Genomic DNA, 55223 nt, shown 5'->3' with positions numbered 1-55223 from the left:
GCCAGCGGATGCACTGGGTCCTCGCCGAGGGCGTCGCCGTCGCCGCCGCGCTGCTGCGGGCCACGGGGGAGCGGCGCTGGGCCGACCTGCACGCGCAGTGGTGGGCGTATGCCGAGCGCTGCCTGCTCGACCGCGAGCGCGGCTCGTGGCACCACGAGCTCGCCCCCGACAACACCCCCGACGGCCGCACCTGGCCGGGCAAGCCCGACCTCTACCACGCCGTCGGCGCCTGCCTGGTGCCGCTGCTCCCGCTCACCCCCACGATGTCGGTGGCGCTGCGCGAGGGGCTGCTCGAGGGCTGAGGGGGCGCTGTCGGCGAGCCCCCGTCAGCCCCGGAGCATCAGCGACGGCTCAGGCGTCGTACGACGAGGGCACCGAGCGCGGCGACGAGGACCTCCTGCGGCATCCGGCGCTGCGACTCGCGCTGGATAGCAGCGTGGAAGCGGTCGACGGCCTCGGGGAAGGGCGAGACGCCGAAGAAGACCGTGGCCGGCTTGTCGGCGTCGGGGAGGCAGGCTCCAGCCATGCCGGCGAAGACCCGCTGGCGACGCGCGCGGGGCGTCACCCGCAGCACCCAGGCCATCGCGCCGAGACCGACCAGCCCGTCGGCCACGGCGACGTGCATCACCTCGTCGAGCGGCTTGTCACCCCAGTGGGGGAGCGAGTCGGCCGCCACGTGCGACGCGACGCCGAGCACGAAGGCCGAGACCGGGCCGGGGGCCAGCGTGCCGACCACCGCTCCCTGCAGGACGTGGTTGGTGATGAGCACGCTCCCGAGACTAGGGACCGCGCATGACGGGCAGGTGTCGCGACGTAGCGTGGCGCTCGTGGGTGAGCAGCTGGTGGTCGGGTTCGACCTCGACATGACGCTGATCGACACGGTCGGCGGCTTCGTGGCCACCCTCGACGCGCTCGCCGCCGAGCTGGGGGTCGCGCTGCCCTCGCGCGAGCTCAGCAGCAACCTCGGGCCGCCGCTCGACCACCTGCTGGCGCCGTACGTCGCGCCGCCCGAGATGGCCGCGGCGGTCGCACGCTTCCGCGAGCTCTACCCCGACACTGCCGTCGAGCCCACGCCCGCCCTGCCCGGCGCGGTCGAGGCGCTGGCCGCCGTACGCCGCCACGGTGGGCGGGTCGTGCTGGTGACGGGCAAGTACACCCCCAACGCGCAGCGCCACGTCGACCACCTGGGCCTCGACGTCGACGTGGTCGAAGGCCAGGTCTGGGGTGGCGGCAAGGGCGAGGTGCTGCGACGCCACGGCGCCCAGCTCTACGTCGGCGACCACGTGCACGACGTGGAGGGGGCTCGCGAGGCCGGGGTGCCGAGCGTCTCGGTCGTGAGCGGGGGCTCCACCGCCGCCGAGCTCGAGGCCGCCGGCACCGACGTGGTGCTGCCCGACCTGCACGCCTTCCCCGCCTGGCTCGACGACTGGGTGCTCGAGCGACGGCTGGCCGACCTCGAGCAGCGGCTGCGCGCCCACGGGCGGGTGCTGGTGGCCTTCAGCGGCGGGGCCGACAGCGCCTTCCTGCTGGCGGCGGCCGTGCGCGCCCTCGGGCCGGACGCGGTGGCCGCGGCGACGGCGTACTCCGGGGCCCTGCCGGAGAGCGAGCGCGACCCGGGCGCTGCGCTCGCCGAGGCCCTCGGCGTACCGCTGCTGACCCCGCAGACCCACGAGCTCGACCGCGACGGCTACCGCCGCAACGACGGCGACCGCTGCGCCTTCTGCAAGAGCGAGCTGCTCGAGGTGCTCGGCCCGCTCGCTCGGGAGCACGGCTACGACGTGGTGGCGACCGGCACCAACGCCGACGACGCCCGCGCCGGCTTCCGCCCCGGCATCGCGGCGGCTGCGGAGCGGGGTGCGGTGACCCCGCTGCTCGACGCCGGGCTGACCAAGGAGCAGGTGCGTGCGGCGTCCCGGGCCTGGAGGCTGCCCACCTGGGACAAGCCGGCCGCCGCCTGCCTGAGCTCGCGGATCGCCTACGGCGTGGAGATCAGCCGCGACCGGCTCGCGCGGGTCGAGCGCGCCGAGGCGGGGCTGCGCGCCGCGCTGGAGGCCGCCGGTCACGACGTGCACGACCTGCGGGTGCGCGACCTCGGCGACGCCGCCCGCGTCGAGGTCGACCGGGAGCTCGTCGACCTCGTCGCCAAGCACCTCGGGGCGGTGCGCGACGCGGGCTTCGCGACCGTGGAGGTCGACCCGCTCGGCTTCCGGTCGGGGTCGATGAACGCGCTGCTGGCGGACCCTGATCGCTGGCGGTGAACTCCCTCGCGGGGCGACCGCGCCACCGCGTAGGGTCTGACTCGCGCTGCGGACCCGCAGCGCACGCGGCAGAGCGAGCAGAGAGGCCGGCACGGTGCCCACGGGAAAGGTCAAGTGGTACGACGGCGAGAAGGGCTTCGGCTTCCTCTCGCGCGAGGACGGTGACGACGTCTACGTCCGCTCCTCCGCGCTCCCCGACGGCGTCGAGACGCTGAAGGCCGGGACCCGCGTCGAGTTCGGCATCCTGGCCGGCCGCAAGGGCGACCAGGCCCACCAGCTGCGGCTGCTCGAGGCGCCGCCCTCGGTCACCCGCGCGCAGGCCAAGCAGCAGCGCCGCAAGCCCGAGGAGATGGCGACCATCACCGAGGACCTCATCCGGCTGCTCGAGGGCGTCGGCGAGGCCTACCGCCACGGCCGTCACCCCGACGCCAAGACCGCCAAGCCCACGGCCAAGCTGCTCCGCGCCCTCGCCGACGAGCTCGACCTGTAGCCGCCCGGGCCTGGTGGGGCCAGAAGCACCTGCCGCCCGGCCTCAGCCCGGCGGCTGCGGCAGCGCGGCGGCGTAGGTCTCCTTGACGAACTCCAGGTGGGCCCAGCTCTCCACCTCGCGCACGCCGGGCAGCGCGCGCAGCGTGTCGAGCAGGCCGGCGAGCTGGCCGGTGGTCGTGGCGTTGGCGGTGAGCACGGCGTCGTAGCGCCCGACGCTGCGCGCCGCGAAGGTGAGCTGGGGGAGCGTGGCCACCTCGGGCAGCGGGTCGGGTCCGGGGCCGAGGCACAGGCCGATGCCGAGCGCGCTGCGCAGGTCGCGCCCGCTGTGGCGGAGCACGGCCCCCACGCGGACGGCGCGACCCTCGAGCAGCCGGAGCACGCGACGACGCGCCCCCGGCGCGGAGAGCCCGACCGCCTCGCCGAGAGCGACGTACGACGCCCGCCCGTCGCCCTGCAGCACCCGCAGCAGCGCGAGGTCGACGGCGTCGGGGGCGGCGGTGAGCTCGCCCACCGGGCCGGCCACGTCGCGCAGTACCTCGGTGTAGAGCACGGTGTCGAGGCCGTCGACGCCCGGCGTCGCCCGCAGCCCGGCCAGCGCCCGGTCGATCGCCCCGGGGTCGGCGGCCCGCAGCTCGACCACCACGCTGTGGTGGCCGGCGACGACCGAGACGAAGGCGGTGTCGGGACGGGCCGCGGCGGCCTCGGCGACCGGCAGCGCGGGACCCCGCACGCGCAGCGAGACGTGGGCGAGCGAGGCCCGGCCGAGCACGGCCGGGTGGACGACGCCCCGCACGGCGATGTGCCCCTCGCCGAGCAGGCGCTGCACCCGCGCCGCGACGGCCGAGCGCGACAGCCCGACGGCGGCCGCGAGGTCGCGGTGGCTCTGGCGGCCGTCGTCCTCCAGCAGCCGCACGAGCGCATCGTCGAGCTCGTCGAGGACGCCGTCCGTCCACGGTGCGGTCACGATCTTCCTCTCGGATGTGCTGTCACTTGTCGATGGCCTCACGGTGGTCGTCGTGCACGATCATGGCCGAGATGTCGTGACTGACAGGCACATCGTAAGCACAGACCGGATGCGGCGAATGCATGTGCTTGCGCCCCGGATGTGCGCGTTCCTAGGGTGACGCGGACCACACAGGAGGGAGCCCACCGATGAGCCAGCCCGTCGGACCCGTCGATGCCTCACGGACGCCGCGCTTCGCCGGACCCGCCACCTTCGCCCGGCTGCCCCGCCTCGACCAGGTGCCGGCCGCCGATGTCGCGGTCGTGGGGGTGCCCTTCGACAGCGGGGTCTCCTACCGCCCCGGCGCCCGCTTCGGGCCAGCCCACGTGCGGGAGTCCTCCCGGCTGCTGCGGCCCTACCACCCCGCGCTCGACGTCTCCCCCTTCGAGGTGGCGCAGGTGGTCGACGCCGGCGACGTCGCGGTCAACCCCTTCGACATCGGCGAGGCGATCGACACCCTCCAGGCCGCCGCGCTGGAGCTCACTGCCGGCGGCACCCGGCTCGTCACGGTCGGCGGCGACCACACCATCGCCCTCCCGCTGCTGCGCGCCGCGGTCGAGCGGCACGGCCCGGTGGCGCTGGTGCACTTCGACGCGCACCTCGACACCTGGGACACCTACTTCGGCGCGGAGTACACCCACGGCACGCCCTTCCGCCGCGCGGTGGAGGAGGGACTGCTCGACACCGAGGCGCTCAGCCACGTCGGCACCCGCGGCCCGCTCTACGGCAAGAAGGACCTCGAGGACGACCGCCGCTTCGGCTTCGGCATCGTGACCTCCGCCGACGTCTACCGCCAGGGGATCGACGAGGTGGTCGAGGCCCTCCGCGCGCGGGTCGCCGACCGCCCGGTCTACGTCTCTGTCGACATCGACGTGCTCGACCCCGCCCACGCGCCCGGCACCGGCACCCCCGAGGCCGGCGGGATGACGAGCCGTGAGCTGCTCGAGATCCTGCGCGGCTTCGCCGGGCTCGACGTGGTGGGCGCCGACGTCGTCGAGGTCGCACCGGCCTACGACCACGCCGAGATCACCGGGGTGGCCGCCGCCCACGTCGCCTACGACCTGGTCTCGCTGCTCGCGATGGGCCACCGCGACCGTGGCTGAGGTCCGCACGGGCGGCGACGTCGTCGTCGAGTCCCTCACCGCGCTCGGCGCCACCACCGTCTTCGGCATCCCGGGGCAGCACGCCCTGGCGATGTACGACGCGGTGCGCCGCAGCCCGCTGCGCCACGTCGGCTCGCGGGTCGAGCACAACGCCGTCTTCGCGGCCGACGGCCACGCGAGGGCCACCGGCGAGGTCGGCGTCGTGCTGCTCTCGACCGGGCCGGGGGCGCTGCTCTCGCTGGGCGCGCTGCAGGAGGCGTACGCCGCGTGCGTGCCGCTCGTGGTCGTCACCAGCCAGGTGCCGCGGCGGGGCCTCGGCGGCGTCCGGACCGGTCACCTGCACCAGCTCGACGACCAGCAGGCGAGCGCACGCAACGTCACCAAGAGCACCACCCTGGTCCGCGACGCGGCCGCGATCCCCGGCGCGCTGGCCCGGGCCTGGGCGCTGGCGCAGCAGGCGCCCGCGGGCCCGACCTGGGTCGAGGTGCCCGAGGACGTGCTGCGCGGACCGGCGGGCACGCCACGCGTCACGACCCTCGACGCCGACCCGGGCTTGCCGCTCGCGCCCCGCCCCGAGGTCACCGCCGAGGCGGCCTCGCTGCTCGCCTCGGCCGAGCGCCCGGTGCTGCTCGCCGGGGGCGGCGTACGCCGCTCGCCCGGGGGGCCGCAGGCCCTGGTGCGCCTCGCCGAGCTCCTGGACGCCCCGGTCGTGAGCAGCGTCGGCGGCAAGGGCGCGATCGGCTTCGACCACCCGCTCTCGGCCGCCTCCTGGATCGAGGACCGGCACACCACCGACCTGCTCGCCGACGCCGACGTCCTGCTCGCGGTCGGGACCTCGCTCGGGGAGGTCACCAGCAACTACGAGACGCTGCGCCCGCAGGGCCGGGTCGTGCAGGTCGACGCCGAGCCGCGCGTGCTCGGCTCCAACCACAACGTGCTGGGCGTGCCCGCCGACGCGGCCGCGGCGCTGACGGCACTCGCCGAGGCGCTGGCCGACGCGCCCCGGCCGCCAGGACGTCGTCCGGGCGCCGAGGTCGCCGCCCGGCTGCGCCGCGAGGTCGAGGCCCGGCTCGCCGCCCAGGACCTCGGGACCGAGCAGCGGCTCCTCGCCGACCTGCGCGAGGCCGTGCCCGACCCTGCCGACACCTTCTGGGACATGACGATCGCCGGCTACTGGGCCTGGTCGGCCTGGGACCCGCGCGGGGGCGGCTGGCACACCGCCGAGGCCTCGGGCGGGCTCGGCCTGGCCCTCCCCGCCGCCGTCGGCGCCGCGCTCGGCACCGGCCGTCGCACGCTCGCCGTCAGCGGTGACGGCGGGGCGATGTACGGCGTCAGCGAGCTCGCGGCCGCCCGGCAGCACGACGCCGACGTCACCTGGCTCGTCGTCGACGACGGCGGCTACGGGATCCTGCGCGAGTACATGGACGACGCCTTCGGCGCCGCGTCGTCGACCGAGCTGCACCGCCCCGACTTCCGCGCCCTGGCCGAGAGCTTCGGCGTGCCGGCGTACGACGCGACGCTCGAGACCGTGGGCGACCTGATCGCCCGGACCTTCGACCCGACCTCCGGGCTGCGCGGCCCGGTCGTGGTGGTGCTGCCGGCACTGCTGCGCATGTTCGCGCCCACGCACCTCACGACCCCCGAGGAGGCCTGATGGACATCGCCATCATCGTCGTCTACCTGGTCGCCATGCTGGCCTTCGGCTGGTGGGGCAAGACCCGCACCGTCGACTCCGCCGACTTCCTCGTCGCCGGGCGCCGCCTGGGTCCCGTGCTCTACACCGGCACCATGGCGGCCGTCGTGCTCGGCGGCGCCTCCACCGTCGGCGGCGTCGGGCTCGGCTACACCTACGGCCTCTCCGGCATGTGGCTGGTGGTGGCCATCGCCGTCGGCGTGCTCGCGCTGAGCCTCGGCTTCGCCGGGCGGATCCAGCGGCTGCGCGTCTACACCGTCGCGCAGATGCTCCGGCTGCGGTACGGCGTCGACGCCACCGCCGCCTCCGGCCTGGTGATGGCGGCGTACACGCTGATGCTCTCGGTCACCTCGACCATCGCCTACGCCACCGTCTTCAACGTGCTCTTCGGCACCGGTCGCACGCTCTCGGTGGTCATCGGGGGCGTCACCGTGATGGCCTACTCGGCGATCGGCGGCATGTGGTCGATCACGCTGACCGACATGGTGCAGTTCGTGCTCAAGACGATCGGCGTCTTCGCCCTGCTGCTGCCCTTCACCTGGGTCGAGGCCGGGGGGTACGACGGCATCCGCGAGCGCGCCGGCGACGCGGCCTTCGACCTCGGGGCGATCGGCACCGGCACGATCATCACCTTCTTCGTCGTCTACACCCTCGGGATGCTCATCGGCCAGGACATCTGGCAGCGGGTCTTCACCGCCCGGTCGCCCGAGGTCGCCCGGTGGGGCGGCACCGCGGCCGGGATCTACTGCCTGCTCTACGGCGTCGCCGGGGCGCTGATCGGGACCGCAGCCTCGACCTTCCTCGAGGTGGAGGTCAGCGACGACGTCTACGCCCAGATCGCCGAGAGCATCCTGCCGGTCGGCGTCAGCGGCCTGGTGCTGGCGGCGGCCGTCGCCGCGATGATGTCCACCGCCTCCGGGGCGCTGATCGCCACCGCGACGGTCGCCCGCGCCGACGTCCGCCCGCTGCTCGCGGGGCTGGTGGGCCGCTCGGCCCCGGACGGCGCGGAGGTCGACCCGGAGCGAGACGTGCAGGCCAACCGGGCCTACGTCGTCGTGCTCGGCGTCGCCGTGATCGTGATCGCCTCGCTGCTCGACGACGTGGTGGCCGCCCTGACCATCGCCTACGACATCCTCGTCGGCGGCCTGCTCGTCGCCATCCTCGGCGGCTTCCTGTGGCGGCGCGCCACCGGCGCGGGGGCGCTGTGGTCGATGGGCGTGGGCACCTCGGTCACGCTCGGCACCATGGCGGTCGTCGGCGACGTGCTGGCCAACGAGCCGATCTACTACGGCCTGGCCTCCAGCCTGGTCGTCTACGTGGTCGTCAGCCTGCTCACGCGACCGACGCAGCCGGAGGTGCTGGAGGAGTGGGAGACGCGCCTGGCCGGCGGAGCAGCACGTACGCCGTCCAGCTGACCAGCAGGGCGGCCAGCACGCCGAGCCCCAGCCGGGGGATCAGCGGCAGCGCGATCCCGATGAAGCCGCCCAGCACCCACGACAGCTGCAGCAGCGTCTCGGAGCGGGCGAAGGCCGACGTGCGGTGACGCTCGGCCACGGAGTCCTGGATCGTGGAGTCGAGCGAGACCTTGCCCAGCGCCTGCGCCACCCCGGCGGTCAGGCCGAGGAGCACGGCGGCCGCCAGGCTGTAGGCGACCGCGGCCACCACCACGATGACGGCGTCGGCGACCAGGGCGACGACCACGGTGATCGAGGGCGTGACGCGCTTGAGCAGGGAGCCGAGGCTGATGCCGATCGTGTTGCCCAGTCCGGCGGCCCCGATCACCAGCCCCATCAGCAGGGTGGTCTGCTGCTCGAAGCCCGCGAAGGGCTGGGCCCGCAGCAGGAAGGCCATGTAGATGGTGAGGAAGCCCGAGAGCACCCGCAGCCCGAGGTTGCAGCGCAGCGCGAAGGCGACGTCGGTCGGCATCCGGAAGCGCCGGCCCGTGCCCGCCTCCAGGCTCTCCTCGCCGACGGTGGCGTCGGCCCGCGCCGGGAGCAGGATCGAGAGGATCGTCGCCCCGGCGAAGACCACGAAGGCGTAGCGCAGCGACCACTGCGAGCCGAAGTACGACGCCCCCACGGCCAGCGGTGCCGAGATGGCGGCGCCCACGACGCCCGCGAGCGAGATCCGGCTGTTGGCCTTGACCAGGGTGAGTCCCGGCGGCTGGAGGCGGGGCACGGTCGCCGCGCGGGCCACGCCGTACGCCTTGGAGGAGACCAGCACGCCGAGGGCCGTCGGGTACATCAGCAGCGACTGCGAGGCGACGGCGTCGGCCATCAGCCAGCACAGGAAGGCGCGGATGGCCATGGTGCCGCCGATGGCCCACCGCCGGCCGTGGCTGAAGCGGTCGAGGAAGGGGCCCAGCAGTGGCGCCACGACCGCGAAGGGCAGCATCGTGAGGCCCAGGAAGAGCGCGATGGGGCCCCGGGCCTCGCCCGGCTGGGCGAAGAAGAGAGTGCCGGCGAGCGAGATCGCCACCGCGGCGTCGCCCGCGGCGTTGAAGGCGTGCAGCTCGATGAGCCGGTAGAGCCCGGAGTCGCCCGCGCCCTCGGCGTGCGAGGCCCGCCGGGCCTGCCGGAAGGTGTAGCTCGCCCCGCGGCCGGTCGCCCCACCGGCACGCTTGAGGCCGCGTCCGGTGGCGCCGGCCAGACGGCGTCCGGCCCCCGACGCGGGCGCCGGCTGCTCGGCGCCCCCCGCGTCGTCCGTGCCCGTCATGGCCTCATCCTGCCAAGGTCGGCGGCCCGGGCAGACACGACCCGGCCCGATGGGGGACAATCCGCGTCGTGATGTCGACAGCCCACCCCGAGACCGGGGGCGCCGCCCTGGAGGCGGTGGCCGCCGCCCGCGCCAGCCTGGTCGAGCAGGTCGGCGCCGACGTCGTCGGCGAGCACCTCGGCGCCATCCAGGAGGAGGCGCCCGAGGTCGCGACGCACCGCTTCGGCTGCCTCAAGGCCGGCTACCGCGGCTGGGCCTGGGCGGTCACGGTCGCCCTGCCCGAGGGCCAGGAGACGCCCACGGTCGACGAGGCGGTGCTGCTCCCCGGCGACGAGGCGATCGTCGCCCCCGCGTGGGTGCCCTACCGCGAGCGGATCCGGCCGGGCGACCTGTCGCCGGGCGACCTGCTCCCCACCGACGAGGACGACCCCCGCCTGGTGCCCACGTGGCTGGCCGGCGACGCGCCCGATCCCGTCGCCGAGGCGGTCGTCGAGGAGGTCGGCCTCGGCCGCGCCCGCGTGCTCTCCCTGGAGGGCCGCGACGGCACCGCCCAGCGCTGGTACGCCGGCGACAGCGGCCCCGACGCCCCGATCGCCGCCGCGGCCCCGGCGCGCTGCGGGAGCTGCGGCTTCCTGGTGCGGCTGGCCGGCCCGCTCTCCACGATGTTCGGCGTCTGCGCCAACGAGCAGGCCAACGACGACGGCCGCGCCGTCGCGCTCGACCACGGTTGCGGCGCCCACTCCGAGGCCCAGCTCCGCAAGAAGCAGCTGCCCCAGCCGCTGCCCGAGCCGGTCTACGACACCCTGGCCGAGGACGAGCTCGAGACCTTCTGAGGTCGTCCGTGCCGTCGGTTTCCCACGTTAACTGGGGAAACCGGCACTGACCTCCCGAAACTTCGGTGGGGGAGTGCTGGTTTCACACGTTGACTGGTGAAACCAGCCGAGGGCCGCGCACGGCGTACCGCGCCACGACGAAGTCGCCGCTGCGCTCGACGTCGAGCAGCGCGAGGTCGTGGCGGCGGGGGAGCAGCGGCCGGCCCGCGCCGAGCACGACGGGGGCGATCGAGACCAGCACCTCGTCGAGCCGGCCGAGGTCGGCGAGCTGGCCGGCCAGGTCTCCGCCGCCCACCACCCAGACGTCCTTGCCGCTCGCCGAGGCGACGATGTCCTCGAGGTGGTCGGCCACGGGACCGCGCACGACGCGCACCGCGTCGTTGCGCGGCGGCAGGTCGCGGTGGCTGAAGACCCACAGCGGCTGCCCGGGGGAGGGGTCCCAGTCGGGCTCGTGCTCGCAGACCCACTCGTAGGTCGTCGCGCCCATGACCTGGGCGCCGATGCCGGCCGAGAAGGCGTCGAAGTCGCCGAGCCCGCCGGGCTCGCCCTGCTGCTGCTCGAAGAGCCAGTCCAGCGAGTCGTGCTCGTCGGCGAGGAAGCCGTCGAGGGTCGTGGCGGTGTAGTAGCGCACCCGGGTCACGACGCCCCCTGACCGCCGCTGCGGCGCACCTGCCAGTCGAGCGGGTCGCCGCTGCCGCCGTCGTGGCCGAGCATCCGCAGCATCGTGCGGGCGAGCAGCCGGCGGTGCGCGGCGAAGGTGAGCACGTGCTGCACCACGCCGCCAACCACGAAGCTCTGCGGCGGCTCGCACAGCGCGTCGACCAGCCGGTCCCGCCAGGCGTCGCGTCGCTCGACGTCGCGGACCACGGCCAGCCACGCGGCCGAGGCGCGCTCGTGCCTCCCGGGCAGGGTCGCGAGGTCGGGGCGCGGCCGGTCGGGCATCTCGGCCCCGGTCATGGCGGCGACCCACACCTCCTTGGTCCAGACCGTCGCGTCGAGCACGGCCAGCAACGACTCCTCGGCGCCCTCCCACGCCAGCGTCACGTGGCCCGGCAGCAGCGGGCGGCGTACGTCGTCCTCGGGCAGGGTGGCGGCGAGCGCCAGCACCTCGCGGGTGTCCTCGACGTCGTGCAGCACCGCCTCGCCGAGCACGCGACCGCCCCCGGACCCGCCGGCGGGCCGCTCCTCGACCCACAGCGAGGTCGGCGGGTGGAAGTGGATGCCGTTGGGCGCGGGGAGCCAGTGACCCGCGCCGGAGTCCGCGACGCGGCTCGGCGGGTGCCCGTAGGAGCGGGCGAAGGCGCGCGAGAAGCCCTCGACGCTCTCGTAGCCGGCCTCGACGGCGACCTCGGTCACCGTCGCCCCGCCGCGGAGCCTCCAGGCGGCGCGCTCGAGCAGCACCCGGCGCCGCATGGAGACGGGCGGCTCGCCGGCGTGCCGCGTGAGCTGCCGGCTGAAGTGGTACGCCGACGCGTGGGCGCCGCCGGCCATCTCCTCCAGGTCGCCGTGCTCCTCCGCGAGCACGGCCTCGAGCAGCTCGCGCAGGCGGTCTCGACCTCGTGGCGGCGGGGTCGTCGTCGTCATGTCCTCACTGTGCGCCACGGGGGCCGGGTCGCGCCCGACCGATCTTGCTCAGTCGGCGAGGTCGCCCTCGTCGCCCTGCTCGACGCGGCGGCGGCGCAGCCGCCGGCAGTGGTCCCAGCCGACCAGGCCCAGCCCGAAGCCGGCCACGCAGACCCACAGCCACCACGTCGCGTCGCGCGCCTCGAGCTCTCCGCGGAAGGGGAGGAGCAGCAGCAGCGCGACGGCCCACAGCGCCGTACCGACCTGCATCGTGCGCACGCCGTCGAGGTCGAGCGGCTCGACGTCGGCCACCAGGTAGGTCCGGTTGCCGATCTCGTGCACCATCGGCTGCTCGTCGGACATGCGGTCATGAAACCACGGCGGCCGCACCGGCGACCCGGCCGTGAGTCACGGCGTGGTTGGATGCCGCCTCGTGGACCAGTTCTTCAAGATCAGCGAGCGCGGCTCGACCGTCGGCCGCGAGGTGCGCGGCGGCATCGTCACCTTCTTCACGATGGCCTACATCATCGTGCTCAACCCGCTCATCCTCGGCAACGCCACCGACGTCGACGGCAACTACCTCGGCGGTGGCACGGCCGGCCCCAACATCGCGATGATCGCGGCCGGCACGGCGCTGGTCGCCGGCGTGCTCACCCTCGCGATGGGCCTGGTCGCCAACTACCCCCTCGCCCTGGCGACGGGCCTGGGGCTCAACGCCTTCGTCGCCTTCGCGCTGGCCTCGCAGATGACCTGGGCCGACGCCATGGGCCTGGTCGTGCTCGAGGGCCTGATCATCCTGGTCCTGGTGCTCACCGGCTTCCGCGAGGCGGTCTTCCACGCCGTGCCGGCCCAGCTCAAGATCGCGATCTCGGTCGGCATCGGTCTCTTCATCGCCCTGATCGGCTTTGTCGACGCGGGCTTCGTGACCCGCATCCCCGACGCCGCCAACACCACGGTCCCGCTGCAGCTCGGTGCGTCCGGTCAGCTCTCCGGCTGGCCCGTGCTCGTCTTCGCCGTCGGCCTCGCCCTCGTGGTGGCGCTGTGGGTGCTGCGGGTCAAGGGCGCCATCCTGATCTCGATCGCGGTCACCACCGTGCTCGCGATCGTGGTCGAGGCCGTGGGCGGGCTCGGCCCGGCGGTCGAGAACGCCGGTGGTTGGAGCCTCACCGTGCCGTCGCTGCCGAGCAAGGTGCTCGAGCTGCCCGACTTCGCGACGCTGGGGGAGTTCAACCTCTTCGGCTCCGTCGACCGGATCGGCGTCGTCGCCGTCGCGCTGCTCGTCTTCACCCTGATGCTGGCCGACTTCTTCGACACCATGGGCACGATGACCGCCATCGGCGCCGAGGCCGGGCTGCTCGACGAGACCGGCACCCCGCCCCACACCCGCCGCATCCTGGTGGTCGACTCGGTCGCCGCGGCCGCGGGCGGTGCGGCCGGGGTGTCGTCCAACACCTCCTACATCGAGTCCGCCGCGGGTGTCGGTGAGGGCGCGCGCACCGGCCTGGCCTCCGTGGTCACCGGCGTCTGCTTCCTGCTGTCGGTCTTCCTCTCCCCGCTGGTGGCCGTCATCCCGCTCGAGGCGGCGGTGCCGGCCCTGGTCCTCGTCGGCTTCCTGATGATGCAGCAGGTCAAGGGCATCGACTGGGACGACGTCGACATCGCCATCCCCGCCTTCCTGACCATCGTGCTGATGCCCTTCACCTACTCGATCACCGTCGGCATCGGCGCCGGCTTCCTGGCGTGGGTGCTGATCAAGGTGGTGCGCGGCCGCCTCGGCGCCATCCACCCCCTGATGTGGGTCATCGCCCTCCTCTTCGTCGCCTACTTCGCGATCGACCCCCTCACCCGCCTGCTCACCTGACCCGCCGACCCGCCTCACCTGCACGCCCATCCGCCTCAGATGCACACCCATCCGCCTCAGATGCCTGCATGTGAGGCGGGTCGGCGTGCATATGGGGCGGGTCGGCGTGCATTCGGGGCGGGTCGGCGTGGGTCGGGGGCGGGCCGGGGTGGGTCCCTCGCGGGGTCTCGAGGCTTCGGCACCGGCCCTCGTTCCTCGGGCCGGTGTCTCGCACCTCGACCTCCCGGCCTGTTCGGAGGGTTCGCCAGCTCACCCTCCGGGCCGTGAGAAATAGTTAGCAGGGGTAATGAGTTACAGTAAACAACCATGACTCCCACCGTGCAGGCTGCCTCGCGCACCGACACCGGGCTCGCCTCCGAGCTCCGGCTCTCGGTGATGCGGCTGTCGCGACGGCTGCGCAGCGAGCGCGAGCCCGGCAACCCGCTCAGCGTCGCGGCGCTGAGCGCGCTCGGGATCCTCTTCCGCGAGGGCGACTGCACCGTGGGTGCGCTCGCCGCGCACGAGCGGGTGCAGCCGCCGTCGATGACCCGCACGGTCAACGGCCTGGTCGAAGAGGGGTACGCCGTGCGCCGCCCCCACGAGACCGACGGCCGGGTGGTCGTGGTGTCGCTGACCGAGAAGGGCCGCGAGGTCCTCCTCGCCGACCGCCGCCGGCGCGACGCCTGGCTGGCCCGCCGGCTGCGCGCCTTCACCCCCGACGAGCGCGAGCTGCTGCGGCAGGCCGCACCCCTGATCCACCGACTGGCGACCGACGACTGAGAGCCGGCCACCGAGAAAGGCACGATTGAGTCCCACCTTCCGCTCCCTGCGGATCCGCAACTACCGCCTGTACGCCGCAGGCGGCGTCGTCTCCAACACCGGCACCTGGATGCAGCGCGTCGCGCAGGACTGGCTCGTGGTCGTCCTCGCCACCGGCGCCGGCGGCATCGGTGTCGGCACCGCGCTCGGTGTCACGACCGGGCTGCAGTTCCTGCCCGCCCTGCTGCTCTCGCCGTACGCCGGCCTGGTCGCCGACCGGATGAGCAAGCTGCGACTGCTGCAGATCACCCAGGCCGTCATGGGCGTCACCGCGCTCGTGCTGGCGGCGCTCGCCATCTCCGGCGCCGCGCAGGTCTGGCACGTGTGGGTGATCGCCTTCGTCTTCGGCATCGGCTCGGCCTTCGACGCCCCGGCGCGCCAGAGCTTCGTCAGCGAGATGGTCGGCGCCGACGACCTGACCAACGCGGTGGGGCTGAACTCCGCGTCCTTCAACGCCGCTCGCCTGCTCGGCCCGGCCATCGCCGGCCTGCTGATCGCGGCCTTCGGTGGCGGCGCCCAGGCCGCCGGCTGGGTGATCCTGCTCAACGGCGTCAGCTACGCCGCGGTGATCCTGGCGCTGCGGGCGATGTCGCCCGACCAGCTCAACCGTGCGCCCGTCGAGCCGCGCCACAAGGGGCAGATCCGCGACGCGATGCGCTACCTGCGCGGTCGTCCCGACCTGATGCTCGTGCTGGGCGTCATCGGCGTCACCGGCGCCTTCGGCCTGAACTTCCAGATGACCTCGGCGATGATGACCACCCAGGTCTTCGGCCTCGGCGCCACGGAGTACGGCATCCTCGGCTCGATCCTCGCGGTCGGCTCGCTGACCGGCGCGCTGATGGCCGCGCGCCGCACCCGGGTGCGGCTGCGGCTGGTGGTCGGCTCGGCGCTGGCCTTCTCCGCAGTCGAGATCGCCGCGGGCCTGAGCCCGACCTTCCTGGTCTACGCGCTGCTCGCGCCGTTCCTCGGCTTCTTCGCGCTCACGATGATCACGGCGGCCAACACCACGATCCAGCTCGCCACGGCCCCGCAGCTGCGGGGGCGGGTGATGGCGATCTACGTGATGGTGCTGATGGGCGGCACGCCGCTCGGCTCGCCCTTCATCGGCTGGCTCGGTGAGGTCATGGGCGCTCGCTGGACGCTGCTCGGGGGCGGCCTGCTGACCCTCACGGGCGTGCTGGTCTCGATGGCCCTCTTCGCCCGCGGTGCCGCGCTCGACCGCGACGTCGAGGTGCGCCGCGGCCTGCCCGACGAGGCCGCCGACCCAGTCGGGGCCCGGTGAATAGACTCGCCCCCATGCACCCCCGCTACCGCCGGCTGGTCATCCCTGTCGCGCTCGGGGGGCTGATCCTCATCGTGGTCGTCGCCGCCTTGACCAAGTGATCCCGCGCGCGGGAGGGTCGCCGCGATGACCGGGTCGCTGGAGGACGCCCTCGCGCTGCTGCGCGAGCAGGTCCTCGACGACGAGCACCTGGTGCGGGCGCTGGCCGGCGGACGTCGCAAGGGGCGCCCCGCGCCGCTGCGGTCCCGCGTCGAGCTGCGCTGGGTCGACCTCAAGGCCGGGCGACGGCTGCAGGTGACGGCCTACGACGAGACCCAGGCCCACACCACCAACCACGCCGACGCCGCCGCAGCCCTCGACGAGCTGCTGGCCGAGCCCTACGCCAACTGGCACGTCGAGACCACGACGCGCACCCACCAGCTGCGCGTCACCAAGAAGGGGCAGGCGCTCCTGCACTCGCGCGACGAGGTCCGCGAGGCGGCGCGGCGACGCGAGCACGACCGGTCGAAGGAGCGCCTCCTCGACCCGGCCAGCCCGGTGCTGCGGGAGCTCGGCATCACCGACGCGCAGGGTCGCACCAAGCCGTCGCGGCAGGCCAAGCTCCGCCAGGTCGAGCAGCTGGTGCGCGAGCTGGCCGCGGCGCTCTCCGACGCGCAGGCCACCGGCGCGGTGCGCACGCCCACGCCCGAGGACCCGCTGCGCGTCGTCGACCTCGGCTGCGGCAACGCCTACCTGACCTTCGCCGCGCACGCGTGGCTGGCCGACCAGCTGCCCGTGCGCCTCACCGGGGTCGACGTCAAGGAGCAGTCACGCCGCCACAACACCGACCTGGCCGAGCGCCTGGGGGTGGCCGGCGAGGTCGACTTCGTGCAGGCCGGCATCGGCGACGCCGAGCTGCCGCAGCCGCCCGACGTGGTGCTCGCGCTGCACGCCTGCGACACCGCCACCGACGACGCCCTGGCGCGCGCGGTCTCCTGGCGGGCCGGTCTCGTGCTCGCCGCGCCCTGCTGCCACCACGACGTCTCCGCGCAGCTGCGCGCCGCACGACCGCCCACGGCGTACGCCGCCCTGGTGCGCGACGGCATCCTGCGCGAGCGCTTCGCCGACACCCTGACCGACGCGCTGCGGGCCTCGCTGCTGCGGCGGCACGGCTACCGGGTCGACGTCGTGGAGTTCGTGGAGAGCACCCACACGCCCCGCAACACCCTGCTCCGGGCGGTGCGCACCGGCGCGCCCGAGCGCGACGACGACCGGGCGGCGTACGACGAGCTCGTGGACGCCTGGGGTCTCCGGCCGGCCCTCGCGGAGCGGCTGGACCCGTGAGCGCGGCCGGCACGGCGGTGCTGGTGCTCGCGCTGGCGCTGCCGGCGGCAGCGGCGGACGCCGAGCGCGCCTACCGCTGGCAGGACGAGCGGATCGCGGAGAGCAGCGGGCTGGTCGTGGTCGGCGACACCCTCGTCACCGCCAACGACAGCGGCGACGCCGCCCGGCTCTTCGTCGTCGACCGCCGGGGGCGGACCCTGCGGACGGTGGCCTACGACGCGCCGGTGCGCGACGTCGAGGCGCTCGCCCCCGCCGGCCCCGACCACGTCTGGGTCGCCGACGTCGGCGACAACGCCCGCGCCCGCAGCGACCTCGCGCTGCACCGCGTCCGCCTCTCCGACGGCGCGACGCAGACCTACCCGGTGGCCTACGCCGACGGGCGCGCCCGCGACGCGGAGTCGCTGGTGGCGCTGCCCTCGGGCCGGCTGGCGGTGGTCGAGAAGGGCCTGCTGGGCGGTCAGGTCTTCCGGTCCGCGCCCTCGCTGGTCGAGGGCGAGGTCAACGTGCTCTCGCCGGTCGGCCGGGTGCGCGAGGTCGCGACCGACGCGGCGTACGACCCGGGCTCGGGCCGGGTGCTGGTGCGCGGCTACGCCTCGATGGGCGCCTACGACCTGCCGGACTGGGACGACGTGGCCTCCGTCGCGCTGCCCGAGCAGCCCCAGGGCGAGGCGCTCGCGGTGGACGGCGACGGCGTGCTGCTGGGCAGCGAAGGGGTCGGCACGACGGTGTGGCGGCTGCCGGTCCCCGAGCCGGCCCCCTCGTCACCCCCTCCGGCGGCCGACGCGCCGGGGGAGACGAGCGTGACGGGCTACGCGATCGACGTACGACCTCTGGGCGCGGCGGCCGGGGTGGGCCTGCTCGCGCTGGGTACGGCGCTCGTGCTGCGCCGACGCGCGGCCCGACGACGGGAGCGGCGATGAGGCTCGAGGTGGTGCGCGGCGACATCACCGCGCAGGAGACCGACGCGGTGGTCAACGCGGCCAACCGCGCGATGCGCGGCGGCGGAGGCGTCGACGGCGCGATCCACCGGGCGGGCGGACCCGCCGTCCTGGAGGACTGCGTGCGCCGCTTCCCCCACGGCCTGGCCACGGGCGAGGCCGGCTGGACGACCGGCGGCGACCTGCCCGCCCGCTGGGTGATCCACGTGGTGGGCCCCAACCACGCCGCCGGCCAGCGCGACCGCCGCCTGCTGACCTCGTGCTACGCCCGCGCTCTCGCCGTCGCCGACGAGCTCGGCGCCCGCTCGGTCGCCTTCCCGCTCGTCTCGGCCGGGATCTACGGCTGGCCCCTCGACGACGCCGCCCTGGCCGCGGTCGAGACCCTGCTCGGCACCCGCACCCAGGTCGAGGAGTCCCGCCTGGTCGCCTTCGACGGCACGATCGAGGCGCTGCTGCGGGAGACCGTGGCCCGGGCTGCGCTGGAGTGACGAATTCACCGGCCGGCCGGTGACTTTGCCACTGGCGTGACGATATTTCGGCGCGCCAGTGGCAGTTTCACCGGCCGGCCGGTGAATTTGGTCAGCTCCGGTGACGCGTGAGGTGGCCGACGACGTCGTCGATGCACGCGGTCAGGGCCTCGACGTCGGAGGTCTCGACGGCGGGGAAGGTCGCGATGCGCAGCTGGTTGCGGCCGAGCTTGCGGTAGGGCTCGACGTCGACGACGCCGTTGGCGCGCAGCACGGCCGCCACCTCGGCGGCGTCGACGCCCTCGAGGTCGACGGTCGTGACCACCAGGCTGCGGGCCTCCGGGTCGGCGACGAAGGGGGTGGCGTACGGCGTGCGGGCCACCCAGTCGTGCACCACGCCGGACGACGCCGTGGTGCGGCGGACCATCGCCTCCAACCCGCCCTCGGCGAGCATCCAGTCGACCTGCTCGGCGAGCAGGAAGAGCGTCGCGACGGCCGGGGTGTTGAGGGTCTGGTCCTTGCGGGAGTTGTCGATCGCCTGCACCAGGTCGACCGAGGGCGGCACCCAGCGCTCGCGGGACAGCCGCTCGGCACGCTCGATCGCGGCGGGGGAGAGCACGGCGACCCAGAGGCCGCCGTCGGAGGCGAAGCACTTCTGCGGCGCGAAGTAGTAGGCGTCGGTCTCGGCGACGTCGACCGGGAGGCCCCCGGCGCCCGAGGTGGCGTCGACGAGGACCAGCGCGCCGCCGTCGCCGACACGGCCCACGGACGACATCACGCCGGTGGAGGTCTCGTTGTGCACGTAGGCGTAGGTGTCGACGCCCTCCTCGGCCTCGGGCAGCACCAGGCCGCCGGGCTCCGCGCGGCGTACGGACGGCTCGGCGAGGAACGGCGCGGCGGCCACCGCGTCGGCGAGCTTGCCACCGAACTCGCCGAGCACCACGTGCTGCGCCCGCGACTCCACCAGCGCGAGCACCGCGGCGTCCCAGAAGGCGTGCGTGCCGCCGTTGCCGAGCACCACCTCGTGGCCGTCGGGCAGGGCGAGCAGCTCGCCGAGCCCCTCGCGCACGCGGCGCACGAGCGCCTTGACCGGGGCCTGGCGGTGCGAGGTGCCCATCAGTGCGCTGCCGGTGGCGGCCAGGGCCTCGAGCCGGCTCGTCGGCACCTTCGAGGGGCCGGAGCCGAAGCGTCCGTCACGGGGGAGGGTGTCCTGCGAGATGACGTAGTCGGGCACGGCCCTAGTCTCGCAGTCGTGCCCGAGGTCCCCACGTGGCGTGTCGTACGCCGGTCACTCGACCACCCCGATGCCGCTGCCCTGGTCGAGGAGGTGCAGCTGGAGTACGTCGCCCGCTACGGCAGCCGCGACGAGACCCCGATCGACCCGGCCTACTTCGAGCCCCCCGACGGCGCCTTCTTCGTCGGCTACCTCGACGGCGAGCCGGTGGCGACGGGGGCGTGGCGGCGTACGGACGTGACCGTCGACGGCGTCGCGTCGGTGGTCGAGGTCAAGCGGATGTACGTCGCCCCGCGGGCCCAGCGCCGTGGCCTGGCGCGGCTGCTGCTCGGGCACCTCGAGCGCACCGCCGCGGTGGCGGGTGCGGGGGCGGTGGTGCTCGAGACCGGCATGCGCCAGCCCGAGGCGATCGCGCTCTACACCTCCAGCGGCTACGAGGAGGTGCCGAAGTTCGGCTACTACCGCGACTCGCCGCTCTCGCGGTGCTTCGGCAAGCGGCTCGTGGACTTGCCGGAACTGCGGACAAATCGGACGGCATCGACGTAGCGTGTCGGGGATCCCGGAGGTCTCCCGTGCTTCGTCGTCTCGTCCCGCTGCTCGTCCTCGCCCTGCTCGCCGGCTCGTTGGGACTGCTGCCGACCGCGGCCGCGGCCGACGACGGCGCGACGCGGGTGGAGGGCTACGCCCCCTACGACGGCCAGACCCGCTGCTCGCCGAAGGCCAAGCCGGGGGCGGTCGCGATGCGCGCCTGGACCGTCGACCGCTTCGGCGGCCGTGCCGGCGGCATCTCGCGCGCCTGCAGCAAGGGCGTCTCGGAGCACAAGGAGGGCCGCGCCTTCGACTGGACCGTCACCGCGAAGAAGAAGAAGGACCGGCTGCGGGTGCGCAAGCTGCTCCGCACCCTCTTCGCCGAGGGGCCGAGCGGGGAGGCACACGAGCTCGCGCGCCGCATGGGCGTCATGTACGTCATCTGGGACGACCGCATGTGGGCGTCGTACCGCGGCTTCGAGCCCAGCCCCTACGTCTCGAGCGGCTGCAACGCCAAGAAGCTGCGGAAGTGCTCGGCCACGCTGCGCCACCGCGACCACGTGCACGTCTCGCTCTCCCGCAAGGGCGGCCGCGCCAAGACCAGCTGGTACGCCACGCCCGAGGGCCGCAGCTACCGCTGAGCCTCCCCGTCAGGCCGACCAGTCGGCCGTCCAGCCGTCGACGGAGTCGGCGGGGCGCTCGCTGGGGCCGGCGTAGACGGCGGAGGGGCGGATCAGTCGGCCGGTCTGCTTCTGCTCCAGGATGTGGGCCGACCAGCCGCCGGTGCGCGCGCAGGTGAACATCGAGGTGAACATGCGGGCCGGGACCTCGGCGAAGTCGAGCACGATCGCGGCCCAGAACTCCACGTTGGTCTCGAGCACGCGGTCCGGACGGCGCTCGCGCAGCTCGGCCAGCGCCGCCTTCTCCAGCCGCTCGGCGACCTCGTAGCGCGGGGCGTCGAGCTCGCGGGCGGTACGCCGCAGCACGCGGGCGCGCGGGTCCTCGGCGCGGTAGACGCGGTGACCGAAGCCCATCAGCCGCTCGCCGCGGTCGAGCAGGCCCTTGACGTAGCCCTCGGCGTCGCCGGAGCGCTCGACCTCCTCGATCATGCCGAGCACCCGCGAGGGGGCCCCGCCGTGCAGCGGCCCGCTCATCGCGCCGATCGCGCCGGAGAAGGCCGCGGCGACGTCGGCGCCGGTCGAGGTGATCACGCGCGCGGTGAAGGTCGAGGCGTTCATGCCGTGCTCGGCCGCCGAGCTCCAGTAGGCGTCGATCGCCTTGACGTGCCCCGGGTCGGCCTCGCCCTTCCAGCGGATCAGGAAGCGCTCGGCGAGGCTGCGCCCCTCGTCGACCTCGCGCTGGGGCACGATCGGCTGGCCGATGCCGCGCGCGGACTGCGCGGCGTACGACAGCACCATCACGGCGATGCGCGACAGGTCGGTGCGCGCCTGCTCGTCGGAGATGTCGTAGGTCTGCCCCATGCCGAGCATCGGCGCGAGCATCGCCACGCCGGCCTGCACGTCGGCGCGCACGTCGCCGGTGTGGATGGGCAGGTTGTAGGGCTCGGCGGGCGGCAGCCCCGGGTCGTAGGCGCCGTCGATCAGCAGGCCCCAGACCTTCTCGAAGGGGACCCGCCCCACCAGCTCCTCGATGTCCACGCCGCGGTAGCGCAGCGCCGACCCTTCCTTGTCGGGCTCGGCGATCTGCGTCTCGAAGGCGACGACGCCCTCGAGCCCGTGGTGCACCTCGGTCATGGGGACTCCCTCGTGTGGGCGGTCGGGTGATGGTCGTCACGCGTCTGCGCATTGTGCACCGACCCGCGCCGTCACGGCAGGGGAGTGGCCCGCGCGCTGCTGGTGACCGTGAGGACATGGGTGACATCTCCGCGCGGAGGAGTGGCCCGCGCGCTGCTGGATACCGTGAGGACATGGGTGACACCTCCGCGCGGCTCGCCGCGCTGCGACGGGAGTACGGCGACGCCGGGCTCGACGTGGGCGACGTGGGCGAGGACCCGGTCGCGGCCTTCGAGGGCTGGCTGCAGCAGGCGATCGACTCGGGGCTCCACGAGCCCAACGCGATGGTGGTGAGCACGGTGACGCCGGACGGCCGACCCGACTCGCGCATGGTGCTGCTCAAGGGCGTCGACGCGCGCGGCTTCGTCTTCTACACCAACTACGGCTCGGCCAAGGGCGAGCAGCTGGCGGCGACCCCGTACGCGGCGCTGCTCTTCCCCTGGCACGACCTGCAGCGCCAGGTGCGGGTCCAGGGACCCGTGGCGCGGGTCACCCGCGAGGAGACCGAGGCCTACTGGGCCCAGCGGCCGCGCGGCTCGCAGCTGGGCGCGGTGGCCTCGCCGCAGTCACGCGAGGTCGCCTCGCGCGCGGAGCTCGACGCGCTGCAGCGGGAGGCCGAGGAGCGCCACGGAGACGCGGACGCCGAGGGTGACGTGCCGGTGCCCGAGCACTGGGGCGGCTACCGGGTCGCTCCCGAGACCGTCGAGCTCTGGCAGGGGCGCAAGGGCCGGATGCACGACCGCCTGGTCTTCCGCCGCGACGGCGAGGGCTGGCGGGTCGTGCGGCTGGCGCCATAGCCCCACGGGGTCACCCGACCGGGTCCGTGAACTCGAGCCGTGACCTGGGTCACGCTCGCGCGTTGCACCAGGTGTCCGCGGCGCGGGGGCCGGGGACCGACCGCGAGGGCGCGGGCCCCGGACCAGCTCCCCGGCTCAGCTCGCGTCGCCGCCGGAGCCGTAGTCGGCCTGGTCGGCGTCGAGCGGAGCCGTCTCGGGCCCGCCCTCGCGGTCCTGACCGATGGCGTCGTCCTCGTCGCCGGTCTGCTCCGGGTGCCGGGCCAGCGGGTTGTCCTCGCTCGGCTGCAGGTCCTTGGGCAGCTGGTCGTCGCCGACCTCGCCCACCGCCCCGGTCTCCTCGGAGTCGTGTGCCTGCTCGCGCTCGCTCTCGCTCATGCACGCGTCGTACCCCGTCGACGGCTCCCGCATAACCCGTTGTCCGAGACGTCGTGGCGACCTACCGTGGTGGGACACGGGAAAGGAGGTGGTCCGAGTAATGAGTTGCTCCAGGACGCGTGAGGTGGCTGCCCACTAGCAGCGACCATCCAGCGTGATCGCGCTGGTGAAACCACAGCAGTCACCCGACCCGCAGGCGCGCCGGGACCGTCCCCCGGTCAGGTCCACCCGGACCACGCCTGCGGGTCGCTGCGTCCCACGACCCGGCGCGGCGCTGGCGACGTGGCGGCGGTGTATAGGGTCACCGCCATGGTCGAGAGCAGCACCATCCTCGCGCTGGAGCACGAGATGAGCGTGCTCGTCCGCCGGTTGCGACGCCGCATCGCCGAGCGCGCCCGGCTGGTCCACCCCGACCTGTCACCGGTCGGCTACTCGATGCTGATGGCGCTGCACGACGCCGGGCCGCAGCGTGCCAGCGCCCTGGTCGACCTCTTCGGCATCGACAAGGGCGCGGTGAGCCGACAGGTGCAGCTGCTCATCGAGCTCGGCATGATCGAACGCAAGCCCGACCTCGCCGACGGCCGCGCGCAGATCCTCACCATCAGCGAGCTCGGCCGCGAGCGCCTCGACGCCGTGGCCGCGGCCCGGCGGGTCGAGCTCACCGAGAAGCTCGGTGGCTGGAGCGATGCCGACCTCGGCGACTTCGTGGCGATGCTGGCGCGCTACAACGCCTCCGCCGCGGCAGCCGCCGAGGCCGACGCCGGCTGAGCCCTCCCCGAGCGAGGCTCAGCCGGCGGTCAGCGGAAGGCGCTGTGACCGGTGAGCGCCTGGCCGATGACGAGCTGGTGCACCTCGCTGGTGCCCTCGTAGGTGAGCACCGACTCCAGGTTGTTGGCGTGCCGCATCATCGGATACTCCTGCGTGATCCCGGCGGCCCCCAGCACCGTGCGGCACTCGCGGGCGACCGCCAGGGCCTCGCGCACGTTGTTGAGCTTGCCCAGCGAGACCTGCTCGGGCCGCAGCCGCCCGGCGTCCTTGAGCCGCCCGAGGTGCAGCGCCAGCAGCATCCCCTTGCCCAGCTCCAGGGAGCAGTCGGCCAGCTTGGCCTGGGTGAGCTGGTAGGCCGAGAGCGAGCGCCCGAAGACCTGGCGCTCCTCGGCGTAGGCCAGCGCCACCTCGAGGCAGTCGCGGGCCGCCCCGAGGGCACCGAAGACGATCCCGAAGCGGGCCTCCCCGAGGCACGACAGCGGGCCGGCGAGCCCATCGGCCTCGGGCAGCATCGCCGAGGCGGGGAGGCGGGCGCCGTCGAGCACGAGCTCGGAGGTCACCGACGCCCGCAGCGACATCTTGCGGGTGATCTCGGGGGCGCTGAAGCCCGGCGTGTCGGTCGGGACGACGAAGCCGCGCACGCGGTCGCGCCCGTCGACCTCGGTCTGGGCCCAGACCACGGCGACGTCGGCCACCGAGCCGTTGGTGATCCACATCTTCGTGCCCGAGAGCACCCAGTCGTCGCCGTCGCGGCGGGCGCGGGTGCGCATGCTGCCGGGGTCGGAGCCGGCGTCGGGCTCGGTCAGGCCGAAGCACCCGATGGCCTCGCCCGCCGCCATCCGCGGCAGCCACTCCTGCTTGTGCTCCTCGCTGCCCCAGCGGTGCAGGGCGTACATCGCGAGCGAGCCCTGCACCGAGACCAGCGAGCGCAGGCCGGAGTCGCCGGCCTCGAGCTCCAGGCAGGCCAGGCCGTACGCCGTCGCGCTGGTGCCGGCGCAGCCGTAGCCCTCCAGGTGCATGCCGAGCACGCCCAGGTCGCCGAGCTCGGTGGCCAGCTCGCGCACCGGGAGCGACGCAGCCTCGTACCAGCCGCCGACCTCGGGCCGGACCCGCTCGTCGACGAAGCGGCGTACGGCGTCGCGCATCGCGCGCTCCTCGTCGTCGAGGAGCGTGTCGACCGCGAAGAGCTCGAAGGGGGAGCGCCCCGTCACCGGAGGTCCTCGAAGGCACGCTCGGAGCCGGGGTGCAGCGGGATCGGGTCGGTCTCGGCGCCGTCCTCGACGGTGATGTCGGCGACGGCGGGGTGCACGTCGGCGAGCTTGTCGGTCTCGCCGAAGGTGAGCGAGGTCAGGGCGCACGCCACGTTGTCGCGCATGTCGTCGCGCACCAGCAGGTGGTTGGCCGTGAGGATCGCTGGGGCGTCCTCGGGCAGGTCGTAGGTGTCGGCCGGCACCGTGGCCTCCTCGTAGACGGGGCTGATTTCCTGGAGATTCTCCAGCTCCGAGGTCGGGTCGACGAAGCGCACCTTGTCGCCGAGCGAGGTGAAGAGGTCGGTGAGCGCCGGCGTGGGCAGGCCGCCGGACCAGACGAGCGCGTCGATGCTGCCGTCCTTCATGCCCTCGACGGTCTTGGTGAGGTCGAGGCGCTGTGCGCGGACGTCGTCCATGCTCATGCCGGCGGACTCGATCAGGCGGGTGGCGATCACCTCGGTGCCCGACTGCGGCGAGCCGGTCGAGATGGTCTTGCCCTCGAAGTCGGCGATCGACTCGATGCCGCTGTCGGCGCGGGCGACGACCTGCGTGTAGTTGGGGTAGATCCGGCCGAGGGACGCGATGTCCTGCGCCCCGTCGAAGTCGCCCTCGCCGTTGACGGCGTCGGCCGCGGTGTCGGCCAGCGAGAAGGCGATGTCGTAGTCGCCCGCGACGAGCTGCTGGATGTTCTGCACCGAGGCGCCCGTCTCCGCGGAGCTGGCCTGGATGTCGGTCTCGTCGTTGATCAGCTGCGCCAGCCCACCGCCGACGACGAAGTAGACGCCGGTGGAGTTGCCGGTGGCGATGTTGAGCCGGCCGCTGCCGGCCTCGCAGCTGTCCTCCTCGACGTCGGCGCCGGCGTCGCCCCCACCCTGCTGTCCGCCGCAGGCGGCGAGCAGGGTGCCGGCGAGCAGCGTGGCGGTCGCGAGGGCGGGCTTGCGGGTCCAGCGGTCGAGCTTCATGCGACGGTCTCCTTCGAGGGGGTGGGCGAGGTGGGTGCGGGATCGGCGGGTGGACGGAGCAGGTGGGAGGCGACGGCGACGGCGAGGAGGGCGAGGCCGATCCCCACGGCGACGGGCTCGAGGTAGAGCAGCAGCCCGGCCGCGGGCAGGCACAGCCAGCGCTCGTGCACCCGCGCGGGCCGCACCATCCAGCCGGTGGTGACCACGGCGAGCGCGACGACCGCGAGGCCGCAGACGAGGGCGGCGAGGAGCACCTGCGGCAGGTCGCCGCGTGCCAGCAGGAGCGAGCCGTTGTCGGTCACGACGAAGGCCATCGGGGCGAGGAAGGCCGGCAGGGTGTACTTGCAGGCCTGCATCATCGTGGGGATCACCCGGCCGCCGGTGATGGCGGCCGAGGCCACGGCCGCGAGCGCCGTCGGCGGCGAGACCTCCGAGAGCACGGCGTAGTAGAAGATGAACATCGCGACCTCGGGGCCACCCACGCCCATGGCGATCAGCGCCGGACCGATGACGACCCAGCTGAGGATGAAGGACGCCGTCACCGGCACCGCGAGCCCGAGCACCAGGATCGCCAGCGCCGAGAAGAGCGCGGTGAGCACCAGGGCGGTCGCGGCGTTGGGGGCGAGCGCCTCCGCGGCGTTGACCAGCGCGTCGGCGAGCACCTGGCCCAGGCCGGTCTTGGCGATCACCGAGGTGATCACGCCGGCGCTGGCGCAGACGGCGATCACCGGGATGGCCGAGCGGATGCCGCCGGAGAGGGCGTCGTAGAGGCGGGCGACGTAGGCCCGCAGCGAGTCGGGGAGCGGCAGCGGCCGGCGCGACTCGTCGTCGGCGGCGACGACCTCCTCCTCCAGCGTGGTGACCACGGGGCGCCGCGAGAGCACCGCCTCGGCGAGGCCGAAGAGCGCGGCGACGCCGGTGGCGTAGACGACCGCCTTGAAGGGCGGGATGTCGACGGCGAGGAAGAAGACGATGACGGCCAGGGAGAGGAAGTGGTAGCCGCCGCGCAGCAGCAGCCGCAGCGGGCTGCCGACGGCCAGCTCGACCCGCTTGGCGCCGAAGCGGCGGGCGTCGATCTCGACCGCCACGAAGATGCCGAGGTAGTAGAGGAAGGTCGGCACCAGCGCCCAGCCGAGCACCGAGAGGTAGGAGACGCCCAGGTACTCCGCGATGATGAAGGCCGCCGCACCGAGCGTCGGCGGCGACAGGATCGCCCCGATGCCGCTCGCCGCGAGCATGCCGCCGGCCGACTCGCGCGGGTAGCCCGCCTTCTGCAGGATCGGCCACGAGAAGGAGCCGAGCGTCACCGCGGTGGCGGTGCCGGAGCCGGAGACCGTGCCGAGCAGGAAGCCCGAGGTCGCGACGGTGCGCCCGGGAGCGGTGCGCGACTTGCGGAAGAGCGAGAAGGCGAACTCCACGAAGAAGCGCCCCGCGCCCATCCGCTCGAGCACCGCGCCGTAGATCGTGAAGAGCACGATGTAGGTCGCCGCCACGTCGAGCGGGACGCCGAAGAAGCCGCTCGCCTCGTTGTAGAGGCTGTTGACGATTTGCGAGATGTCCATGCCGATGTGGCTGATCGACCAGTCGACCGGCAGGTAGCCGCCGTAGAAGGCGTAGCAGAAGAAGAGGACGCAGACCGCCGGCAGCACCAGGCCGGTCGTGCGCCGCGCCGCCTCGAGCACCAGGACGGTGAGGACCAGCCCCATGGCGACGTCGAGGCTGGTCAGGGTGCCCTGCCGGTCGAGGAAGCCGGTGTAGCCACCGAAGCCCAGGTCCGACGGCGGCAGGGGGAGCACCGGGTAGAGCCCGACCACCAGCGCGGCCAGTGCCAGCAGGTAGTCCAGCGGCCCAGGGTCATCGCCGGGGTCGTTCTTCTCGGCGTCGGCGGGGCGCTTGCGGGCCCGCGCCCGGTAGCAGACGAAGGCGAGCGGCAGCGTCACCGCGAGGAAGAGCACCAGGTAGTACTGGCTGCCTTGGCGCGCCGGGAAGAAGACCTGGCGCAGCACGAAGAGCGCGACCAGGAAGCACCAGGCGCCGACCAGCATCTCCAGCCGCGGCGAGAGCCGGCGTCCCGGTCGCTCCTCGTCATCGTACGCGGCGAGCTGCGGTGTGTCCGGGGCGCCGCGGTCGTCGGGGACCTCGGTGGCGGTGCGGGTGGGCATGACTCGTGAACCTAGGGACGTGACGACGGTCACAGGCAGGGTCAGGGGCGCAGATTTAACACAGTCTTGACATTGCCGCCGACCACCAGTGGGGTCGCGCCATGCGCATCCTGCTCGTCGAGGACGACGACCGCGTCGTCGCGGCGCTCACCCCGGCGCTGCGGCGCGCGAGCCTCTACGTCGAGCGCGCCGCCACCGCGGCCGAGGCGCTCCCGCTCGTGGAGGACGCCGACCTGGTGCTGCTCGACATGGGGCTCCCGGACCGGGACGGGATCGCGCTGGCCACGCAGATCCGCGAGGTCAGCGCGGTGCCGATCATCGCCGTGACGGCGCGGCGCGAGGAGTCGAGCGTGGTCGCGGCGCTGCGCGCCGGGGTCGACGACTACGTCGTGAAGCCCTACCGCCTGGCCGAGCTGATGGCCCGGATGGAGGCGGTGCTGCGCCGCAGCGGCCGGCAGCCGGCGGGACCGGTGACCGAGCACGGCGGGCTGCGCGTCGACCTGGAGGCACGGGAGGCCTACGTCGACGACGCGGCGGTGCCGCTGGCCCCCAAGGAGCTCGAGCTGCTGGCGCTGCTGGTGCGCAACGGCGGCGGCGTGGTGACCCGCGCCGAGATCATGGAGTCGATCTGGCAGACCTCGTGGGTCGGCTCGTCGCGCACGGTCGACGTGCACGTGGCGCACCTGCGCGCCAAGCTCGGCCGACCCGAGCTCATCACCACGGTGCGGGGCGTGGGCTACCGGCTGGCCGCGGTCGCCGTGGGAGAGCCGTGCGCCGACGGCTGACGATCGTCGCGGGAGCATTGCTGGCGCTGCTCCTGGTGACGCTGATGGCGCCGCTGCTGGCGGCGTACGCCGAGGAGCGCACGCAGGACGCCTTCGTCACGCGGCTGACCGACGTCAACCGCTTCGCCGTGCTCGCCCAGGACGCGCTGGAGGAGGACGCCGACACGGGGCTGGAGTCGGACCTGGTGCGCTACGCGGAGGTCTACGGCGGCACCGTGGTGGTGACCGACGCCGACCGCCGGGTGGCGGCGCGCTCGGGCGACCTGACGCTCGACGACGCCCGCGTCGCGGAGGCGGTCGACCTGGCCCTCGACGGCACGGCCACGCCGGCGCCGGGCACGGTGTGGCCCTGGGGCCGGTCGAGCTTCGTGGTCGCCTCCCCGGCGGGCCGCGACGCCCAGGTGCTCGGCGCGGTCGTGCTGGTGGCCCCGACCGACCAGGTGCGCCGCGACGTGGGCGTCCGGATGGCGTGGCTGGTGCTCGCCGGGCTCGCGCTGCTGGCCGTGGTCGTGCTCGCCTCGGTCGGCCGCTTCGTCGGCTGGATCCTGCGCCCGGTGCACGACCTCGACGCCGCCGCGCTGCGGCTGGCGGAGGGGGAGGTCGGCACCCGCGTGCCCGCGACGACCGGGCCGCCGGAGCTGCGCCACCTGGCGCGGTCCTTCAACGAGATGGCCGACCACGTGGAGACCTCCCAGCGGCAGCAGCGCGAGCTGATCGCCGACGCCTCGCACCAGCTCGGCAACCCGCTGACCGCACTGCGGCTGCGGGTGGAGAACCTGCGCTCGGAGCCCGACCCGGAGGAGGCCGACCGGGCGCTGGAGGAGGCCGACCGGCTGAGCTCGATCGTCGACTCGCTGCTCGACCTCAGCCAGGTCGGCGCGGAGGCGGCCGTGCCCGCGCCCGTCGAGGTCGTCGCCCAGGCCCGTCGCCGGGTCGAGCTGTGGGAGCCCGCGCTGCACGCGGTCGAGCTGCACGCCCCCGATCGGCTGCACGCGCTGGCCACCCCCGACCTGGTCGACCTGGTGCTCGACGCGCTGCTCGACAACGCCGCGAAGTTCGCCCCCGGCGAGCGGGTCGAGGTCTCGCTGGTCGCCCGGGCCGACGAGGCGGTGCTCACGGTGCGCGACCACGGCCCGGGCCTGCGGGCCGACGACGTGGGCAAGGTGGGGGCCCGCTTCTTCCGCGGCCGCGACCACCAGAACGTCGCGGGCACCGGCCTCGGCCTGGCGATCGTGCGGGCGCGGGTCGAGGACTCCGGCGGCTCCTTCGCCGTCGCGAGCCCGCCCGACGGCGGGCTCGCGGTGACGGTCCGGCTCCCGCTCGCGCCCGTGGCGGCCCACGGGATCGCTCAGTCGCGCAGCCCGCGGAAGTAGCGCAGCGCGCCCGGGTGCAGCGCGAGCGGGTTGGTGAAGATGCCGGCGGCGACCGTGGGCTGGCGGATCTCCGGGGCGAGCCGCTGCACGGCGTCCTGGGCCTCGAAGAGCACGCGCGTCACGGCGTACGCCGCGTCGTCGCCGAGGTCGCGCCGGGCGACCAGGTAGTTCTTCACGCTGAGGGTGTCGACGCCGTCGGCGAGGTCGTAGGTGGAGGCGGGGATCGGCCCGGCGACGTACTCCGGCCCGTGCGCGGTCACCATCGGCACCACCAGGTCGCGCAGCGAGAGCAGCCGCACCGGCGTCCCGGCGGCGAGGTCGTCGATGGTGGCGTTGGGGAGGCCGCTGACGAAGAAGAAGGCGTCGAGCCCGCCCGCCGCCAGCGCCTCGGCGTCGTCGCGCAGGCTGGCGTCGGTCGGGGTGACCGCGTCCGCCGGGACGCCCGCGGCGGCCAGCAGCCGCTGCGCGACCACCCGGGTGCCCGACGCCGGCCCGCCGAGCCCCACGCGGCGTCCGCGCAGGTCGCCCAGGGCCCGCACCGGGGACGCGGCGGGCACCACCACGTGCACGAAGCTGTCGTAGGTGCGGGTCAGGGCGACCACGTCGACCGGGGCGTCGAAGGCCCCGTCGCCTCGGCTCGCGTCGGCGGCGGTGTCGCCCAGGGAGAAGCCGAGGTCGGCGTCGCCCGCCGAGACCAGCCGGAGGTTCTCCACCGACGCGTCGGTGGCGCGGGTGAGCACCCGGACGCCGTCGAGCCGCTGCTCGAGCACTCGTGCCAGCGCCCCGCCGTACGCGTCGAAGACGCCGCCGGGGTTGCCGGTCGCGAGCACCAGCTCGGTGCCGCCCAGCTCGGCCCACTCCTGGGTGCCGCAGCCCGGCAGCAGCACCGCGCCGGCCGCGGCGCCGAGGACGGCGCGACGGGAGACGGCCTGTCGGGACCCCGCGCGGAGCGAGCCACGGGGGGACAGGGGGCTGGGCATGGCCTCACCTTGGCGGCCCGTCAGGGGCATGGGCAAGAATGGGGCGGTGAGCGACCTCATCGACACCACGGAGATGTACCTCCGCACGATCTACGAGCTGTCGGAGGAGGGCATCGTCCCGCTCCGCGCCCGCATCGCCGAGCGGCTCCACCAGAGCGGTCCGACCGTGAGCCAGACCGTCGCCCGCATGGAGCGGGACGGCCTGCTGACCGTCGAGGGTGACCGCCACCTCGAGCTCACCGTCGAGGGCCGGGCGCTGGCCACCCGCGTGATGCGCAAGCACCGCCTCGCCGAGCGACTGCTCACCGACGTGATCGGGCTCGACTGGGAGCTGGTGCACGCCGAGGCCTGTCGCTGGGAGCACGTGATGAGCGAGACCGTGGAGCGCCGCCTCCTCGAGCTGCTCGACCACCCCACCGAGTCGCCCTACGGCAACCCGATCCCCGGGCTCGGCGAGCTGGGCGCTGCCGACGAGGCCGAGGAGTTCCGCACCGGCGTCGAGGCGCTCTCGGGTGTCGTGGGCACCGAGTCGCGCCGGGTGCGGGTGCGCCGGATCAGCGAGGAGATGCAGAAGGACGAGGTGCTGATGGGGGCGCTACGCCGCGCGGGCGCCATGCCGGGCACCACGATCGCCGCCCAGGCGACGCCGGAGGGCGTGCTGCTCGGCAGCTCAGGCGAGACGGCCGAGATCGTCACCGAGGCCGCCGAGCACATCTTCGTCTCGCCCGCATAGGGCGCGCAGCCACTCGCTGGTGCCGGCCTCGACCTTGTGGGTCGCCAGGTCGTCGCCCCGCGTCGGCCCGCGGTTGACGATCACGACCGGGAGCCCGGCCTTCGCGGCGTACCGGACGAAGCGCAGGCCCGACATCACCGCGAGCGACGACCCCGCGACCAGCAGCGCGTCGGCGTCGTCGAGCGCGTCGTAGCAGCGCTGCACCCGGTCCTTGGGCACGCTCTCGCCGAAGAAGACCACGTCGGGCTTGAGCCGCCCGCCGCAGCCCTCGCAGGCCGGCACCCGGAAGTCCGAGGTGTCGTCGAGCTCGACGTCGCCGTCGGGGCGCGCGGTGGCCTCGTGGTGGGCCGCCAGCCAGCCGGGGTTGAGCTCGCCCAGCCGGCGCTGCATCGTCGAGCGGGGGGAGCGGCGGCGGCAGTCGAGGCACACCACCTCGCTGATCCGCCCGTGCAGCGCGACGACCTGGGCGCTGCCCGCGGCCTCGTGCAGCCCGTCGACGTTCTGCGTGATCAGCAGCCGCAGCCGCCCCTCCGCCTCCAGCCCGGCGAGGGCGCGGTGGCCGTCGTTGGGGTGGGCGGTGCCCATGCGGGACCAGCCGACGTGGGCCCGGGCCCAGTAGCGCTGCTGCGCCTCGGGCGCGGCGACGAACTCCTGGTAGGTCATCGGCGTGCGCACGGGCTTGCCCGGCCCCCGGTAGTCGGGGATGCCGGAGTCGGTGGAGAGACCGGCGCCGGTCAGCGCCACCAGCCGGGGGCCGAGCAGCCCCCTGAGATCGGGGTCGAGCGTGAGCACGGGCGGGTCGGTGGGCTCAGCCACGGGCGTAGCGCAGCTCCGCCCGGGCGCGCGCCTTGGCGGCCTCGACGTCGCGGTCCTTGGGTGGCGCCGTGGTGGTCAGGTCGTCGAGCAGCTGCCGGGTGATCGCCGTGATCTCGGCGACGGCGGTGTCGAAGACCTCCTGGTTGGCCTTCGACGGGCGGGTGCTGCCGCTGACCTTGCGGACGTACTGCAGCGCGGCGGCGTGCACCTCGTCCTTGGTGGCGGGGGGCTCGAAGTTGTGCAGGGTGCGGATGTTGCGGCACATGCCGTCGAGGGTACGCCCGGGCGTGAGACAGGATGGGTCCTCCGATCCCGACGAGGAGGGCACGTGCCCGCTGCAGAGCGTGACTACGACGTGGTGGTGCTCGGCGCCACCGGCTTCACCGGTGAGCTGACGGCGGCGTACCTCGCCGAGCACGCTCCCGACGGCCTGCGGTGGGCGATCGCCGGCCGCAACCCCGACAAGCTCGAGGCCGTCCGCGCCCGGCTGGCCTCCGAGCACGGGGTCGAGGTGCCGACGGTGGTCGCCGACAGCGCCGACGACGCGTCCCTGCACGCCCTGGCCGCCTCGACCCGCGTCGTCGTCACCACCGTGGGTCCCTACCTGCTCCACGGCGAGCCACTGGTCGCCGCCTGCGCCAAGGAGGGCACCGACTACGTCGACCTCACCGGCGAGCCGGAGTTCGTCGACCGGATGTACCTCCAGCACCACGCGCAGGCGGTCGAGACGGGCGCCCGGCTGGTGCACGCCTGCGGCTTCGACTCGATCCCGCACGACCTGGGCGCCTACTTCACCGTGCAGCAGCTGGGCTCCACCGAGCCGATCACGCTGCGCGGCGTGGTGCGCTCCAACGCGACCTTCTCCGGCGGCACCTTCCACTCCTTCCTCGGCGCCGCGTCGCGGGCCAAGCAGATGAGGGCAGCGATGAAGGAGCGCCGGGCCGCCGAGCCGCGCCCCGAGGGACGCCGCTCGCGCGCCGTCGCGGGCAAGCCGCATCGCGACTCCCGCACGCGGCTGTGGCTGCTGCCGCTCCCGACCATCGACCCCTTCGTGGTGGCGCGCTCCGGCGCCGCGCTGGCGGCGTACGGCCCGGACTTCCGCTACAGCCACTACGCCGGCCTCAAGACGCTGCGCTACACCGCGGGGGCCGTGGCCGGCGCGGGCACGCTGAGCCTGGCCGCGCAGGTGCCGCCGGTGCGCAAGTTCCTCGGGGCCCGGGTGCCGCAGGGTCAGGGGCCCTCGGAGCAGCGCCGGCAGAAGAGCTGGTTCACCGTCGACTTCGAGGGCCGCGCCGGCGACCGCGTCGTCCGCACCCGCGTCAGCGGCGGCGACCCCGGCTACACCGAGACCGCCAAGATGCTCGCGGAGTCGGCCCTGTGCCTGGCCCTCGACGACAACCCCACGACGTCCGGCCAGGTCACCACGGCCGTCGCCATGGGCGACGCCCTGCTCGCCCGGCTGCAGGCCGCCGGCCTGCGCTTCGAGGTCGTCGACTGATCGGTGGGACCGTCGGGGGGCGCTTTTCGCACGAAACGAATCCGCCGGGTCGTTTCCGCGAGACCTGCAGGTCGGCGTACGGCGTGTCGCTTGCGGATCTCGCGAAATGCGCGGGCGCGGGCCGACCCACCTGCGTTTCGCACGAAAAGCGTGGCGGTGGGGGAGGAGCGACCCGCTACATCTCCTCGTGGGTCTCCGGGTCGCCGCCGAAGAGGCGGCCGTCGGGCTCGGCGAGGGCGCTGATGGCGGCGACCTCGGCGTCGGTGAGCTCGAAGGAGAAGACGTCGAGGTTCTGCGCCTGGCGCTCGCGGCTGCTCGACTTGGGGATCGGGAGCGAGCCGAGCTGCACGTGCCAGCGCAGGATCACCTGCCCCGGGGTGACGCCGAGGCGGGACGCCGCCTCGGTCACCGCCGGCTCGTCGAGCGGCGCGCGGCGCTTGCCCATCGGGCTCCACGCCTCGGTCAGGACGCCGAGGCGGGCGTGCTCGGCGCGCAGCTCCTCCTGCGGGAAGCGCGGGTGCAGCTCGACCTGGTTGACCACCGGCGTGACGCCCGTGTCGGCGATGATCTCGGCGAGCAGGGCGGGGGTGAAGTTGGAGACGCCGACCGAGCGCACCCAGCCGCGCTCGCGGGCCTCCACCAGCGCCCGCCAGGCCTCGGCGTACCGCCCGACGCCGGGGTTGGGCCAGTGGATCAGGTGCAGGTCGAGGTGGTCGAGGCGGAGCCGCTCCAGCGAGCCCTCGATCGAGGTCAGTGCGTCGTCGTAGGCGTGGTGGCGTCCGGGCAGCTTGCTGGTGACGAAGAGCTCCTCGCGCGGGACGCCGCACTGCCGCACGACCTCGCCGACCTCGGTCTCGTTCTCGTAGTTGACCGCGGTGTCGAGCAGCCGGTAGCCGACGTCGACGGCGCCGAGCATCATCTCGACGCCCTCGGCCCCCTTCAGCGGGTAGGTGCCGAAGCCGATCGCCGGGATCTCGCGGCCGTCGTTGAGGGTGTGGGTCGGGACGCTCATGGGACCACCCTGCCAGTCAGGTGAAGAGCGTCTCGCCGACCCACCCGGTCGGCGAGGTGACGCCGGGCGGCACCGCCCAGAGACCCGAGCCGGTGTGCTCGAGGTACTCCATCAGCCCGTCGTCGCGCGAGAGCGTGGTCTGCATCGGCACGTAGTGGCGCAGCGGGTCGCGCACGAAGGCGATGAAGAAGAGGCCCGCGTCGAGGCGGCCGAGGCGGTCGGTGCCGTCGGCGAAGTTGTAACCGCGCCGCAGCAGCCGCACGCCGTCGTTGAAGTCGGGATGGGCCAGCCTGACGTGCGAGCCCATCGGGATCAGCGGGCCGTCGCGGCCCTGGATCTCGAAGTCGGGCTCGGTGTGCTCGGCGCCGCCAGAGAGCGGAGCGCCCTCGACGCGGTCGCGGCCCACCAGCGCCTCCTGCTCGCGCAGCGAGGTCCGGTCCCACGGCTCGATGGCCATGCTGATCCGGCGGGCGACGAGGTAGCTGCCGCCCGCGAGCCAGTCGCCGCCGTCGTCGTCGGGAGCGACCCAGCTGAAGTCGCGCAGCGCACGGGTCTCCTCGGCCTTGAGGTTGGCCGTGCCGTCCTTGAAGCCGAAGAGGTTGCGCGGGGTGGCCTGCGCCTGCGTGGTCGACGACGTGCGGCCGAAGCCCAGCTGGGCCCACCGCATCGCGACGGTGCCGAAGCCGATCCGGGCGAGGTTGCGGATCGCGTGCACCGCCACCTGCGGGTCGTCGGCGCAGGCCTGCACGCACAGGTCGCCGTCGCTGCGGGCCGGGTCGAGCCGGTCGGCGGGGAAGTGCGGCAGCCGCTGCAGCGACGCCGGACGACGTGCGGCTAGCCCGAAGCGGTCGTCGAAGAGCGACGGCCCCAGACCGAAGGTCAGCGTGAGCCTGGACGCCGGGAGGCCCAGCGCCTCGCCGGTGTCGCGGGGCGGGGCGTCGTACGACGTCGCGGCGCCACCGCCCACCGCCTCGCCGCGCACCATCTCGCGGGCCGCGGCGCTCCAGGCCCGCAGCAGGGTCACCAGCGCGTCGCGGGAGTCGGTCGTGACGTCGAAGGAGGCGAAGTGGAGCCGGTCCTGCGCCGGGGTGACGATGCCGGCCTGGTGCTCGCCCTCGAAGGGGTGGTGGGTGGCGGCGGCGGGCTCGACGGGCTGTCCGTGGCCCCAGGCGTAGCCGGCCGCGCCCGTGCCGGCGGCCAGCGCGCCCGCGCCGGCCGCGCCGAGCAGCCGGCGGCGGGAGAGGTGGGACGGACCGGTCACAGGGTGATGGCCGCCGTCATCTGCGAGAGCGGCTCGGCGAGGGTGTTGACCGCGTCGGAGAGGCGCTTGCGCTCCGGCTCGGTCACGGTGTCGTAGGAGACGAAGCCGTCGCCCTGCCGGTGCTCGTCGAGCTCGGCCTGCAGCGCCTCGAAGGCCGAGGAGATCTGCTGCGACAGGCCGGCGTCCTTGACCTCCAGCAGCGGCTTGAGCCCCTCGTAGGCGACCCTTGCGCCGTCGACGTTGGCCTGGAAGTCGTAGAGGTCGGTGTGGCTCCAGATGTCCTCCTCGCCGGTGATCTTGCCGGTGGCGACCTCGTCGAGCAGGCCCTTGGAGCCGTTGGAGATCTGGTCGACGGTGACCTCGAGGTCCTGCACCCGCTCGTCGAGGGTGCGGGTGTTGGCGAGCAGGTCCTCGGCGTACGTCGTGCGCTTCTCGGGGGTGAGGGCGGCGTACCCGCTCGCCGGCGGCCAGAGGTCCTTCTCGATCCGGTGCCACCCGGTCCACTCCTGCCCGGGCTCGAGGTCGGCCTCGCGAAGGTCCATCTTGGGGTCGAGGTCGCCGAAGGACTCCGCGACGGTCTCGATGCGCTCCCAGTAGCCGCGCGCCTGCGGGTAGAGCGCCCGCGCCCGGTCGTCGTCGCCTGCCCGGTACGCCGCGAGGAAGGCCTCGGTCTCGCCGACGAGGGTGCGCGCCTGGTCGCGCACGTAGGCGGCGTACGCGTCGGTCGCGGCGTCGATGGTCTCCTGGTCGACGCCCTCGATGCCGGCGTCCTCGCCCGAGTCGGTGACGGTGAAGTCGGCCCGGATGCCCTCGCCCTTCATGCCCGGCTTGCAGGCGGTGACGTAGCTGCCGGGCTCGGCCCGCACGACGAGGTCGCGGGTGAGGCCGGGGCCGACGTTCTCCACCTCGCCCACGATGCGCAGTCCGTCGTCGCCGTAGAGGTAGAACTCCGTGACCTCGTCGCCGGCGTTGGTGACCTCGAAGACGACGTTGCCCGACGGTGCCTCGGTCGTCGTGAGCTCGCAGCCGTCGGCGGTCGACTCGACGGCGATCGTGCCGTCGCCGTCCTGCGCGGTCGGGGTGTTGGACTCGGTGAGGCCGGAGCACGCGCCGAGCGTGAGCAGGGCCGCGGCCGCGGTGACGGCCAGGGGAAGTCGTGACACGGGTGTGCCTTTCAGGGGGTCGGTGCGCCCGAGCGCGTGGGGGAGGACGTGGCCGGTCGGGCCGGTCGGGTGCGGCGCCAGAAGAGCACCGAGGTCGGGACGACGTACGCGACCCAGGCGGCGGCCTCGAGCCAGGTCGTGGCGGGGGAGAAGTTGAAGACGCCCTTGAGCAGGGTGCCGAGCAGCGAGCCGGGCGGCACCTGCTCGCTGACGTCGAAGGCCAGGCTGTCGAGGCCGGGCAGGATGCCCGCCTCCTGGAGGTCGTGCACGCCGTACGCCAGGACGCCGGCGGCGACCAGGATCAGCAGCGCGCCGGTCCAGGTGAAGAACCGCTGCAGGTCGATGCGCAGCACCCCGCGGTAGAAGGCGAAGCCCATCGCCACCGCCGTCGCGATGCCGAGGAGCGCCCCGACGAGCGGGGCGACCGTCGAGCCGCCGTCGCGCGTGGCTGCCTGCGTGGCCGACCAGATGAAGAGCGCGGTCTCGAGCCCCTCGCGCCCGACCGCGAGGAAGGCGACCACGACCATCGACCCCCAGCCCGCCTCGGCGGCGGCGTCGACGCGGCCGCGCAGCTCGCCGGAGAGGTCGCGCGCGTGCCGCGCCATCCAGAAGATCATCCAGGTGACGAAGCCGACCGCGACGATTGAGAGCGTGCCGCCGATCGCCTCCTGCGCCTCGAAGGTCAGGCGGCGCGGGCCGAAGGTGAGCAGCGCCCCGAAGCCGACGGAGAGCGCGACCGCCAGGCCCACGCCCGCCCAGATGCGGGGCAGCAGGTCGCCGCGGCCCGAGCGCACCAGGTAGGCGACGAGGATGACCACGACGAGGCTGGCCTCGAGCCCCTCACGGAGTCCGATGAGGTAGTTGCCGAGCGGGAAGGCGTCCATGTGGTGGCGTCCTGGGCATGAGGTAAGGCTTGCCTTCGTACGCTAGACCCCGGTCGTTGTCCGTGGCAACGAGGGTGCCCCGTGTCGCGCCGGTGGTGCGGTCCACGGCGTAGGCCCCGAGGCGTGCCGTCGACGGGCCGGGGCCGCACGAGGGCGTCGAGCTCGACCCCGTCCGCGCTCATGAGAGCCGGTGTGAGCCTCCGAGGTGCCCCAGGCAGGAGTCGAACCTGCGACCTTTCGCTTAGGAGGCGGCTGCTCTATCCGCTGAGCTACTGGGGCCGCTCCGGCCGGGCGGGAGACCGCCGGCCGCAGGGCACATCTTGTCAGCCCGCGCGCGCGGGCTGACAAGAGACCGGGGAGCGTCACTCGCGTCGGTGGAAGCGGACGCGGCCCTCGGGGGTGGTGTCGTGGCGGTAGCCGGGGTGGGTGAGGCGTTGGTGAAGAGCCGCTGGGTGGCGCCGAGGTCGAGGACCTGACCGGCCCCGCCGAGCACGGCGGGGATGAGCCGGTGGCGGGCCGCGAGCCGGCGGGCCAGGCGCGCGGAGATCCGGGTGCCGGTGTCGAGGGTCGCGACCCCGGCCGCATCGAGGCGCTGCTCGAGGTCGTGGAGGCTCATGGTGACCACGACGGTCGCGTCACCCCCGCCGGTGGCGGGCAGGTCCTCGGCACGGAGCCGCTCGAGCAGCTCGCAGAACGCCTGTCCCCGCCGGACGGGCGCCGGGGTGGTCTCGACAGGCTCGACCATCTGGTTGTCGGTCGAGCTTGTCGAGACCCCGGCGGGCTCGGCGGCCGGGTTGTCGGTCTCGACATGCTCGACCGGCTCTGGTGTCGAGACCCGGGTCGGGTTGGTCAGCGCTTGCAGGGCCTTCTTCAGCATCTGCCCGTGGAGCTGGGGGATGCGGAAGCGGCCGTGGCAGGTGCCCTGGTGGTCCTGCCACATCTCCAAGGTCGTCTTGCGGGCGGCGCGGGCCTCCTCGGCCTCGAGCAGGGTGCCCTCGTAGGCATCCACTGCCTCGGGACAGATGACCGCGTAGATGCGACGGCCGAGCTGCTCGAGCGCGGTGGCGTCGAAGTCACCGGCCAGGCCGACCAGGTGCGCCTCGGCGGTCGACCGTTGCTCGGCGGTGGTGGCGAAGCGTCCGCTCACCGGCAGCAGGTCCAGCGCCCGGCTGATCGCCCGAGCCTGCGCCAGGTTCACCCCACCGGCCGCCATCCCCGCGGCCAGGACAGGGCGGTCGGTCTCCAGTGTGCGGGCGAGCTTGAGCTCCGCGCGCGCGGCCGGCTTGGTCTGCCGGGTCTGCCGGGCGACCCAGTCCGCGACGGTGCGGTCGCCGGGGTCGGTGACGTCGGGGTCGCGGTCGGCCTCGGCCAGGACCTGGAGCCGCAGCGCGTCGAGCTGCGCCTGGGCGACGGCGAGGTCGAGCAGGGTCTGGACCTTCTCGTCGGTGCTCATCGCCCACACCGGCACGGGGCTGGTGGTGAGGTCCTCGAGCCGGCGGCGCAGCCGGGCGGCGAGGTCCGCGACCGGGTGGACGGCAGGCGCCAGCGAGCCGTCTCCGGTGCCGTCCCCGACCTGCTCGCTCATGGGTCCATTGAACCTGCGACCACCGACAGTCCAGGCCGCTGACCTGCGGTTTCGTCCACCATCCGGACGATGTCGGGAAGTCTCTCCAGGGGTCTCGAGACGGTCGCTGCGCGACCTCCTCGACCACCCGAAGGGGTGCGGTGGGCGGGCGGCTTGCAGGGGTCTCGAGACGGTCGCTGCGCGACCTCCTCGACCACCCGGGGTGTGGTGAGGGGGCGGCGTACGGGGGTCTCGAGACGGTCGCTGCGCGACCTCCTCGACCACCCGAGGGTGCCGAGGCGGCGATGAGTCCGCACGGGGAGCGTGATCAGGATGGCGTCAGGAAGTCACAGGAGGAGAAAAGATGCCGACGTTCGTCACGATCGGGTACGGCGACCGCGAAGGATACGAGCGCACCAGTCCCCAGGTACGGGCGGCCGCGCACGAGCACGACCGACACCTCGTGCACACCGGGGCCGTGTCGCTGGTCGGAGTCGCTGGAGAGCCCGTGCAGGTGCGCAACCACGACGCCGCGGGCGTGAGCACCTCGGAGGGTGCCTTCTTGCGATCGGCACTGCCGGTGGCGGGCTTTGCCGTCGTCGAGGCGACTGACGCCGAAGAGGCGGCGCGGCTGGTGTCGGGGACGCCCTGCGCCGTGGCACATGGCGTGGTCGAGGTGTGGCCCCTCGCGGAGACTCCCTGAGGAGGCATTCGGCTCAAGGGTCTCGCGACGGTGGCTGCGCGACCCCCCGACCACCCGAGGGGGTACGGCGGGCGGGCAGCGTACGGGCCCTTCGAGGCTCGCTGCGCTCGCACCTCAGGGACCGAGAGTCCTGCGCGACCGGCCGGGCCGGCGCGGGTGTTCGTCTGACCTGCATGGATGGGCGTGGAAGAATGGCGCGGCCCCTGGATGTGCAGGTCATGATGGGGTGCGACCACCCCCCGAGACGAGGTACGCCAGGTGTCCGACGTAGACACGCGCCCGGAGACGGATCAGCCGTCCCGCCGTCGTCGGATCCTCAAGCGCATCGCCGTCGGGGTCGCGGTGCTCGTCGTGGTGATCGCGACCGGTCTCGTGGTGACCTACCAGAAGCTCGAGGGCAACATCACCGCGATCGACCCGCCGCTGGGCGACGACCGCCCGCCCGAGATCGAGGAGACCGGGCCCACGGAGTCGCTCACGGTGCTGGTGATGGGCTCCGACTCCCGTGAGGGCACCAACATCGGCGGCGACACCCCGGGGGTCTCCGACACCACGATGCTGCTGCACATCTCGGCCGACCGGGAGCGCGCCTTCGGCGTCAGCATCCCGCGCGACCTGATGGTCGAGCGGCCCGAGTGCGAGAAGGACGGCGAGACCGTCCCGGGCGGGCTGACGCAGTTCAACGCGGCGTACGCCGTGGGCGGGCCCGCCTGCACGGTGCGCACCGTCGAGGCGATGTCGGACGTGCGCGTCGACCACTTCGTGGTCATCGACTTCGCCGGCTTCAAGGACATGGTCGACGCCGTCGACGGCGTCACCGTCTGCGTGCCCAACGAGGTCAACGACGACATCGGCAAGATCTACCTGCCCGAGGGCACCTACACCGTCACCGGCAACCAGGCCCTCGACTACGTGCGCGTGCGGCACGGCCTCGGGGTGGAGAACGGCGACATCGGCCGGATGAAGCGGCAGCAGGCCTTCATCGCCTCGATGGTCCAGAAGGTGATGTCGGCGGGCACGCTGACCAACCCGGTGCGGCTCTTCAACTTCCTCGACGCCGCCACCAAGTCGCTGACCACCGACCGCGAGTTCGCCAACCTCAAGCAGCTGGCGTCGCTGGGCGCCTCGCTGCAGGGCATCGGCCTCGACAACGTCAACTTCCTCACCGTGCCCAACGAGGCCTACGCGCCCGACCCCAACCGGCTGCAGCTCACCGCCGACGCCGACCGGCTGTGGAAGGTGATCCGCAACGACAAGCCGCTGGGCGCCTTCGCCGCCGAGGCGCTCTCCCCGGGGGAGGACTCCTCCGGCACGCCGTCGGCGTCCCCCTCGCCCCCGGAGTCGCCGTCGCCGTCGGAGTCACCGTCGGGGCCCTCGGAGTCCGCGTCGCCGTCGGAGTCCGCCTCACCCGGGGCCACCGAGGCGGCCGCGGCCGAGAAGCGCCGCAAGGCGGCCGAGGAGGCCGGGCTCTGCGTCTGAGCCCGAGCGCGGCCGGGGCTGACAAAATCCTCTCTTTACCCCGCGACGACGCGCTGCGACACGCCCGGAGGTTGCCGTCACCGATTCGTTATCGGAGTATGGCGGGCGTGAAGGTCGTGCTGACTGGGGGGACCGGAGTGCTCGGTCGTGCCGCTGTGCGCTCCTTGCGAGCCGCCGGCCACGACGTCGCCGTGGTCGCCCACACGTCCCGCTCCAAGGGCATCGCCGAGCGTCTGGGCGTGCCCGCCGTGCCCGGTGACGTGCTCCGTCCCGGCACGCTCGCGCACGCCTTCGAGGACGCCGACGCGGTGGTCAACCTCGCCAGCGCGATGCCCGTCGGGCTCGGTCTCCACGTGCCGGGGGCCTGGCGCCGGCACGACCAGCTGCGCACCGAGGGCGTCCGCAACGTCGTCGAGGCGGCCCGGGCGGTCGGCTGCCGGCGCGTGGTGCAGGAGAGCGTGAGCTTCCTGTACGCCGACCAGGGCGACGAGTGGATCACCGAGAGGGCGCCCCTCGAGATCACCGCCTCCACCGAGCCGGCCGCCGTCGGCGAGTCGCTGGTGCAGGACTTCACCTGCGGCTCGCGCACCGGCGTGGTGCTGCGCTTCGGCCGCATCGTCGGCGACGACCCCGGCACCCGCCACCAGCTGCGCGCGGCGCTGCACGGCCGCCGCATCGGGCTCGGCCACCCCTCCGACTGGTCGCACGTCGTGCACACCGACGACGTCGGCGAGGCCGTCGTGGCCGCGCTGCACGCTCCCAGCGGGGTCTACAACGTCGGCGCCGAGCCGGTGCAGCGCCACGACCTGGCGCAGGGGTACGCCGACGCCGCCGGCGTCGACACCGCGACCTTCCGCACCGGCCCCTCGCGCTGGTGGGACGGCGCGCGGCACGAGCCGCTGACGCGCTCGCTGCGGGTGTGCTCCGACCACTTCGCCTCGCAGACCGGCTGGCGCCCGCTGCGCCCGAAGTTCGACGTCGGCTGGTTCGACGCCGTGCTCCCGCGGCAGTCGCTGACCCCGTGAGCGAGCAGCCCCTCACGCCCGCCGAGCGCGCGCGGCGACGGCGACGTCTCGCCGAGGTCTTCGGCGAGGTGCTGCCCGAGCAGACCCGTGACGACGCCGACGAGCCGGGTGCGCGAGACGCCGCCGGCGAGGAGCGGCTGCGGCGCGAGGTCCCGCCCCACCACGGTTCCTGAGGAGCCGAGGGCCGGTCGACCCCTAGGGTGCCGAGCATGCGGGTGCGCGTGCGCAGGGCCGAGCCCGACGACCTCGGGGCGGTCGTCGCCTTCGGGTCGGCCGTGGTCCCGCCCCACTACGCCCCGATCCTCGGGCACCGGGGCGCGCAGGCCCAGCTGGGCTGGTGGACCGCCGAGCAGCTCGCCCCCGCCCTGGCAGCGGGCCGGGTCCATCTCGCCGAGACCGAGACCGGGACCGGGACCGAGCTGGTCGGCGTGTGCCAGACCGGTGAGCTGGACGGGCAGCAGGTGATCTGGAAGCTGTACGTCGCCCCGGACCACCGGGGCCGCTCTCTCGGGGTGGAGCTGCTGCAGCAGGCGGTCGCCGCGCTCCCGCAGGGCGCGGAGAGCGTCCACGTCGAGCACTTCGCGGGCAACGCCGGCGCCGCTCGCTTCTACGAGCGCGAGGGCTTCGAGGTGGTGCGGACGGACCCGCCCTCCCCGGGTGGCTCGCCGGGCAGCGCGGTCGTCTGGCGTCGCCGGCGGCTGCGGTAGCGCTGCGGCGCCACCTCAGATCGAGCTGGTGCCCTCGGGCGGGTTGGCCACGCCGGTCGTGCCGGTGTTCTGCGCCGCGATCAGGTCGCGGATCTCCTCCAGCAGCGCCACGTCGGCGGGCGTGCCGGCGGGCTCCGCGGGGAAGTACTTCTCCTTGGCCCGCGTGTAGGGCATCACCACGAAGAAGTAGACGATCGCGGCGAGCAGCACGAAGCTGATGGTGGCGTTGAGGAACGCCCCGAAGGTGTTGGCCTCGTTGGCGAAGTACTCGGTGGCGGTGTCGGGCATCTGCGCGGTCAGCCAGTTGGTGAAGGTCGTGACCACGGCGCCGAAGGCGGTGCCGATGATGACCGCGACGGCGAGGTCGATGAGGTTGCCGCGCAGCAGGAAGTTCTTGAAGCCGGACATGCGTGCTCCTTGACCTGTCGGTGCTCCGGGTCGCCCGTCGACCCGGGGGAGACGCTAGTCGCTCCAGACGGGGATGAGAAGGCTGGTGGCGGTGGCGGCCGCCACGTCGGACGACGCCTCGTCGGGCACCGCGAGCACCACGAGCCGTCCGGGGGAGCCCGGTCCGGCGGCCGTGTTGCCCGCCTCCGGCACGGCGACCACGGCGACGTCGGTGACCAGCACCCGGGCCTGCCCGCCGCGCCCGTCGGCGGGCGCCGACACCACGTCGACACGGTCGCCGGGACGCAGCAGGTCGACGACCTCGGCGTCGGCGAAGCGCACCGGCACCGCCGTGCTCCCGGGGTACGCCGCCGACAGTCCCGGTCCGAGCACGCGCAGGTCGGTGAGCAGCTCGCCCTCGGTGACCGGTGCCGCGAGGGGGCGGCCGACGACGACGCCGGGGTCGCGCACCGCGCCCTCCGGCACCAGGGCCGGCGGCACCCGCACCGGGTGCACCGACGAGCCGGTCAGCAGCGCCCCGCCCGGCAGCGACCGGGCGGCGGCCCAGACGGTGACGGTCGGCGCGGGCGCGGGCGACGTGGCCTGCACCACGAGCAGCACCGCTCCGGCCGCCGCGAGCGCCGCCAGCGGACGTCGGTGCAGCAGCACCCGTCGGCGCAGGCGGCGTACGGCGTGGGTCAGCGCCGCGAGCGGGGCGCGGGAGGTGCCGGGCATGCCGGCGAACCTAGGCGTCCGCGCGCGCCCGTGCCGGCGTCGTCCACAGGCCTGGCGCCGGGCACGTGGTCAGGCAGACTTCGGGGTCGTGGAGCTGCTGCTGGAGCCGGAGTCCTTCGCGGGGGTGGCGGGCTTGGCGTCGGCGGCCGGCTTCTTCTCGCCGCCGGACTTCTCGGTCGAGCCCGAGGAGCTCGAGGAGTCGGCGGCGGAGTCCTTGCCGCGGCTGTCGGTGCGGTAGAAGCCGGAGCCCTTGAAGACCACGCCGACCGCGCCGAAGACCTTGCGCAGCCGTCCGCCGCACTCGGGGCACTCGGTCAGGGAGTCGTCGGTGAACGCCTGCACGACCTCCAGGAAGTGGCCGCACTCGGTGCAGGAGTACTGGTAGGTAGGCACGGCGGGATGCTACGGCACAATGCCTCGCGTGAGCGTGGCGAGCGGGTGGGAGCGGTTCCGCGGCTGGCCCGGCTGGGCCCGCGCGAGCGTCTACGTCGCCGCCGGGCTCGCGCTGCTGCTCGTGGTCGGGGTCCTGGCCGGCGTGGTGCTCGTGCGCCGTCCGCTCCCGCAGACCTCGGGCACGCTGGCCGTGCCCGGCCTGGGAGCCGACGTCGAGGTCTTCCGCGACGCCCAGGGGGTGCCGCAGGTCTACGCCGACGACGCGAGCGACCTCTTCTTCGCGCAGGGCTACGTGCAGGCGCAGGACCGCTTCTTCGAGATGGACGTGCGCCGCCACATCACGGCGGGCCGGCTGGCCGAGCTGCTGGGGGAGCCGGCGGTCGAGACCGATCTCGTGGTGCGCACGATGGGCTGGCGCCGGGTGGCCGAGCAGGAGCTCGACCTGCTCTCGCCGCAGACGGTCTCCTACCTGGAGTCCTACAGCGCGGGCGTCAACGCCTGGCTCGAGGAGCGCGACCTGACCGAGCTGGGAGCCGAGTACACGCTGCTCGCCCTGGGGGGCCTGGGCTACCAGCCCGAGCAGTGGACGCCCGTCGACTCGCTGGCCTGGCTCAAGGCGATGGCGTGGGACCTGCGCGGCAACATGCAGGACGAGGTCGAGCGCACCCGGCTGGCGGTGCGGCGCACGCCGGAGCAGGTCGACCAGCTCTACCCCCGCTACCCCTACCAGCGGCACGCGCCGATCGTGCCGGACGCCGCCGGCGCCGCGCCGGTGGCCGGACGGGCCGCGCCGGGCGGCGAGGCGGGGGCGTCGTACGGGCAGGAGCAGCAGGAGGCCGTCGAGCGCGCCGCGGCCGCCGCCGACGTCGTCCCCGACCTGCTGGGCAGCGGCGAGGGCATCGGCTCCAACAGCTGGGTGGTCTCGGGGGAGCACACCGTCTCGGGCAAGCCGCTGCTCGCCAACGACCCGCACCTGGGCGTCTCGCAGCCCGGGATCTGGTACCAGATGGGGCTGCACTGCCGCTCCGTCGGCGAGGACTGCCCCTTCGACGTCGCCGGCTTCACCTTCGCCGGCGTGCCCGGCGTCGTGATCGGCCACAACCGCGACATCGCGTGGGGCCTGACCAACCTCGACCCGGACGTCACCGACCTCTACCTCGAGCAGGTCGAGGGGCGCACCTACCTCTACGACGGCGAGCGGCTGCCGCTGGAGCAGCGCGACGAGGAGATCAGGGTCGCCGGCGGCGAGACGCGCACCATCTCGGTGCGCTCCACGCGCCACGGACCGCTGCTCTCCGACGTCTCCTCCGAGCTCTCCAGCGTGGGGGCCAACGCCGAGGTCGCCCCCGACGCCCCGGAGCGCGACAACGGCTACGCCGTGGCGCTGGCCTGGACGGCGCTCGAGCCGCGGCCGACGATCGAGGCGCTCTTCGGCTTCAACCGCGCCGCCGGGTGGGAGGACTTCCGCGAGGCCGCGCGCAGCTTCGCCGTGCCGAGCCAGAACCTGGTGTACGCCGACGCCGACGGCAACATCGGCTACCAGGCGCCGGGGGCGATCCCGGTGCGCCAGGGCGGGCGCGACGGTCGCTACCCCGCCTCCGGCTGGGACCCCGCCGACGACTGGGCCGAGCGCACGGTGCCCTTCGACCAGCTCCCGAGCGTGCTCAACCCCGCCGAGGGCTTCGTCGTCACGGCCAACCAGGCGGTCACCGGTCCCGACTACCCCCACCTGCTGACGGCCGACCCTGACCTCGGCTACCGCAGCCAGCGCATCCGGCGGCTGCTCGCCGACCGCATCGCCAGCGGCTCCCGCCTCGACGTCGCCGACATGGAGGAGATCCAGGGCGACACCCGCAGCCCTGCCGCGGCCGTGCTGGTGCCGTACCTGATGCGCCAGCTGATGACCTCGGAGTACTACGCCGACGGCCAGCGGCTGCTCGTCGACTGGGACGGCTCCCAGCCGGCGGACTCCGCCGCGGCGGCCTACTTCAACGCGGTGTGGCGCAACGTGCTCGCGCTGACCTTCCACGACGAGATGGCCGAGGAGCTGTGGCCCGACGGTGGTGCGCGGTGGGTCGCGGTGCTCGACAACCTGCTGCGCGATCCCGACAACCCCTGGTGGGACGACGCGACGACCGAGGGCGTGATCGAGGATCGCGACACCGTGCTCACCGCCGCGATGCAGCGGGCCCGCGACGACCTCACCCGCACGCTCGGCGTCAGCCCGAAGACCTGGTCGTGGGGTCGCCTGCACCAGCTCCGCCTCGAGCACGCCACGGTCGGGCAGAGCGAGCTCGCGCCGGTGCGGGCGCTGCTCAACCGGGGTCCCTTCGAGGTGGGTGGCGGGTCGGCGACCGTCGACGCCACCGCCTGGTACGCCCCCGAGGGCTACACCGTCGACTCCGCGCCGTCGATGCGCATGGTGGTCGATCTCGACGACCTCGACCGCTCCCGCTGGGTCAACCTCACCGGCAGCTCCGGCCACCCCGCCTCGCCGCACTACCGCGACCAGGTCGAGACCTGGGCGGCCGGCCGCAGCTATCCCTGGCCCTTCGGCCCCGACGCCGTCCGCGCCGCCACCCAGGACCGGCTGCTGCTCCGCCCCGCCGACTGACCGCCGACCGACCGTCGACTGGCCGACCTGCGTCAGAAGCGGACGAGACCCTCAGGGGTGGCGGCGGCGAGCACGGGGCGGTCGTGCGGCTCGCGGGGCACGGCGTCGAGCAGCTCGCCCGGGTGCAGCAGCACGCAGGTGAGGGTGCCGACGGGCACGCGGGCCAGCGCGCGGTCGTAGCAGCCGCCGCCCTGCCCGAGCCGGCTGCCGTCGGCCCCCACGGCGAGGCCGGGCAGCAGCACCACGTCGGCTGTCGCCACGGCGTCGGTGCCGCGCCGCTCGCCCACCGGCTGCAGCAGTCCCCTGGGGCCGGGCGCCAGGTCGCGGTCGCCGGCGTACGCCGCCCAGTCGAGGTCGAGGTCGGGGAGCACGACCGGGAGCAGCACGTGCACCCCTCGGGCGGTGAGCGCGTCGAGCAGGGGACCGGTGCCGGGCTCGCTGCCCACCGAGACGTACGCCGCCACGGTGGCGGCGCGGCGTACCTCCGGGACGGCGAGCACGACGTCGGCCAGCGCGCGGGCGTGCTCCCCGAGGAGGGCCGGGCCGAGGCCGCGTCGCGCGGCGCGGAGCTGGTCGCGCAGCGCCAGCTTGCTCGCCCGCTCGCGGGTACCGCTGTGGTCGGCCACGACCTGAGCCTACGATCGAGTCATGAAGTCGAAGGGACTCACCAAGGCCCGCGACAAGATGTCGGACGCGGGCGTCGACCCGGTCGCGATCGAGGTCTTCTCGCACTACTACCGCCAGCTCGAGCACGGCGAGACCGGGATGATCTCGGAGTCGTCGATCGAGCCGGTGCAGATCGACGCGCTCGACGACGTCGAGGTGCCCGCGGAGACCGCCGCGGAGGCGATCGGGGCCACCGTCGTCATCAAGCTCAACGGCGGCCTCGGCACGTCGATGGGCATGGACCGCGCCAAGTCGCTGCTGTGCGTCGGGCGCGGCCTGTCCTTCCTCGACGTCATCGCCCGGCAGGTGCTCCACCTGCGCCGCCAGTACGGCGCCACGCTCCCGCTGCTCTTCATGAACAGCTTCCGCACGTCCGAGGACACCCTCGCGGCCCTGGGCCGCTACGACGACCTCGCCGTCGACGGCCTGCCGCTGGACTTCCTGCAGAACAAGGAGCCCAAGCTCCTCGCCAAGGACCTCACCCCGGTCTCGTGGGCCAAGGACCCCTCCCTGGAGTGGTGTCCGCCCGGCCACGGCGACCTCTACACCGCGCTGCTGGGCAGCGGCATGCTCGACCGGCTGATCGAGGCCGGCTACCGCTACGCCTTCGTCTCCAACTCCGACAACCTCGGCGCCGTCCCCGACGCGCGCGTGGCCGGCTGGTTCGCCTCGACCGGCGCGCCCTTCGCGATCGAGGCCGTGCGGCGTACGCCGTCGGACCGCAAGGGCGGCCACTTCGCCCGCCGCAAGGAGGACGGCCGGATCGTGCTGCGCGAGACCGCGCAGACGCCCAAGGCCGACCAGGAGGCGCTGCAGGACCTCTCGCGGCACCGCTACTGCTCCACCAACAACCTGTGGTTCGACCTCGCGCGGATGCGCGAGGAGCTGCGGCGCCGCGACGGCGTGCTCGGGCTGCCGATGATCCGCAACGAGAAGACCGTCGACCCCAGCGACTCCAGCAGCCCGAAGGTGATCCAGATCGAGACCGCCATGGGTGCGGCCATCGAGGTCTTCGACGACTCCCGGCTGATCGAGGTCGGCCGCGACCGCTTCGTGCCCGTCAAGACCACCAACGACCTGCTGGTGCTGCGCTCCGACGCCTACGACATCGGCTCCGACTTCGTGCTCGACCAGGTGCCTGCCGAGATCCCGTTCGTCGACCTCGACGACGACCACTACAAGCGCGTGCAGGACTTCGACCACCGCTTCCAGAACGGCGCACCGTCGCTCAAGGACGCCGAGTCGCTGGTGGTCAAGGGCGACTGGAGCTTCGGCCCGGGCGTCGTGGTCAAGGGCACCGCCACGCTCGAGGGCGACCACGGCCGGGTCGAGGCGCGCAGCGTCATCGGCGACGGGGCCTGACCCCGATGCCGATCCGCTCGGTCGACGAGCACCTCGAGGCGGTGCTGGCGCAGGTCGAGCCGCTCCCGCCCATCGAGCACCCGCTGCTCGACGCCATCGGGCTCGCGGTCGCCGACGACGTGCACGCCGACGTCGCGCTGCCGCGCTTCGACAACTCCGCGATGGACGGCTACGCCGTGCTCTTCCGCGACGTCGCCGAGGCGGGGGAGCGACCCGTGCACCTGCCGGTCGTCGGCGAGATCGCGGCGGGGCAGACCACGATCCACTCGCTGGCCCCGGGCACCGCGGTGCGCATCATGACCGGAGCCCCGGTCCCGGCGGGGGCGACCGCGATCGTGCCCTTCGAGTGGACCGAGGAGCGCGACGGCGAGGTGGTCGTCTCGCAGGCCCCCTCGGAGGGCCAGCACGTGCGCAGCGCCGGCGAGGAGGTCGCCGAGGGCGACCTGCTGCTGCGCTCCGGCGAGGTGATCGGCACCCGTCAGGTCGGGCTGCTGGCGGCACTGGGGCGCGGCCGCGTGCTGACCTCGCCCCGCCCGCGCGTGGTGGTGATGTCGACCGGCGCCGAGCTGGTCGAGCCCGGCCGTCCGCTCGCGGGCGACCAGATCTACGACTCCAACAGCTACCTGCTGGCCGCCGCGGTCCGCGCGCACGGCGGCATCCCGCTGCGCGCCCGCGCCACCAGCGACGAGCCGGAGGCCTTCGCGGCCGCGCTCGAGGACCAGCTGCTGCGCGCCGACCTGGTGGTCACCAGCGGCGGCGTCAGCAAGGGCACCCACGACGTGGTCAAGGAGGTGCTGCTCGACGGCAGCCGCTTCAAGGAGCGGCTGCGCGGGCACGTCGACTTCGTGGAGGTCGCGATGCAGCCGGGCAAGCCCCAGGGCTTCGGCGTGCTCGGTCCCGACGCGACCCCCGTCTTCACGCTCCCCGGCAACCCGGTCTCGTCGTACGTCTCCTTCGAGGTCTTCGTGGTGCCGGTGCTGCGGCGCCTGGCCGGTCGGCCCGCGGCGGGTCGCCGGCTGGTGCCGGGCCGGCTGACCGAGTCGGTGCGCTCGCTGCGCGGCCGGCAGCAGCTGCTGCGCGCCGAGGCGTCGTACGACGGGGGCACGCTGCGCGTCACCCCCGTGGGCGGGGCCGGCTCCCACCTGATCGCGGGGCTGGCGTCCGCCGACGCGCTGGTGGTGCTCGACGCCGACGTCACCCACGCCGAGCGCGACGACCTGGTGCCGGTGATGCTGCTCGACCCCCAGGGCGGAGGCGTGTCGTGACCACCGAGGAGCCCTCGCGGCTGACCCACGTCGACGAGTCCGGCGCCGCCCGCATGGTCGACGTCGGCGAGAAGTCCGTGACCCAGCGCACCGCCACGGCGAGCGGGCGCGTGCTGGTCTCGCCGCGGGTCGTCGAGCTGCTGCGCGGCGACGGCGTGCCCAAGGGCGACGCGCTCGGCGTGGCCAGGGTCGCCGGGATCATGGCGGCCAAGCGCACCCCCGACCTGGTGCCGCTGTGCCACCCGCTCGCGATCTCCGGCGTCACCGTCGACCTGGTCGTCGACGACGACGCCGTCGCGATCACCGCCACCGTGCGCACCACCGACCGCACCGGCGTCGAGATGGAGGCCCTGACGGCGGTCTCGGTCGCGGGCCTCACCGTCGTCGACATGGTCAAGGCGGTCGACAAGGGCGCGGTCATCACCGACGTCCGGGTCGAGACCAAGACCGGTGGCAGGTCGGGGGACTGGCGCCGTGGCTGAGCAGCCGGCCGACCGGCCGCCCCTGCGCGCCGAGGTGGTCGTGGCGTCCAACCGGGCCGCGGCCGGGATCTACGACGACACCACCGGCCCCCTCATCGTCGAGGCGCTGCGCGCCGACGGCTGGACCGTCGAGAGCCCCGTGGTCGTGCCCGACGGCGCCCCGGTGGGGGAGGCGATCCGCGCGGCCGTCGACGGCGGCGCCCGCGCCGTGCTGACCACCGGCGGCACCGGCCTGACGCCGACCGACCGCACGCCCGAGGTCACCCGCGCCCTGCTCGACGCCGAGGTGCCCGGCATCGCCGAGGCGATCCGCGCCCAGGGCACGGCCAAGGGCGTCGCGACGGCGGCGCTCTCGCGCGGCGTCGCCGGCGTGGTCGGCCAGGCCCTCGTGGTCAACCTGCCCGGCTCCCGCGGCGGGGTGAAGGACGGCCTGGCGGTCGTCGTACCGCTGCTGCGGCACGCCGTGGAGCAGATCGTCGGGAGCGACCACTGAGCCGCGCCGCCGGCTCGCCGCCCGGGTGGCCCGCCGTGCTGGAGGCGCGACTGCCCTCGGGCCAGGTGCGGCTGCGGCCGCTCACCCAGGCCGACCGGCACGTCTGGCGCCGGCTGCGGCAGGCCAACGCCGACTGGCTGGCGCCGTGGGACGCCACCCCGCCGGCCGACTCCCACGCGCAGCCGCGCAGCTTCCCCGCCATGGTGCGCGCGATGCGACGCGACGCCCGCGCGGGTCGCCAGCTGCCCTTCGTGGTCGAGCACGAGGGCGACTTCGTCGGGCAGCTCAGCGTCAACAACGTGGTGCGCGGGTCGGCGCAGTTCGCCTCCATCGGCTACTGGGTCGACCGGGAGCACGCCGGGCTCGGGATCATCCCCGCAGCCCTGGCGATGGCCGTCGACCACTGCTTCGGCCCGGTCGGGCTGCACCGCGTCGAGGTGGCGATCCGGCCGGAGAACGCCAACTCGCTGCGGGTGGTGGAGAAGCTCGGCTTCGTGGAGGTGGGCTACGCCCCCGGCTACCTGCACATCGACGGGGCGTGGCGCGACCACCGGATCTTCGCGCTCACCCGCGAGCAGGTCGTGGGCCGGCTGCAGGACCGGCTGGAGCGGAGCGAGCCACACGCGTCACAGGAGTGATCTGGCGACACACCGCCCCGCGTCCGGAGCCGGGTAATCACACGCTTGTAATTTTCTCCCCGTGGACCTCTCAGCCCTCATCTTCGTGGTGCTCGCCCTCGCGTGGGCCGTCTACCTGATCCCCAAGGCGCTGCAGCACCACGACGAGGTGGCGGGGGAGCGGCTCGACGAGAGCCACTCCGAGCGTGCCCGCGTGCTGTCGCGGCGGCGTACGACGGGTGTCGCGGAGCGGTCCGGGAGCTCGTCAGCATCGACCGACGCGGTGGAGTCGCCGGTCGAGCCCGACGCCGTGGCCGAGGTCGCGCCCCGCCGGGTGCGGCGGAGCTCCAAGCCCCGTCCCGAGCTCAGCGCCGCCGGTCGCGCGGCCCGCAACCGCCGCCGGGTTCTCGCCCTGCTGCTGGCCACGCTCGCCACCGTGTGGGCGCTGACCTGGTTCGCCTACCTCCCCGCCATCACCCCGCTGTGGCCCTCGCTCGCGGTCGTCGGCTGGCTGGTCGTCGCGCGCCTCTCCGTGGTGCAGATGCAGCGTGCCCGGCGTGCGCGCCCGCTCGCGCCGGCGTCCGACGACGAGGCCGCCGCCCCTGTGGCGGGGCCTGTCCGGGAGCCCGTGCAGGTCGCCGCGCCGACGCCCGCCGCCCCCGCCGAGCCGCTCGACTCCCGCCCCGAGGTCGTCGCCGAGCAGCAGGCCCTCGCCGACGACGGCGCCCTGTGGGACCCGCTGCCGCTGACCCTCCCGACGTACGTCGGCAAGGCCACCGCCCGGCGTACGGTGCGGACCATCGAGCTCACCGGCATGACCAGCTCGGGCCACGACGCCGCCGACTCCGCCCTGGCCCGCGAGGCCGAGGCCACCCGCACGGCGGCGACCACCGCCGAGCAGCGCCGGGCCGCCGGCGCCTGACCTCCCGGGGACGGCGGATGACCGTGGGTCATCGGGTCTGTGTGGAGCTCGACCCGTTGCTGACGCCCCTCGGCTTCGCCCCCGGCCAGGGAAGTGACTCCGACGGGCCGCTCAGCGTGGTCTTCTGCGCAGCCCCGGAGGATCTCGCGGCGACGCTCCCTTGGCTCGCCGAGCTCCTGGCCGGGGACATCGTCGAGGTCGGCACCATCCCGTGCTGGGACATGGTGGTCGAGGCTGACGACGCCGGGCTCGCACGCGTCGACATCGAGGGCCTCACCCTCGTCGAGATCCTCCGCGGGCTCGACCTGCGCAGCGACGCCGACGCGATCGCGGCGCAGATGGGACGCTCCGTCGATGCCGCGCTGCCCGTGCTCGCTGAGGTCCTGCGGCGTCTCTTCGCAGCACCGGGTGATCGGGGAGGATCCCGCGCACCAGGTGCAGTCGATCCTCCCCGTTGACCCGATTGGGGCGAGATGCAGCGGCGGTGGTAACTTCTTCCTCGCGCTCGACGGGTCCACCACGCGGGCGCTCCGGGGCTGTGGCGCAGTTGGTAGCGCGTCTCGTTCGCAATGAGAAGGTCAGGGGTTCGAATCCCCTCAGCTCCACCAACAAACCGGGTCTGACCTGCGGAAACGCAGTCCAGGCCCGGTTTCGCCGTGTGACACGTGTGCCCCCTGCGTGCCCCCGCAACCCATGCAAGCAGCAGTGAGAAGGTCACTGTGCGGGGGAGTAGAAACCATTTCAGTTGCACAGCGCCCTCGTCCGCGCTGACGTTGCGATGGCACCACGGGTAACTGCTCACAGGTCGTGAGAAGTTCAGCGCCTCCTGAGCCGGCGTCACTAGTCCGTGCAGCAGACCCCTACGGATGGAAGCAGCGGTGAGAAGGTCACTGGCCGGGGGAGTGGCAGCCACGTCAGTTGCGCGGCGCCCTCGTCCGCGCTGACTTTGCAATGGCACCACGGGTAACTGCTCACGGGTGGTGAGATGGTCAGTGCCCCGCCTGAGCCGGTGACCTGACCTACCGTTTGGGCTCCATCCGCGGTGGCTAACTGACAGCGGGGATGGGTTCGTTTTCGGAGCGTAGTTCGTACTCGATCGGGGTGCGATA

58 protein-coding genes and 2 tRNA genes (1 of these 60 running past the window's edge) are annotated in these 55223 nt (G+C 74.0%); 35 read left to right on the top strand and 25 right to left on the bottom strand.

Features of this window, described 5'->3' with window-relative positions; genetic code table 11:
* Nucleotides 1–302, top strand: partial view of an AGE family epimerase/isomerase gene (locus IG63_RS0117150; RefSeq protein ID WP_030485572.1) — the 3' end only. It extends 946 nt beyond the left edge of the window; only the last 302 of its 1248 coding nucleotides appear in the window; its start codon lies beyond the left edge, outside the window; its stop codon occupies nt 300–302.
* Between the two features lie 38 nt (nt 303–340).
* On the opposite strand, the gene IG63_RS0117145 is transcribed toward IG63_RS0117150, so the two are convergent.
* The gene (locus tag IG63_RS0117145; RefSeq protein WP_030485571.1) at nt 341–769 is read right to left on the bottom strand and encodes a hypothetical protein; all 429 of its coding nucleotides are present in this window, start codon (nt 767–769) and stop codon (nt 341–343) included.
* A 58-nt stretch (nt 770–827) separates the two neighbouring features.
* Here IG63_RS0117145 and larE point away from each other — a divergent pair, with 58 nt between their 5' ends.
* On the top strand, nt 828–2258 hold the full coding sequence (larE, locus tag IG63_RS0117140) for an ATP-dependent sacrificial sulfur transferase LarE (protein WP_245604485.1): 1431 nt from the start codon (nt 828–830) through the stop codon (nt 2256–2258).
* Nucleotides 2259–2352: 94 nt separating this feature from the next.
* Nucleotides 2353–2748, top strand: coding sequence for a cold-shock protein (locus IG63_RS0117135; protein WP_030485569.1), 396 nt, complete (start codon nt 2353–2355; stop codon nt 2746–2748).
* A gap of 42 nt (nt 2749–2790) precedes the next feature.
* On the opposite strand, the gene IG63_RS0117130 is transcribed toward IG63_RS0117135, so the two are convergent.
* Nucleotides 2791–3711 (bottom strand): Lrp/AsnC family transcriptional regulator, encoded by a 921-nt coding sequence (locus tag IG63_RS0117130; RefSeq protein ID WP_030485568.1) that lies wholly within the window; start codon nt 3709–3711, stop codon nt 2791–2793.
* Between the two features lie 188 nt (nt 3712–3899).
* On the opposite strand from IG63_RS0117130, the gene speB reads away from it, so the two are divergent.
* Genes speB through IG63_RS0117115 form a run of 3 tightly spaced genes read left to right on the top strand, consistent with a single transcriptional unit; the run spans nt 3900 to nt 7961 of the window.
* Complete coding sequence (gene speB, locus IG63_RS0117125; protein ID WP_030485567.1) at nt 3900–4853, top strand: agmatinase; 954 nt, start codon at nt 3900–3902, stop codon at nt 4851–4853.
* A complete protein-coding gene (locus tag IG63_RS0117120; protein ID WP_030485566.1) occupies nt 4846–6507 on the top strand; it encodes a thiamine pyrophosphate-binding protein in 1662 nt (553 codons plus the stop codon). Before speB ends, IG63_RS0117120 begins: the two co-directional genes overlap by 8 nt.
* Complete coding sequence (locus IG63_RS0117115) at nt 6507–7961, top strand: sodium:solute symporter family protein (protein ID WP_030485565.1); 1455 nt, start codon at nt 6507–6509, stop codon at nt 7959–7961. Before IG63_RS0117120 ends, IG63_RS0117115 begins: the two co-directional genes overlap by 1 nt.
* On the opposite strand, the gene IG63_RS20970 is transcribed toward IG63_RS0117115, so the two are convergent.
* Nucleotides 7879–9261: an MFS transporter gene (locus tag IG63_RS20970; RefSeq protein WP_051707055.1), complete on the bottom strand. Its 1383-nt coding sequence runs from the start codon at nt 9259–9261 to the stop codon at nt 7879–7881. The genes IG63_RS0117115 and IG63_RS20970 overlap by 83 nt on opposite strands.
* A 71-nt stretch (nt 9262–9332) precedes the next feature.
* Between IG63_RS20970 and IG63_RS0117105 the strand changes: the two genes are divergently transcribed.
* Nucleotides 9333–10094 (top strand): DUF3027 domain-containing protein, encoded by a 762-nt coding sequence (locus tag IG63_RS0117105; RefSeq protein ID WP_036196075.1) that lies wholly within the window; start codon nt 9333–9335, stop codon nt 10092–10094.
* 82 nt (nt 10095–10176) lie between these two features.
* Here IG63_RS0117105 and IG63_RS0117100 read toward each other — a convergent pair whose 3' ends face one another.
* Genes IG63_RS0117100 through IG63_RS0117090 form a run of 3 tightly spaced genes read right to left on the bottom strand, consistent with a single transcriptional unit; the run spans nt 10177 to nt 12020 of the window.
* Complete coding sequence (locus tag IG63_RS0117100) at nt 10177–10734, bottom strand: dihydrofolate reductase family protein (RefSeq protein ID WP_030485562.1); 558 nt, start codon at nt 10732–10734, stop codon at nt 10177–10179.
* A complete protein-coding gene (locus IG63_RS0117095) occupies nt 10731–11678 on the bottom strand; it encodes a helix-turn-helix domain-containing protein (RefSeq protein ID WP_036196072.1) in 948 nt (315 codons plus the stop codon). The genes IG63_RS0117100 and IG63_RS0117095 overlap by 4 nt, the downstream gene beginning before the upstream one ends.
* 48 nt (nt 11679–11726) lie before the next feature.
* Complete coding sequence (locus IG63_RS0117090; RefSeq protein WP_245604484.1) at nt 11727–12020, bottom strand: DUF2530 domain-containing protein; 294 nt, start codon at nt 12018–12020, stop codon at nt 11727–11729.
* A gap of 70 nt (nt 12021–12090) precedes the next feature.
* On the opposite strand from IG63_RS0117090, the gene IG63_RS0117085 reads away from it, so the two are divergent.
* From IG63_RS0117085 to IG63_RS0117055, 6 genes are all read left to right on the top strand, one after another.
* Complete coding sequence (locus tag IG63_RS0117085) at nt 12091–13518, top strand: NCS2 family permease (RefSeq protein ID WP_245604483.1); 1428 nt, start codon at nt 12091–12093, stop codon at nt 13516–13518.
* A gap of 306 nt (nt 13519–13824) precedes the next feature.
* Nucleotides 13825–14277, top strand: a complete 453-nt coding sequence (locus tag IG63_RS0117080) for a MarR family winged helix-turn-helix transcriptional regulator (protein ID WP_030485558.1) — start codon at nt 13825–13827, stop codon at nt 14275–14277.
* 25 nt (nt 14278–14302) lie between these two features.
* Nucleotides 14303–15598, top strand: coding sequence for an MFS transporter (locus tag IG63_RS0117075; RefSeq protein ID WP_051707054.1), 1296 nt, complete (start codon nt 14303–14305; stop codon nt 15596–15598).
* Nucleotides 15599–15724: 126 nt separating this feature from the next.
* Nucleotides 15725–16921: an SAM-dependent methyltransferase gene (locus tag IG63_RS0117065; RefSeq protein ID WP_030485556.1), complete on the top strand. Its 1197-nt coding sequence runs from the start codon at nt 15725–15727 to the stop codon at nt 16919–16921.
* Entirely contained in the window at nt 16918–17841 is a 924-nt protein-coding gene (locus tag IG63_RS0117060) for a hypothetical protein (protein ID WP_030485555.1), read from the top strand. Before IG63_RS0117065 ends, IG63_RS0117060 begins: the two co-directional genes overlap by 4 nt.
* The gene (locus IG63_RS0117055; protein ID WP_030485554.1) at nt 17838–18347 is read left to right on the top strand and encodes an O-acetyl-ADP-ribose deacetylase; all 510 of its coding nucleotides are present in this window, start codon (nt 17838–17840) and stop codon (nt 18345–18347) included. Before IG63_RS0117060 ends, IG63_RS0117055 begins: the two co-directional genes overlap by 4 nt.
* Before the next feature lie 91 nt (nt 18348–18438).
* Here IG63_RS0117055 and serC read toward each other — a convergent pair whose 3' ends face one another.
* Nucleotides 18439–19560 carry a phosphoserine transaminase gene (gene serC, locus IG63_RS0117050; RefSeq protein ID WP_030485553.1) on the bottom strand — a complete coding sequence of 374 codons (1122 nt, stop codon included), beginning with the start codon at nt 19558–19560 and terminating at the stop codon, nt 18439–18441.
* 18 nt (nt 19561–19578) lie between these two features.
* Between serC and IG63_RS0117045 the strand changes: the two genes are divergently transcribed.
* Complete coding sequence (locus IG63_RS0117045; RefSeq protein ID WP_051707053.1) at nt 19579–20106, top strand: GNAT family N-acetyltransferase; 528 nt, start codon at nt 19579–19581, stop codon at nt 20104–20106.
* Between the two features lie 26 nt (nt 20107–20132).
* The gene (locus tag IG63_RS0117040; RefSeq protein WP_030485551.1) at nt 20133–20729 is read left to right on the top strand and encodes a VldE C-terminal domain-containing protein; all 597 of its coding nucleotides are present in this window, start codon (nt 20133–20135) and stop codon (nt 20727–20729) included.
* Between the two features lie 9 nt (nt 20730–20738).
* On the opposite strand, the gene IG63_RS0117035 is transcribed toward IG63_RS0117040, so the two are convergent.
* A complete protein-coding gene (locus IG63_RS0117035) occupies nt 20739–21842 on the bottom strand; it encodes a citrate synthase 2 (RefSeq protein WP_030485550.1) in 1104 nt (367 codons plus the stop codon).
* A 173-nt stretch (nt 21843–22015) separates the two neighbouring features.
* On the opposite strand from IG63_RS0117035, the gene pdxH reads away from it, so the two are divergent.
* On the top strand, nt 22016–22678 hold the full coding sequence (gene pdxH / locus IG63_RS0117030) for a pyridoxamine 5'-phosphate oxidase (RefSeq protein WP_030485549.1): 663 nt from the start codon (nt 22016–22018) through the stop codon (nt 22676–22678).
* A 135-nt stretch (nt 22679–22813) separates the two neighbouring features.
* Here the strand turns inward: pdxH and IG63_RS0117025 are convergent, their stop codons facing one another.
* Entirely contained in the window at nt 22814–23053 is a 240-nt protein-coding gene (locus tag IG63_RS0117025; protein ID WP_157210260.1) for a hypothetical protein, read from the bottom strand.
* Between the two features lie 309 nt (nt 23054–23362).
* Here IG63_RS0117025 and IG63_RS0117020 point away from each other — a divergent pair, with 309 nt between their 5' ends.
* Entirely contained in the window at nt 23363–23821 is a 459-nt protein-coding gene (locus IG63_RS0117020; protein ID WP_030485547.1) for a MarR family winged helix-turn-helix transcriptional regulator, read from the top strand.
* 29 nt (nt 23822–23850) lie between these two features.
* Here IG63_RS0117020 and IG63_RS0117015 read toward each other — a convergent pair whose 3' ends face one another.
* From IG63_RS0117015 to IG63_RS0117005, 3 genes are read right to left on the bottom strand one after another with little or no spacing between them, the layout of a single operon-like run.
* Nucleotides 23851–25032 (bottom strand): acyl-CoA dehydrogenase family protein, encoded by a 1182-nt coding sequence (locus IG63_RS0117015; RefSeq protein ID WP_030485546.1) that lies wholly within the window; start codon nt 25030–25032, stop codon nt 23851–23853.
* Nucleotides 25029–26033: a TAXI family TRAP transporter solute-binding subunit gene (locus IG63_RS0117010; RefSeq protein WP_030485545.1), complete on the bottom strand. Its 1005-nt coding sequence runs from the start codon at nt 26031–26033 to the stop codon at nt 25029–25031. The genes IG63_RS0117015 and IG63_RS0117010 overlap by 4 nt, the downstream gene beginning before the upstream one ends.
* Nucleotides 26030–28195: a TRAP transporter permease gene (locus IG63_RS0117005; protein ID WP_051707052.1), complete on the bottom strand. Its 2166-nt coding sequence runs from the start codon at nt 28193–28195 to the stop codon at nt 26030–26032. Before IG63_RS0117005 ends, IG63_RS0117010 begins: the two co-directional genes overlap by 4 nt.
* 101 nt (nt 28196–28296) lie before the next feature.
* Here IG63_RS0117005 and IG63_RS0117000 point away from each other — a divergent pair, with 101 nt between their 5' ends.
* Both IG63_RS0117000 and IG63_RS0116995 read left to right on the top strand, forming a co-directional pair.
* A complete protein-coding gene (locus IG63_RS0117000) occupies nt 28297–28980 on the top strand; it encodes a response regulator transcription factor (protein WP_030485543.1) in 684 nt (227 codons plus the stop codon).
* Entirely contained in the window at nt 28965–30353 is a 1389-nt protein-coding gene (locus tag IG63_RS0116995; RefSeq protein ID WP_030485542.1) for a sensor histidine kinase, read from the top strand. Before IG63_RS0117000 ends, IG63_RS0116995 begins: the two co-directional genes overlap by 16 nt.
* Here IG63_RS0116995 and IG63_RS0116990 read toward each other — a convergent pair.
* A complete protein-coding gene (locus tag IG63_RS0116990; RefSeq protein ID WP_051707051.1) occupies nt 30329–31333 on the bottom strand; it encodes a TAXI family TRAP transporter solute-binding subunit in 1005 nt (334 codons plus the stop codon). The genes IG63_RS0116995 and IG63_RS0116990 overlap by 25 nt on opposite strands.
* A gap of 46 nt (nt 31334–31379) precedes the next feature.
* Between IG63_RS0116990 and IG63_RS0116985 the strand changes: the two genes are divergently transcribed.
* The gene (locus IG63_RS0116985) at nt 31380–32066 is read left to right on the top strand and encodes an iron-dependent transcriptional repressor DtxR (protein ID WP_030485540.1); all 687 of its coding nucleotides are present in this window, start codon (nt 31380–31382) and stop codon (nt 32064–32066) included.
* Here IG63_RS0116985 and IG63_RS0116980 read toward each other — a convergent pair.
* The gene (locus tag IG63_RS0116980) at nt 32004–32882 is read right to left on the bottom strand and encodes an NAD-dependent protein deacetylase (RefSeq protein WP_036196070.1); all 879 of its coding nucleotides are present in this window, start codon (nt 32880–32882) and stop codon (nt 32004–32006) included. The two genes, IG63_RS0116985 and IG63_RS0116980, sit on opposite strands and share 63 nt — an antisense overlap.
* A complete protein-coding gene (locus IG63_RS0116975) occupies nt 32875–33147 on the bottom strand; it encodes a DUF2277 domain-containing protein (protein WP_030485538.1) in 273 nt (90 codons plus the stop codon). The genes IG63_RS0116980 and IG63_RS0116975 overlap by 8 nt, the downstream gene beginning before the upstream one ends.
* Before the next feature lie 63 nt (nt 33148–33210).
* Here IG63_RS0116975 and IG63_RS0116970 point away from each other — a divergent pair, with 63 nt between their 5' ends.
* Nucleotides 33211–34380 carry a saccharopine dehydrogenase family protein gene (locus IG63_RS0116970; RefSeq protein WP_030485537.1) on the top strand — a complete coding sequence of 390 codons (1170 nt, stop codon included), beginning with the start codon at nt 33211–33213 and terminating at the stop codon, nt 34378–34380.
* Nucleotides 34381–34555: 175 nt separating this feature from the next.
* On the opposite strand, the gene IG63_RS0116965 is transcribed toward IG63_RS0116970, so the two are convergent.
* The 6 genes from IG63_RS0116965 to IG63_RS23995 all read right to left on the bottom strand — a co-directional run bounded on the left by IG63_RS0116965 (nt 34556) and on the right by IG63_RS23995 (nt 40153).
* Entirely contained in the window at nt 34556–35392 is an 837-nt protein-coding gene (locus tag IG63_RS0116965) for an aldo/keto reductase (RefSeq protein WP_030485536.1), read from the bottom strand.
* Between the two features lie 16 nt (nt 35393–35408).
* On the bottom strand, nt 35409–36653 hold the full coding sequence (gene efeB, locus IG63_RS0116960; RefSeq protein WP_036196066.1) for an iron uptake transporter deferrochelatase/peroxidase subunit: 1245 nt from the start codon (nt 36651–36653) through the stop codon (nt 35409–35411).
* Entirely contained in the window at nt 36650–37816 is a 1167-nt protein-coding gene (efeO, locus tag IG63_RS0116955) for an iron uptake system protein EfeO (RefSeq protein WP_036196065.1), read from the bottom strand. Before efeO ends, efeB begins: the two co-directional genes overlap by 4 nt.
* Nucleotides 37817–37827: 11 nt before the next feature.
* Nucleotides 37828–38700 carry an iron uptake transporter permease EfeU gene (gene efeU / locus IG63_RS0116950; protein WP_030485534.1) on the bottom strand — a complete coding sequence of 291 codons (873 nt, stop codon included), beginning with the start codon at nt 38698–38700 and terminating at the stop codon, nt 37828–37830.
* Nucleotides 38701–38906: 206 nt separating this feature from the next.
* Nucleotides 38907–38979 (bottom strand) — tRNA-Arg (locus tag IG63_RS0116945).
* Complete coding sequence (locus IG63_RS23995) at nt 38942–40153, bottom strand: DUF222 domain-containing protein (protein ID WP_425411795.1); 1212 nt, start codon at nt 40151–40153, stop codon at nt 38942–38944. Before IG63_RS23995 ends, IG63_RS0116945 begins: the two co-directional genes overlap by 38 nt.
* 475 nt (nt 40154–40628) lie before the next feature.
* Between IG63_RS23995 and IG63_RS0116930 the strand changes: the two genes are divergently transcribed.
* The 5 genes from IG63_RS0116930 (at nt 40629) to IG63_RS0116910 (ending at nt 44178) form a co-directional block, all read left to right on the top strand.
* Nucleotides 40629–40967, top strand: a complete 339-nt coding sequence (locus tag IG63_RS0116930; protein ID WP_030485532.1) for a YciI family protein — start codon at nt 40629–40631, stop codon at nt 40965–40967.
* 258 nt (nt 40968–41225) lie between these two features.
* Entirely contained in the window at nt 41226–42446 is a 1221-nt protein-coding gene (locus IG63_RS0116925; protein ID WP_030485531.1) for an LCP family protein, read from the top strand.
* A gap of 107 nt (nt 42447–42553) precedes the next feature.
* A complete protein-coding gene (locus IG63_RS0116920; RefSeq protein WP_169741817.1) occupies nt 42554–43471 on the top strand; it encodes an NAD-dependent epimerase/dehydratase family protein in 918 nt (305 codons plus the stop codon).
* Complete coding sequence (locus IG63_RS22815; RefSeq protein ID WP_157210259.1) at nt 43468–43644, top strand: hypothetical protein; 177 nt, start codon at nt 43468–43470, stop codon at nt 43642–43644. Before IG63_RS0116920 ends, IG63_RS22815 begins: the two co-directional genes overlap by 4 nt.
* Before the next feature lie 36 nt (nt 43645–43680).
* Nucleotides 43681–44178 carry a GNAT family N-acetyltransferase gene (locus IG63_RS0116910; protein ID WP_030485529.1) on the top strand — a complete coding sequence of 166 codons (498 nt, stop codon included), beginning with the start codon at nt 43681–43683 and terminating at the stop codon, nt 44176–44178.
* A gap of 15 nt (nt 44179–44193) precedes the next feature.
* Here IG63_RS0116910 and IG63_RS0116905 read toward each other — a convergent pair whose 3' ends face one another.
* From IG63_RS0116905 to IG63_RS0116895, 3 genes are all read right to left on the bottom strand, one after another.
* A complete protein-coding gene (locus IG63_RS0116905) occupies nt 44194–44586 on the bottom strand; it encodes an MscL family protein (RefSeq protein WP_051707048.1) in 393 nt (130 codons plus the stop codon).
* 54 nt (nt 44587–44640) lie between these two features.
* Complete coding sequence (locus IG63_RS0116900; protein ID WP_051707047.1) at nt 44641–45300, bottom strand: RcpC/CpaB family pilus assembly protein; 660 nt, start codon at nt 45298–45300, stop codon at nt 44641–44643.
* A gap of 69 nt (nt 45301–45369) precedes the next feature.
* Nucleotides 45370–45693 (bottom strand): FmdB family zinc ribbon protein, encoded by a 324-nt coding sequence (locus tag IG63_RS0116895; RefSeq protein ID WP_030485526.1) that lies wholly within the window; start codon nt 45691–45693, stop codon nt 45370–45372.
* A 19-nt stretch (nt 45694–45712) separates the two neighbouring features.
* Between IG63_RS0116895 and IG63_RS0116890 the strand changes: the two genes are divergently transcribed.
* Nucleotides 45713–48307, top strand: coding sequence for a penicillin acylase family protein (locus IG63_RS0116890; protein ID WP_084597276.1), 2595 nt, complete (start codon nt 45713–45715; stop codon nt 48305–48307).
* Nucleotides 48308–48339: 32 nt separating this feature from the next.
* Here IG63_RS0116890 and IG63_RS0116885 read toward each other — a convergent pair whose 3' ends face one another.
* Complete coding sequence (locus IG63_RS0116885; RefSeq protein WP_051707046.1) at nt 48340–48933, bottom strand: 5-formyltetrahydrofolate cyclo-ligase; 594 nt, start codon at nt 48931–48933, stop codon at nt 48340–48342.
* A gap of 22 nt (nt 48934–48955) precedes the next feature.
* Between IG63_RS0116885 and IG63_RS0116880 the strand changes: the two genes are divergently transcribed.
* From IG63_RS0116880 to IG63_RS0116845, 8 genes are all read left to right on the top strand, one after another.
* Entirely contained in the window at nt 48956–50335 is a 1380-nt protein-coding gene (locus tag IG63_RS0116880; protein WP_030485523.1) for a UTP--glucose-1-phosphate uridylyltransferase, read from the top strand.
* Between the two features lie 5 nt (nt 50336–50340).
* Nucleotides 50341–51600 carry a molybdotransferase-like divisome protein Glp gene (glp, locus tag IG63_RS0116875; protein ID WP_030485522.1) on the top strand — a complete coding sequence of 420 codons (1260 nt, stop codon included), beginning with the start codon at nt 50341–50343 and terminating at the stop codon, nt 51598–51600.
* A complete protein-coding gene (moaC, locus tag IG63_RS0116870) occupies nt 51597–52082 on the top strand; it encodes a cyclic pyranopterin monophosphate synthase MoaC (RefSeq protein WP_030485521.1) in 486 nt (161 codons plus the stop codon). The genes glp and moaC overlap by 4 nt, the downstream gene beginning before the upstream one ends.
* A complete protein-coding gene (locus tag IG63_RS0116865; RefSeq protein ID WP_245604481.1) occupies nt 52075–52575 on the top strand; it encodes a MogA/MoaB family molybdenum cofactor biosynthesis protein in 501 nt (166 codons plus the stop codon). The genes moaC and IG63_RS0116865 overlap by 8 nt, the downstream gene beginning before the upstream one ends.
* Nucleotides 52576–52610: 35 nt before the next feature.
* Entirely contained in the window at nt 52611–53213 is a 603-nt protein-coding gene (locus IG63_RS0116860) for a GNAT family N-acetyltransferase (RefSeq protein ID WP_245604480.1), read from the top strand.
* A 61-nt stretch (nt 53214–53274) separates the two neighbouring features.
* Complete coding sequence (sepX, locus tag IG63_RS0116855; protein WP_030485518.1) at nt 53275–54114, top strand: divisome protein SepX/GlpR; 840 nt, start codon at nt 53275–53277, stop codon at nt 54112–54114.
* Between the two features lie 41 nt (nt 54115–54155).
* Nucleotides 54156–54572 carry a hypothetical protein gene (locus IG63_RS0116850; RefSeq protein WP_157210258.1) on the top strand — a complete coding sequence of 139 codons (417 nt, stop codon included), beginning with the start codon at nt 54156–54158 and terminating at the stop codon, nt 54570–54572.
* Between the two features lie 74 nt (nt 54573–54646).
* Nucleotides 54647–54722, top strand: a tRNA-Ala gene (locus IG63_RS0116845).
* Nucleotides 54723–55223: the final 501 nt, after the last annotated feature.

This window comes from Nocardioides aequoreus, from assembly GCF_000720335.1.
Classification (GTDB): Bacteria; Actinomycetota; Actinomycetes; order Propionibacteriales; family Nocardioidaceae; genus Marmoricola; species Marmoricola aequoreus.
Note: the sequence above shows the minus strand (reverse complement) of the source record. Positions and strands in the feature narration are given on the sequence as shown.

Excerpts from the sequence above, each read along its gene's own strand:
- speB (WP_030485567.1), top strand. The coding sequence starts at position 3,900 with ATGAGCCAGCCCGTCGGACCCGTCGATGCCTCACGGACGCCGCGCTTC.
- IG63_RS0117115 (WP_030485565.1), top strand. The coding sequence starts at position 6,507 with ATGGACATCGCCATCATCGTCGTCTACCTGGTCGCCATGCTGGCCTTC.
- IG63_RS20970 (WP_051707055.1), bottom strand. The coding sequence starts at position 9,261 with ATGACGGGCACGGACGACGCGGGGGGCGCCGAGCAGCCGGCGCCCGCG.
- IG63_RS0117105 (WP_036196075.1), top strand. The coding sequence starts at position 9,333 with ATGTCGACAGCCCACCCCGAGACCGGGGGCGCCGCCCTGGAGGCGGTG.
- IG63_RS0117095 (WP_036196072.1), bottom strand. The coding sequence starts at position 11,678 with ATGACGACGACGACCCCGCCGCCACGAGGTCGAGACCGCCTGCGCGAG.
- IG63_RS0117090 (WP_245604484.1), bottom strand. The coding sequence starts at position 12,020 with ATGTCCGACGAGCAGCCGATGGTGCACGAGATCGGCAACCGGACCTAC.
- IG63_RS0117080 (WP_030485558.1), top strand. The coding sequence starts at position 13,825 with ATGACTCCCACCGTGCAGGCTGCCTCGCGCACCGACACCGGGCTCGCC.
- IG63_RS0117065 (WP_030485556.1), top strand. The coding sequence starts at position 15,725 with ATGACCGGGTCGCTGGAGGACGCCCTCGCGCTGCTGCGCGAGCAGGTC.
- IG63_RS0117055 (WP_030485554.1), top strand. The coding sequence starts at position 17,838 with ATGAGGCTCGAGGTGGTGCGCGGCGACATCACCGCGCAGGAGACCGAC.
- IG63_RS0117035 (WP_030485550.1), bottom strand. The coding sequence starts at position 21,842 with ATGACCGAGGTGCACCACGGGCTCGAGGGCGTCGTCGCCTTCGAGACG.
- pdxH (WP_030485549.1), top strand. The coding sequence starts at position 22,016 with ATGGGTGACACCTCCGCGCGGCTCGCCGCGCTGCGACGGGAGTACGGC.
- IG63_RS0117025 (WP_157210260.1), bottom strand. The coding sequence starts at position 23,053 with ATGAGCGAGAGCGAGCGCGAGCAGGCACACGACTCCGAGGAGACCGGG.
- IG63_RS0117020 (WP_030485547.1), top strand. The coding sequence starts at position 23,363 with ATGGTCGAGAGCAGCACCATCCTCGCGCTGGAGCACGAGATGAGCGTG.
- IG63_RS0117010 (WP_030485545.1), bottom strand. The coding sequence starts at position 26,033 with ATGAAGCTCGACCGCTGGACCCGCAAGCCCGCCCTCGCGACCGCCACG.
- IG63_RS0117005 (WP_051707052.1), bottom strand. The coding sequence starts at position 28,195 with ATGCCCACCCGCACCGCCACCGAGGTCCCCGACGACCGCGGCGCCCCG.
- IG63_RS0117000 (WP_030485543.1), top strand. The coding sequence starts at position 28,297 with ATGCGCATCCTGCTCGTCGAGGACGACGACCGCGTCGTCGCGGCGCTC.
- IG63_RS0116990 (WP_051707051.1), bottom strand. The coding sequence starts at position 31,333 with ATGCCCAGCCCCCTGTCCCCCCGTGGCTCGCTCCGCGCGGGGTCCCGA.
- IG63_RS0116975 (WP_030485538.1), bottom strand. The coding sequence starts at position 33,147 with ATGTGCCGCAACATCCGCACCCTGCACAACTTCGAGCCCCCCGCCACC.
- IG63_RS0116965 (WP_030485536.1), bottom strand. The coding sequence starts at position 35,392 with ATGAGCGTCCCGACCCACACCCTCAACGACGGCCGCGAGATCCCGGCG.
- efeU (WP_030485534.1), bottom strand. The coding sequence starts at position 38,700 with ATGGACGCCTTCCCGCTCGGCAACTACCTCATCGGACTCCGTGAGGGG.
- IG63_RS23995 (WP_425411795.1), bottom strand. The coding sequence starts at position 40,153 with ATGAGCACCGACGAGAAGGTCCAGACCCTGCTCGACCTCGCCGTCGCC.
- IG63_RS0116930 (WP_030485532.1), top strand. The coding sequence starts at position 40,629 with ATGCCGACGTTCGTCACGATCGGGTACGGCGACCGCGAAGGATACGAG.
- IG63_RS0116910 (WP_030485529.1), top strand. The coding sequence starts at position 43,681 with ATGCGGGTGCGCGTGCGCAGGGCCGAGCCCGACGACCTCGGGGCGGTC.
- IG63_RS0116905 (WP_051707048.1), bottom strand. The coding sequence starts at position 44,586 with ATGTCCGGCTTCAAGAACTTCCTGCTGCGCGGCAACCTCATCGACCTC.
- IG63_RS0116900 (WP_051707047.1), bottom strand. The coding sequence starts at position 45,300 with ATGCCCGGCACCTCCCGCGCCCCGCTCGCGGCGCTGACCCACGCCGTA.
- IG63_RS0116890 (WP_084597276.1), top strand. The coding sequence starts at position 45,713 with ATGCCTCGCGTGAGCGTGGCGAGCGGGTGGGAGCGGTTCCGCGGCTGG.
- IG63_RS0116880 (WP_030485523.1), top strand. The coding sequence starts at position 48,956 with ATGAAGTCGAAGGGACTCACCAAGGCCCGCGACAAGATGTCGGACGCG.
- glp (WP_030485522.1), top strand. The coding sequence starts at position 50,341 with ATGCCGATCCGCTCGGTCGACGAGCACCTCGAGGCGGTGCTGGCGCAG.